Annotated in this window: 55 protein-coding genes (2 of these 55 running past the window's edge); 29 read left to right on the forward strand and 26 right to left on the reverse strand. The window is 72.3% G+C overall.

Annotated elements, in window-relative coordinates; translation table 11 throughout:
• The 3 genes in view from afsQ1 to ACIPUC_RS27675 are tightly spaced (each overlapping or abutting the next) and all read left to right on the forward strand, a layout consistent with a single transcriptional unit that may run on beyond the window.
• Positions 1-369: the 3' portion of a two-component system response regulator AfsQ1 gene (afsQ1, locus tag ACIPUC_RS27665; protein ID WP_446592922.1), read on the forward strand. 309 nt of this gene lie to the left of the window's left edge; 369 of the gene's 678 nt are visible here — the last part of the coding sequence; the start codon falls outside the window, past its left edge; it ends in the stop codon at positions 367-369.
• Positions 366-1,850 carry an ATP-binding protein gene (locus ACIPUC_RS27670; protein ID WP_446592924.1) on the forward strand — a complete coding sequence of 495 codons (1,485 nt, stop codon included), beginning with the start codon at positions 366-368 and terminating at the stop codon, positions 1,848-1,850. Before afsQ1 ends, ACIPUC_RS27670 begins: the two co-directional genes overlap by 4 nt.
• Entirely contained in the window at positions 1,834-2,457 is a 624-nt protein-coding gene (locus ACIPUC_RS27675; protein ID WP_446592925.1) for a hypothetical protein, read from the forward strand. The genes ACIPUC_RS27670 and ACIPUC_RS27675 overlap by 17 nt, the downstream gene beginning before the upstream one ends.
• Before the next feature lie 32 nt (positions 2,458-2,489).
• Here ACIPUC_RS27675 and ACIPUC_RS27680 read toward each other — a convergent pair whose 3' ends face one another.
• The 6 genes from ACIPUC_RS27680 to ACIPUC_RS27705 all read right to left on the reverse strand — a co-directional run bounded on the left by ACIPUC_RS27680 (position 2,490) and on the right by ACIPUC_RS27705 (position 6,694).
• Positions 2,490-2,801 carry a hypothetical protein gene (locus tag ACIPUC_RS27680; protein WP_446592927.1) on the reverse strand — a complete coding sequence of 104 codons (312 nt, stop codon included), beginning with the start codon at positions 2,799-2,801 and terminating at the stop codon, positions 2,490-2,492.
• A complete protein-coding gene (locus ACIPUC_RS27685; RefSeq protein ID WP_446592929.1) occupies positions 2,773-3,351 on the reverse strand; it encodes an RNA polymerase sigma factor in 579 nt (192 codons plus the stop codon). Before ACIPUC_RS27685 ends, ACIPUC_RS27680 begins: the two co-directional genes overlap by 29 nt.
• Positions 3,344-3,436, reverse strand: coding sequence for an LPXTG cell wall anchor domain-containing protein (locus ACIPUC_RS27690; RefSeq protein WP_355114858.1), 93 nt, complete (start codon positions 3,434-3,436; stop codon positions 3,344-3,346). Before ACIPUC_RS27690 ends, ACIPUC_RS27685 begins: the two co-directional genes overlap by 8 nt.
• A 196-nt stretch (positions 3,437-3,632) precedes the next feature.
• Positions 3,633-5,279: a phospho-sugar mutase gene (locus tag ACIPUC_RS27695; protein ID WP_446592930.1), complete on the reverse strand. Its 1,647-nt coding sequence runs from the start codon at positions 5,277-5,279 to the stop codon at positions 3,633-3,635.
• A gap of 50 nt (positions 5,280-5,329) precedes the next feature.
• Entirely contained in the window at positions 5,330-6,136 is an 807-nt protein-coding gene (locus ACIPUC_RS27700) for a purine-nucleoside phosphorylase (protein ID WP_446592932.1), read from the reverse strand.
• 120 nt (positions 6,137-6,256) lie between these two features.
• The gene (locus ACIPUC_RS27705) at positions 6,257-6,694 is read right to left on the reverse strand and encodes a gamma-glutamylcyclotransferase (RefSeq protein WP_446592934.1); all 438 of its coding nucleotides are present in this window, start codon (positions 6,692-6,694) and stop codon (positions 6,257-6,259) included.
• Between the two features lie 211 nt (positions 6,695-6,905).
• Here ACIPUC_RS27705 and ACIPUC_RS27710 point away from each other — a divergent pair, with 211 nt between their 5' ends.
• Positions 6,906-8,345: an NAD(P)H-quinone dehydrogenase gene (locus tag ACIPUC_RS27710; protein WP_446592936.1), complete on the forward strand. Its 1,440-nt coding sequence runs from the start codon at positions 6,906-6,908 to the stop codon at positions 8,343-8,345.
• A 211-nt stretch (positions 8,346-8,556) separates the two neighbouring features.
• Positions 8,557-9,474: a DeoR/GlpR family DNA-binding transcription regulator gene (locus ACIPUC_RS27715; RefSeq protein ID WP_446593065.1), complete on the forward strand. Its 918-nt coding sequence runs from the start codon at positions 8,557-8,559 to the stop codon at positions 9,472-9,474.
• 82 nt (positions 9,475-9,556) lie between these two features.
• Here ACIPUC_RS27715 and ACIPUC_RS27720 read toward each other — a convergent pair whose 3' ends face one another.
• Positions 9,557-11,317 (reverse strand): acetyl/propionyl/methylcrotonyl-CoA carboxylase subunit alpha, encoded by a 1,761-nt coding sequence (locus ACIPUC_RS27720; protein WP_446592938.1) that lies wholly within the window; start codon positions 11,315-11,317, stop codon positions 9,557-9,559.
• Positions 11,318-11,692: 375 nt separating this feature from the next.
• Between ACIPUC_RS27720 and ACIPUC_RS27725 the strand changes: the two genes are divergently transcribed.
• The gene (locus tag ACIPUC_RS27725) at positions 11,693-12,154 is read left to right on the forward strand and encodes a hypothetical protein (protein ID WP_446592940.1); all 462 of its coding nucleotides are present in this window, start codon (positions 11,693-11,695) and stop codon (positions 12,152-12,154) included.
• On the opposite strand, the gene ACIPUC_RS27730 is transcribed toward ACIPUC_RS27725, so the two are convergent.
• The 4 genes from ACIPUC_RS27730 to ACIPUC_RS27745 all read right to left on the reverse strand — a co-directional run bounded on the left by ACIPUC_RS27730 (position 12,135) and on the right by ACIPUC_RS27745 (position 14,844).
• Complete coding sequence (locus ACIPUC_RS27730) at positions 12,135-12,740, reverse strand: nucleoside triphosphate pyrophosphatase (RefSeq protein WP_446592942.1); 606 nt, start codon at positions 12,738-12,740, stop codon at positions 12,135-12,137. The two genes, ACIPUC_RS27725 and ACIPUC_RS27730, sit on opposite strands and share 20 nt — an antisense overlap.
• Before the next feature lie 45 nt (positions 12,741-12,785).
• Positions 12,786-12,920, reverse strand: a complete 135-nt coding sequence (gene mmpB / locus ACIPUC_RS27735) for a morphogenic membrane protein MmpB (protein ID WP_279628689.1) — start codon at positions 12,918-12,920, stop codon at positions 12,786-12,788.
• Positions 12,921-13,029: 109 nt separating this feature from the next.
• Positions 13,030-13,239, reverse strand: a complete 210-nt coding sequence (locus ACIPUC_RS27740) for an acyl-CoA carboxylase epsilon subunit (protein WP_446592943.1) — start codon at positions 13,237-13,239, stop codon at positions 13,030-13,032.
• 18 nt (positions 13,240-13,257) lie between these two features.
• Positions 13,258-14,844 carry an acyl-CoA carboxylase subunit beta gene (locus ACIPUC_RS27745; protein WP_446592945.1) on the reverse strand — a complete coding sequence of 529 codons (1,587 nt, stop codon included), beginning with the start codon at positions 14,842-14,844 and terminating at the stop codon, positions 13,258-13,260.
• A gap of 131 nt (positions 14,845-14,975) precedes the next feature.
• Between ACIPUC_RS27745 and ACIPUC_RS27750 the strand changes: the two genes are divergently transcribed.
• The 5 genes from ACIPUC_RS27750 to hutH all read left to right on the forward strand — a co-directional run bounded on the left by ACIPUC_RS27750 (position 14,976) and on the right by hutH (position 20,912).
• Complete coding sequence (locus tag ACIPUC_RS27750) at positions 14,976-15,842, forward strand: biotin--[acetyl-CoA-carboxylase] ligase (protein WP_446592947.1); 867 nt, start codon at positions 14,976-14,978, stop codon at positions 15,840-15,842.
• A gap of 129 nt (positions 15,843-15,971) precedes the next feature.
• The gene (locus tag ACIPUC_RS27755) at positions 15,972-17,123 is read left to right on the forward strand and encodes an adenylate/guanylate cyclase domain-containing protein (RefSeq protein WP_446592948.1); all 1,152 of its coding nucleotides are present in this window, start codon (positions 15,972-15,974) and stop codon (positions 17,121-17,123) included.
• 116 nt (positions 17,124-17,239) lie between these two features.
• Positions 17,240-18,040 carry an enoyl-CoA hydratase/isomerase family protein gene (locus tag ACIPUC_RS27760; RefSeq protein WP_446592949.1) on the forward strand — a complete coding sequence of 267 codons (801 nt, stop codon included), beginning with the start codon at positions 17,240-17,242 and terminating at the stop codon, positions 18,038-18,040.
• 95 nt (positions 18,041-18,135) lie between these two features.
• Positions 18,136-19,251, forward strand: coding sequence for a diguanylate cyclase domain-containing protein (locus ACIPUC_RS27765; protein WP_446592950.1), 1,116 nt, complete (start codon positions 18,136-18,138; stop codon positions 19,249-19,251).
• A 119-nt stretch (positions 19,252-19,370) separates the two neighbouring features.
• Positions 19,371-20,912 carry a histidine ammonia-lyase gene (hutH, locus tag ACIPUC_RS27770; protein ID WP_446593066.1) on the forward strand — a complete coding sequence of 514 codons (1,542 nt, stop codon included), beginning with the start codon at positions 19,371-19,373 and terminating at the stop codon, positions 20,910-20,912.
• 156 nt (positions 20,913-21,068) lie between these two features.
• Here hutH and ACIPUC_RS27775 read toward each other — a convergent pair whose 3' ends face one another.
• Entirely contained in the window at positions 21,069-21,377 is a 309-nt protein-coding gene (locus ACIPUC_RS27775) for a hypothetical protein (RefSeq protein ID WP_446592951.1), read from the reverse strand.
• A gap of 146 nt (positions 21,378-21,523) precedes the next feature.
• Here ACIPUC_RS27775 and ACIPUC_RS27780 point away from each other — a divergent pair, with 146 nt between their 5' ends.
• The 3 genes from ACIPUC_RS27780 (at position 21,524) to ACIPUC_RS27790 (ending at position 24,297) form a co-directional block, all read left to right on the forward strand.
• Positions 21,524-21,826, forward strand: a complete 303-nt coding sequence (locus ACIPUC_RS27780; RefSeq protein ID WP_446592952.1) for a hypothetical protein — start codon at positions 21,524-21,526, stop codon at positions 21,824-21,826.
• Between the two features lie 133 nt (positions 21,827-21,959).
• Positions 21,960-23,228 (forward strand): L,D-transpeptidase, encoded by a 1,269-nt coding sequence (locus ACIPUC_RS27785; protein WP_446592954.1) that lies wholly within the window; start codon positions 21,960-21,962, stop codon positions 23,226-23,228.
• A 106-nt stretch (positions 23,229-23,334) separates the two neighbouring features.
• On the forward strand, positions 23,335-24,297 hold the full coding sequence (locus tag ACIPUC_RS27790; RefSeq protein WP_446592955.1) for a GNAT family N-acetyltransferase: 963 nt from the start codon (positions 23,335-23,337) through the stop codon (positions 24,295-24,297).
• On the opposite strand, the gene ACIPUC_RS27795 is transcribed toward ACIPUC_RS27790, so the two are convergent.
• A complete protein-coding gene (locus ACIPUC_RS27795) occupies positions 24,287-25,180 on the reverse strand; it encodes a helix-turn-helix transcriptional regulator (RefSeq protein WP_446592956.1) in 894 nt (297 codons plus the stop codon). The two genes, ACIPUC_RS27790 and ACIPUC_RS27795, sit on opposite strands and share 11 nt — an antisense overlap.
• A gap of 158 nt (positions 25,181-25,338) precedes the next feature.
• Between ACIPUC_RS27795 and ACIPUC_RS27800 the strand changes: the two genes are divergently transcribed.
• Entirely contained in the window at positions 25,339-26,397 is a 1,059-nt protein-coding gene (locus ACIPUC_RS27800) for an NAD(P)-dependent alcohol dehydrogenase (RefSeq protein WP_446592957.1), read from the forward strand.
• Between the two features lie 10 nt (positions 26,398-26,407).
• Here the strand turns inward: ACIPUC_RS27800 and ACIPUC_RS27805 are convergent, their stop codons facing one another.
• From ACIPUC_RS27805 to ACIPUC_RS27830, 6 genes are all read right to left on the reverse strand, one after another.
• Positions 26,408-26,905: an SRPBCC family protein gene (locus ACIPUC_RS27805; RefSeq protein ID WP_446592958.1), complete on the reverse strand. Its 498-nt coding sequence runs from the start codon at positions 26,903-26,905 to the stop codon at positions 26,408-26,410.
• 39 nt (positions 26,906-26,944) lie between these two features.
• Positions 26,945-27,217, reverse strand: coding sequence for a hypothetical protein (locus ACIPUC_RS27810; protein ID WP_446592959.1), 273 nt, complete (start codon positions 27,215-27,217; stop codon positions 26,945-26,947).
• Positions 27,214-27,567, reverse strand: a complete 354-nt coding sequence (locus ACIPUC_RS27815; protein ID WP_446593067.1) for a hypothetical protein — start codon at positions 27,565-27,567, stop codon at positions 27,214-27,216. Before ACIPUC_RS27815 ends, ACIPUC_RS27810 begins: the two co-directional genes overlap by 4 nt.
• 165 nt (positions 27,568-27,732) lie before the next feature.
• Positions 27,733-28,335: a DUF3885 domain-containing protein gene (locus ACIPUC_RS27820; RefSeq protein ID WP_446592960.1), complete on the reverse strand. Its 603-nt coding sequence runs from the start codon at positions 28,333-28,335 to the stop codon at positions 27,733-27,735.
• Positions 28,332-29,000 carry a peptide-methionine (S)-S-oxide reductase MsrA gene (gene msrA, locus ACIPUC_RS27825; RefSeq protein WP_446592962.1) on the reverse strand — a complete coding sequence of 223 codons (669 nt, stop codon included), beginning with the start codon at positions 28,998-29,000 and terminating at the stop codon, positions 28,332-28,334. Before msrA ends, ACIPUC_RS27820 begins: the two co-directional genes overlap by 4 nt.
• Before the next feature lie 108 nt (positions 29,001-29,108).
• Positions 29,109-30,215: a hypothetical protein gene (locus tag ACIPUC_RS27830; protein WP_446592964.1), complete on the reverse strand. Its 1,107-nt coding sequence runs from the start codon at positions 30,213-30,215 to the stop codon at positions 29,109-29,111.
• Between the two features lie 97 nt (positions 30,216-30,312).
• On the opposite strand from ACIPUC_RS27830, the gene ACIPUC_RS27835 reads away from it, so the two are divergent.
• Entirely contained in the window at positions 30,313-31,470 is a 1,158-nt protein-coding gene (locus ACIPUC_RS27835) for a cystathionine gamma-synthase (RefSeq protein WP_446592965.1), read from the forward strand.
• Positions 31,471-31,494: 24 nt separating this feature from the next.
• Here ACIPUC_RS27835 and ACIPUC_RS27840 read toward each other — a convergent pair whose 3' ends face one another.
• From ACIPUC_RS27840 to ACIPUC_RS27850, 3 genes are read right to left on the reverse strand one after another with little or no spacing between them, the layout of a single operon-like run.
• Entirely contained in the window at positions 31,495-31,749 is a 255-nt protein-coding gene (locus ACIPUC_RS27840; protein ID WP_446592966.1) for a hypothetical protein, read from the reverse strand.
• Positions 31,746-32,153 (reverse strand): sigma factor-like helix-turn-helix DNA-binding protein, encoded by a 408-nt coding sequence (locus tag ACIPUC_RS27845; RefSeq protein ID WP_446592967.1) that lies wholly within the window; start codon positions 32,151-32,153, stop codon positions 31,746-31,748. The genes ACIPUC_RS27840 and ACIPUC_RS27845 overlap by 4 nt, the downstream gene beginning before the upstream one ends.
• Before the next feature lie 59 nt (positions 32,154-32,212).
• Positions 32,213-32,734 carry a MarR family winged helix-turn-helix transcriptional regulator gene (locus ACIPUC_RS27850; RefSeq protein ID WP_446592968.1) on the reverse strand — a complete coding sequence of 174 codons (522 nt, stop codon included), beginning with the start codon at positions 32,732-32,734 and terminating at the stop codon, positions 32,213-32,215.
• Between the two features lie 282 nt (positions 32,735-33,016).
• Between ACIPUC_RS27850 and ilvA the strand changes: the two genes are divergently transcribed.
• The 3 genes from ilvA to ACIPUC_RS27865 all read left to right on the forward strand — a co-directional run bounded on the left by ilvA (position 33,017) and on the right by ACIPUC_RS27865 (position 36,336).
• Positions 33,017-34,249: a threonine ammonia-lyase gene (gene ilvA, locus ACIPUC_RS27855; protein ID WP_446592970.1), complete on the forward strand. Its 1,233-nt coding sequence runs from the start codon at positions 33,017-33,019 to the stop codon at positions 34,247-34,249.
• A 174-nt stretch (positions 34,250-34,423) separates the two neighbouring features.
• A complete protein-coding gene (locus ACIPUC_RS27860) occupies positions 34,424-35,446 on the forward strand; it encodes an ATP-binding cassette domain-containing protein (protein ID WP_446592972.1) in 1,023 nt (340 codons plus the stop codon).
• Complete coding sequence (locus ACIPUC_RS27865) at positions 35,443-36,336, forward strand: ABC transporter permease (protein ID WP_446592973.1); 894 nt, start codon at positions 35,443-35,445, stop codon at positions 36,334-36,336. The genes ACIPUC_RS27860 and ACIPUC_RS27865 overlap by 4 nt, the downstream gene beginning before the upstream one ends.
• Before the next feature lie 80 nt (positions 36,337-36,416).
• Here ACIPUC_RS27865 and greA read toward each other — a convergent pair whose 3' ends face one another.
• Complete coding sequence (gene greA, locus ACIPUC_RS27870; protein WP_030009952.1) at positions 36,417-36,914, reverse strand: transcription elongation factor GreA; 498 nt, start codon at positions 36,912-36,914, stop codon at positions 36,417-36,419.
• A 133-nt stretch (positions 36,915-37,047) separates the two neighbouring features.
• Positions 37,048-37,455 carry a DUF4307 domain-containing protein gene (locus ACIPUC_RS27875; protein WP_446592975.1) on the reverse strand — a complete coding sequence of 136 codons (408 nt, stop codon included), beginning with the start codon at positions 37,453-37,455 and terminating at the stop codon, positions 37,048-37,050.
• Between the two features lie 199 nt (positions 37,456-37,654).
• Between ACIPUC_RS27875 and ACIPUC_RS27880 the strand changes: the two genes are divergently transcribed.
• From ACIPUC_RS27880 to ACIPUC_RS27890, 3 genes are all read left to right on the forward strand, one after another.
• Positions 37,655-38,857, forward strand: coding sequence for an RNA-guided endonuclease InsQ/TnpB family protein (locus ACIPUC_RS27880; protein ID WP_446592976.1), 1,203 nt, complete (start codon positions 37,655-37,657; stop codon positions 38,855-38,857).
• An 86-nt stretch (positions 38,858-38,943) separates the two neighbouring features.
• Complete coding sequence (gene mca, locus ACIPUC_RS27885) at positions 38,944-39,825, forward strand: mycothiol conjugate amidase Mca (RefSeq protein ID WP_446592977.1); 882 nt, start codon at positions 38,944-38,946, stop codon at positions 39,823-39,825.
• 2 nt (positions 39,826-39,827) lie between these two features.
• A complete protein-coding gene (locus tag ACIPUC_RS27890; RefSeq protein WP_446592978.1) occupies positions 39,828-40,052 on the forward strand; it encodes a hypothetical protein in 225 nt (74 codons plus the stop codon).
• 85 nt (positions 40,053-40,137) lie between these two features.
• Here the strand turns inward: ACIPUC_RS27890 and ACIPUC_RS27895 are convergent, their stop codons facing one another.
• A complete protein-coding gene (locus ACIPUC_RS27895) occupies positions 40,138-43,341 on the reverse strand; it encodes a tetratricopeptide repeat protein (protein ID WP_446592979.1) in 3,204 nt (1,067 codons plus the stop codon).
• 123 nt (positions 43,342-43,464) lie between these two features.
• On the opposite strand from ACIPUC_RS27895, the gene ACIPUC_RS27900 reads away from it, so the two are divergent.
• The 6 genes from ACIPUC_RS27900 (at position 43,465) to ACIPUC_RS27925 (ending at position 53,305) form a co-directional block, all read left to right on the forward strand.
• Positions 43,465-44,229 (forward strand): DUF4344 domain-containing metallopeptidase, encoded by a 765-nt coding sequence (locus ACIPUC_RS27900; RefSeq protein ID WP_446592980.1) that lies wholly within the window; start codon positions 43,465-43,467, stop codon positions 44,227-44,229.
• A 27-nt stretch (positions 44,230-44,256) separates the two neighbouring features.
• On the forward strand, positions 44,257-46,335 hold the full coding sequence (locus ACIPUC_RS27905; RefSeq protein ID WP_446592981.1) for a thioredoxin domain-containing protein: 2,079 nt from the start codon (positions 44,257-44,259) through the stop codon (positions 46,333-46,335).
• A 276-nt stretch (positions 46,336-46,611) separates the two neighbouring features.
• The gene (locus ACIPUC_RS27910; RefSeq protein WP_446592983.1) at positions 46,612-47,988 is read left to right on the forward strand and encodes a glycosyltransferase; all 1,377 of its coding nucleotides are present in this window, start codon (positions 46,612-46,614) and stop codon (positions 47,986-47,988) included.
• On the forward strand, positions 47,985-49,667 hold the full coding sequence (locus ACIPUC_RS27915; RefSeq protein ID WP_446592985.1) for an ArnT family glycosyltransferase: 1,683 nt from the start codon (positions 47,985-47,987) through the stop codon (positions 49,665-49,667). The genes ACIPUC_RS27910 and ACIPUC_RS27915 overlap by 4 nt, the downstream gene beginning before the upstream one ends.
• Positions 49,668-49,673: 6 nt before the next feature.
• Positions 49,674-50,864, forward strand: a complete 1,191-nt coding sequence (locus ACIPUC_RS27920) for a glycosyltransferase (RefSeq protein ID WP_446592987.1) — start codon at positions 49,674-49,676, stop codon at positions 50,862-50,864.
• 23 nt (positions 50,865-50,887) lie between these two features.
• Positions 50,888-53,305 carry a galactose oxidase-like domain-containing protein gene (locus tag ACIPUC_RS27925; RefSeq protein WP_446592988.1) on the forward strand — a complete coding sequence of 806 codons (2,418 nt, stop codon included), beginning with the start codon at positions 50,888-50,890 and terminating at the stop codon, positions 53,303-53,305.
• A 103-nt stretch (positions 53,306-53,408) separates the two neighbouring features.
• Here the strand turns inward: ACIPUC_RS27925 and trhA are convergent, their stop codons facing one another.
• Positions 53,409-54,098, reverse strand: coding sequence for a PAQR family membrane homeostasis protein TrhA (gene trhA, locus ACIPUC_RS27930; RefSeq protein ID WP_446592989.1), 690 nt, complete (start codon positions 54,096-54,098; stop codon positions 53,409-53,411).
• A gap of 220 nt (positions 54,099-54,318) precedes the next feature.
• Between trhA and ACIPUC_RS27935 the strand changes: the two genes are divergently transcribed.
• Positions 54,319-56,011: the 5' portion of a phosphoenolpyruvate carboxykinase (GTP) gene (locus ACIPUC_RS27935; RefSeq protein ID WP_446592990.1), read on the forward strand. The gene runs 131 nt beyond the window's last position; the window shows 1,693 of its 1,824 coding nt (coding positions 1-1,693); its start codon is at positions 54,319-54,321; the stop codon falls past the right edge of the window.

Here is a 56,011-nt window from a genome sequence, read left to right on the forward strand (position 1 = left end):
CAGGGGCGGGTCCTCGACGCCCGCATCCGGGCCGTGCTGCGCCGCGGCGAGCGCGAGTCCAGCGACTCGGCGAGCTTCGGCTCCCTGGTCATCGACCGCGCCGCCATGACGGTGACGAAGAACGGCGAGGACCTCCAGCTCACGCCGACCGAGCTGCGGCTGCTGCTGGAGCTGAGCCGCCGTCCAGGGCAGGCGCTCTCCCGCCAGCAGTTGCTCCGCCTGGTCTGGGAGCACGACTACCTCGGCGACTCGCGGCTGGTGGACGCCTGCGTGCAGCGGCTGCGCGCCAAGGTCGAGGACGTGCCGTCCTCGCCCACCCTGATCCGGACCGTCCGCGGCGTCGGCTACCGCCTGGACTCCCCGCAGTGATCCCGGCGCTGCTCGCGGGCCGGCGCTGGACCAGCCTGCGGCTGCGGCTCCTCATCGTGTTCGCCCTGGTCGCGCTGACGGCCGCGGTCTCCGCTTCGGGGATCGCGTACTGGCTCAACCGGGAGGCGGTGCTCACCCGTACCCAGGACGCGGCCCTGGGCGACTTCCGGCAGGAGATGCAGAACCGGGCCGCGGCGCTGCCCGCCGACCCGACGGCGCAGGAGATCCAGCGCACCGCGGAGCTGATGGCGGCCAGCAGCCCCGGCTACAGCGTGCTGCTGGTGCAGGAGGGCAAGGACGGCCAGGTCTCCGGAGCGGCCGGTCCCGACGCCTTCGGCCTGGGCGACGTACCGAAGTCCCTGCGGGACGCGGTCGACGACCGGCAGAAGACGACGGCGGCGAACGACGCCGAATACCACATGTACTGGCAGCGGACGAAGCCCGGCGGCAATCCGTACCTCGTCGGCGGGACGCGGATCGTGGGCGGCGGGCTCACCGGCTACATGTACAAGTCGCTCGCGCAGGAGCGGGACGACCTGAACGCGCTGGCCTGGTCGCTGACGATCGCGACGGGCCTGGCGCTGCTGGGTTCCGCGCTGCTGGCGCAGGCCGCGGCCCGTACGGTGCTCAAGCCCGTGCAGCGGCTGGGCGACGCGGCGCGGCGGCTCGGCGAGGGCGAACTCGACCACCGGCTGGACGTGTCGGGGACGGACGAGCTCGCGGACCTGGCGCACACCTTCAACAAGACGGCCGAGGCGCTGGAGAAGAAGGTCGCCGACATGAGCGCGCGCGAGGAGTCGAGCCGGCGCTTCGTCGCGGACATGTCGCACGAACTGCGCACGCCGCTGACGGCGTTGACGGCGGTCGCCGAGGTGCTGGAGGAGGAGGTCGACGACCTCGATCCGATGATCGCACCGGCGGTGGCGCTGGTCGTCAGCGAGACCCGGCGCCTCAACGACCTGGTGGAGAACCTGATGGAGGTCACCCGCTTCGACGCGGGAACGGCCCGGCTGGTGCTGGACGACGTGGACGTCGCCGACCAGGTCACGGCGTGCATCGACGCGCGGGCCTGGCTGGACGCGGTCGAACTCGACGCCGAGCGGGGCATCGTGGCGCGGCTCGACCCGCGCCGCCTCGACGTGATCCTGGCCAACCTGATCGGCAACGCCCTCAAGCACGGCGGCTCGCCGGTGCGGGTCAAGGTGGTCGTGGAGGGGGAATGGCTGGTGATCGCGGTGCAGGACAACGGTCCGGGCATTCCGGAGGACGTCCTGCCGCACGTCTTCGACCGGTTCTACAAGGCGAGCGCCTCGCGGCCGAAGTCGGACGGGAGCGGGCTGGGCCTGTCGATCGCCGTGGAGAACGCGCACATCCACGGCGGCGACATCACCGCCGCCAACGCGCCGGGCGGCGGGGCGCTGTTCACGTTGCGGCTGCCGGTGGACGTGGGGAAGGTGATCGCGGGTGACCAGGACGCGTAGGACCCTGTCGGTGGGCGGGGCGCTGCTGGCCCTGTCGGCCGTGTCCGGGTGCGGGATCAGGGCGACGACCGTGCCGGTGGACGTGGGCGCGGCGCCCTCGCGGGTGTCGTGCGACACCCCGGCGCAGCCGACCGGGCAGAGCGGTGTGCAGGGGTTCCGGGCCACGGTGGAACTGGTCTGCGGAGCGCAGCTGGTGGGCGTGGAACGGGTGGTGCCGGTACCGGAGAAGCGGCCGCTGCGGGACCCGGTGGCCCTGGTCGTGCAGGCGCTGCTGGAGGTGCTCGAGAAGACGCCGTCCGGGGAGGAGCGGGACGCCGGGTTCACCACCGGGGTGCCGACGGGGCTCACGGCGGGAGCGGCCAGGCCGGGTGATCCGGCGGGCACGGTGCGGCTGAGCCGCAAGCCGGAGGACCTGCCGCCCGTGGCCCTGTCGCAGATCGTGTGCACGCTGGCGGGCAGCGAAGCGGTGTCGGCGGGGCCGGGACCGGTGGTCCTGGGCGGCCCGGACGCGGACCCGCCGCGGGCGTGGGAGTGCACGGACGCGGTCCGCTCCCGGCCGGAGTCGGTGCCGACGCTGGGCGAGATCGTCCGCCCGACTCCTTCGTGACGCGCCGGCCTCCGGCCGGGCCGGAGCCCCTGCTACCGCGGGACCGGTCCGGCCGTCCGCTCTTCGTGGTCCCGGTCCGCGACGGCCAGCGTGCACCGGCCGTCCTCGCAGGTGCGCTGCAGGCGGCCCCGCGAGACGGTCTGCACCAGGCCGACGGCCCAGCACATCGGGCAGCCGCGCAGGGCCAGCACGCCGACCGGCAGGAGCAGCAGGCTGACCGGGCCGGCGGCCGGGATGAGCGCGACCGAGCCGATCAGGCTGCCGAAGCCGACCACGCCCCGCACCAGGTGGCGGGGCAGGGAAGAACTCGCGAAGTCAGGGCCGTCGGCCCGGGGGGTCCTCATGGGCATCTCCAGACGCAGGTTCGGGCGTGGCACGGAGGGACTGCTGCACCGCGGTGCGGGCGCGGTGCAGACGCGATTTCATCGCGGCGGTACTGAGGCCGAGCGCCTCGGCGACCATGCGCCCGCTGTGGCCCTGGATGTCCCGCATGATCAGTACGCGGCGCTGCTCGGCCGGCAGAGCGGCGACGGCGGCCGCCACCCTGCCCGCCTCGATGCGCTCCAGAACCACGTCCTCGGCCGAGCGCACGGCGGTATCCGGCAGCGCTGCGCCGACCCGCACCGCCCGCGCGCGCCGCAGGCACTCGTTGCGGACGATGCGGAACATCCACGACGCCAGCGCGCCGGACGCCCGGAGCATCCCGATCTTGCGATAGAGGATGATCAGGGCTTCCTGGGCCGCGTCCTCGGCGTCCTCGGGCGTGGCGCACAGCGAGCGGGCGAACCGCTGGACGTTCGGGTGCGAACCCGACACCAGTGCGGTGATCGAATCGACGTCGCCGCGCTGGGCGGCGACGATCAGCTGCTCACCGGGCCAGGACGGGTCAGCCACGGGCTTGCTTCCGCTTGCGCAGGACGAAGTAGCTGCACGTGCAGAGCAGCACGGCGCCGGCGGCGATGGCGATACCCACGATCATGAAGACCTCCTGTTTCCCGGCCGACGTTCGTCGGCACATGTATAGGAGGCGGGCGGCCGCCGAAAGGATTCGGCCCGCGCCCGGAAAAGTTGACCGCGCCCTCGGAGCGCCGCAGGCGCCGCGCGCATGCAGACAGCCGAAGGCCCCCCGAGCCGGAGCTCGGGGGGCCGGGGGACGGAGTGCGGCGCCGGACGGATCAGATGCCGGCGGCTGCCGCGAGGTCCTTCTTGATCGCGTCCAGGATCTCCTGGCCGCGCGCGCGGGCCGGCGCGAGGTCGGAGGCCTCGGCCACCGGGACCACGACCTCCAGGTAGCACTTCAGCTTCGGCTCCGTGCCCGACGGCCGCACGATCACACGGGCCTTGTACGCGCCGTCCAGGTAGTACCGCAGGCCGTCCGTCGGCGGGAGCGACTCCGTGCCCCGCGCCAGGTCCTCAGCAGAGACCACCCGCAGCCCCGCCAGGGACACCGGCGGCTCCGCCCGCAGTGCCGCCATCGCCGAGGCGATGACCGACAGGTCCGAGACGCGGACCGACAGCTGGTCGGTGGCGTGCAGGCCGTGGGCCATCGCCAGGTCGTCCAGCAGGTCGGTCAGGGTACGGCCCTGCTCCTTGAGCTCCGAGGCCAGCTCGGCCACGAGCAGCGCGGCGGTCACGCCGTCCTTGTCGCGGACGCCCTCGGGGTCCACGCAGTAGCCGAGCGCCTCCTCGTACCCGTAGCGCAGGCCCTGCACGCGGGCGATCCACTTGAAGCCCGTCAGGGTCTCCTCGTAGCCGACGCCCGCCGCCTCCGCGATCCGGCCCAGGAGGCTGGAGGAGACGATGGACTCCGCGAAGACGCCCTGCGCGCCCTTGTGCACCAGGTGGGCCGCGAGCAGCGCGCCGACCTCGTCGCCGCGCAGCATCCGCCAGCCGCCGTTGTCGGGAACCGCCACCGCGCAGCGGTCCGCGTCCGGGTCGTTGGCGATCACGATGTCCGGGCGGACCTCGGCGGCCTTCGCGAAGGCCAGGTCCATCGCGCCCGGCTCCTCCGGGTTGGGGAACGCCACCGTCGGGAAGGCCGGGTCCGGCTCCGCCTGCTCGGCGACGAGCACCGGCTCGGGGAAGCCGTGCCGGGCGAAGGCCGCCATGACGACCTCCTTGCCGACGCCGTGCATGGCCGTGTAGACGGTCCGCACGCCGCGGGGGGAGCCAGGGGTCAGGACCGAGTCCGTACGCGCCAGGTAGGCCTCCAGGACCTCCTCGTCGAGCTGCAGCCAGCCGTCCGCCGGGCGGGGTACGGAGGCGAGCGTCTCGACGCGGGCGATGTGCCCCGCGATCTCGGCGTCCGCCGGGGAGACGATCTGCGAGCCGTCGCCGAGGTAGACCTTGTAGCCGTTGTCCCGGGGCGGGTTGTGGCTCGCGGTCACCTCGACGCCGGCGACGGCGCCCAGGTGCCTTATGGCGTACGCGAGGACGGGCGTCGGCAGCGGTCGGGGCAGGACGGCCGCACGCAGCCCGGCGCCGGTCATCACGGCCGCGGTGTCGCGGGCGAAGTCGGCCGACTTGTAGCGCGCGTCGTAGCCGACGACGACCAGGCCGCCGTCGTGGCCCTGGGCCTTCAGGTAGGCCGCGAGGCCCGCCGCGGCCCGGATGACCACGGAGCGGTTCATCCGCATCGGGCCCGCGCCGATCTCGCCGCGCAGCCCGGCGGTGCCGAACTGCAGCGTGCCGGAGAACCGGTCCGCGAGCTCCGCGGTGTCGCCCGCCTCGATGAGCGCGGCGAGCTCGGCCGCCGTCTCCGGGTCCGGGTCCTCCGCCAGCCAGGCCTGCGCCCGGGTGATCAGGTCGTCCTGTTCCTGCACTACTTCCGCCTTGTCTCTCGTACGGTGCCGGTGCCCGTGCCTGTGCCGTCTCAGATGCGGGCGAGGACCTGGGTCAGCAGCTTGCCCATGCGCGCGGCCGAGTCACGGCCGGCCTGGAGCACCTCTTCGTGGTTCAGCGGCTCGCCGGAGATGCCCGCCGCCAGGTTGGTGACCAGGGAGATGCCCAGCACCTCGGCGCCGGCCTCACGGGCGGCGATGGCCTCGAGCACGGTGGACATGCCGACCAGGTCGGCGCCCATGACGCGGATCATGTTGATCTCGGCCGGGGTCTCGTAGTGCGGGCCGGGGAACTGCACGTAGACGCCCTCTTCGAGGGTCTCGTCGATGTCCTTGCACATCGCCCGCAGGCGCGGCGAGTACAGGTCGGTGAGGTCCACGAAGTTCGCGCCGACGATCGGCGAGGTGGCCGTCAGGTTGAGGTGGTCGCTGATCAGGACCGGCTGGCCGGGCTTCATGCCCTCGCGCAGACCGCCGCAGCCGTTGGTGAGGACGACGGTCTTGCAGCCGGCGGCGACGGCGGTGCGCACGCCGTGGGCGACGGCGGCGACGCCGCGGCCCTCGTAGTAGTGGGTCCGGCCGAGGAAGAGCAGCGCGCGCTTGTCCCCGATCTTGTACGAGCGGATCTTGCCGCCGTGGCCCTCGACGGCGGGCGGCGGGAAGCCGGGCAGATCGGTGACCGGGAACTCCGCCTCGGGGGCGCCGAGCGCCTCTGCGGCGGGGGCCCAGCCGGAGCCCATGACGAGGGCGACATCGTGGGATTCCACGCCGGTCAGCTCGCGGAGGCGGGCGGCTGCGGCGTCGGCGGCGGCGAAGGGGTCGGTAACAGATGCGTTCACGCGGAAGAGCGTAACCGCTCATTGCCTACGCGCGTAGATGGCACAGCTCACGGTGTTCGGATCGTTGCCTTGTCGTTTCCGCCGAATCGTCCCCGGGCGCGGCCGCCGCGCCGGAACCGCTCAGCAGGGCCGCTTGCGGAGCTCCATCACGTAGTCGTGCGGAGCGCCCGCGGACTCGGCGGCGTCGGCGATCTCGCCCAGGTAGCGCGCCGAGGGCAGGCCGCCCTCGTAGCCGTTGAGGACGTACACCCAGGCCGCCTCCTCGCCGTCCAGCGTGTGCACGCGCACCCGCATCCGGCGGTAGATGTCGAGCCCGACGCCCTCCCAGCGGTCCATCGAGTCCTCGTCGAGCGGCGCGATGTCGTACAGGGCGACGAAGACCTGGTGGCGCGGGGCTTCGACGATCGTCACGAGCGCGCCCTCCCAGCCCATCTGCTCGCCGCCGAAGGTCAGCCGCCAGTCGTTGATCCAGCCCGTGCCGCGCAGCGGCGAATGGGGTGCGCGGCGCGTCATCAGCCGCGGGTCGAGGTTGCCGGCGTACGCGGCGTAGAGCGACATGAGGTCGAGGGTACGGGAGGGGCGGCGGTGGCCGCGCTCCCGGCCGTCCCCGGAGCCCCGTACACGCGGCTGCCGTCCCGGATGGCGGGACCGTGCGCGAAGCACCTTGAAGCGTGCGGGACAATGGGGCACGGAATGCATCCCCCGGGGAGACCCCCCGGAACACCGGCCGGGGCGGCAGCCGGCCGGGTAGACGTGAGGCGGACTTTTCGTGACCCGGATCGTGATCATCGGCGGCGGACCCGGCGGGTATGAGGCGGCCCTGGTGGGGGCCCAGCTCGGCGCGGAGGTGACCGTCGTGGACTGCGACGGTCTGGGCGGGGCCTCGGTCCTGACCGACTGCGTACCTTCCAAGACCCTCATCGCGACCGCCGAGGTCATGACGACCTTCGACTCGTCGTACGAGGAGCTCGGCATCGTCGTCGCGGACGACACCCCGCACATCGAGCAGGCCGCGCGCGTCGTCGGCGTGGACCTCGGAAAGGTGAACCGGCGCGTCAAGCGCCTCGCCCTCGCCCAGTCGCACGACATCACCGCCTCCGTCACCCGCGCCGGGGCCCGTGTCGTACGGGGCCGCGCCAAACTGGGCGGCCCGCAGGGCATCGACGGCACCCGCGACGTCATCGTCACGGCCGCGGACGGCACCGAGACGATCCTGACCGCCGAGGCCGTGCTGATCGCGACCGGCGGCCACCCCCGCGAGATCCCGGACGCGCAGCCCGACGGCGAGCGCATCCTGAACTGGACCCAGGTCTACGACCTGGACGAGCTCCCCGAGGAGCTCATCGTGGTGGGCTCCGGCGTCACCGGCGCCGAGTTCGCCGGTGCGTACCAGGCCCTCGGCTCCCGGGTCACGCTGGTCTCCTCCCGCGACCGCGTGCTGCCGGGCGAGGACCCCGACGCGGCCGCCGTCCTGGAGGACGTGTTCCGGCGCCGCGGCATGAACGTCATCGGCCGCTCCCGCGCCGAGTCCGCCAAGCGCGTCGGCGACCGGGTCGAGGTCACGCTCTCGGACGGCCGGGTGCTGACCGGCACGCACTGCCTGATGGCGGTCGGCGCGATCCCGAACACCAAGGACATGAACCTGGAGGAGTCCGGGGTCCGGCTCAAGGACTCCGGGCACATCTGGACGGACAAGGTCTCGCGCACGTCCGCGCCCGGCGTGTACGCCGCGGGTGACGTCACCGGCATCTTCGCGCTGGCCTCCGTCGCGGCCATGCAGGGCCGCATCGCGATGTACCACTTCCTGGGCGACGCGGTGGCCCCGCTGAACCTCAAGACGGTGTCCTCGAACGTCTTCACCGACCCCGAGATCGCGACCGTGGGCTACACCCAGGCCGATGTGGACGCCGGCAAGATCGACGCCCGCGTGGTGAAGCTGCCGCTGCTGCGCAACCCGCGCGCCAAGATGCAGGGCATCCGGGACGGCTTCGTGAAGCTGTTCTGCCGCCCGGGCACCGGGATCGTGGTGGGCGGTGTGGTGGTCTCCCCGCGCGCGAGCGAGCTGATCCACCCCATCTCGATCGCGGTCGACAACAACCTGACGGTCGAGCAGATCGCAAACGCGTTCACCGTGTACCCCTCCTTGTCGGGTTCGATCGCCGAGGTGGCCCGTCAGCTGCACACGCGGAAGGCCGGCGGAGAGGGCTGATCTGCCCCAACCGCCCCGTGCGGCAACGGGGTTGGGGCGGTACGGGGCCGTGTCGCGTGATGTTCACCCAGGCCTCGGGCCGCGTATACCACTAGTCGCCCCGCGATATGGACAACTTCGGTATTCCGGCGCAAGGAGCTGAAAGTAGACGGTCGTTGGGGTTACTGTCAGTTTCGTGTTCGCTGCAGAACGTCGCCAATTGATCCTCGAAATGGTGCGGGCCAACGGAGCGGTCTCGCTCCGTGAGCTCGCCCGCGTCGTCCAGACCTCCGAAGTGACCGTACGGCGGGACGTGCGGGCACTGGAGGCAGAAGGACTCCTCGACCGCCGGCACGGCGGTGCGGTGCTGCCGGGCGGTTTCACCCGTGAATCCGGCTTTCCGCAAAAGTCCCACCTCGCGACGGCGGAGAAGACCGCCATCGCCGATGTCGCGGCCTCCCTCGTCGAAGAGGGCGAGGCCGTCGTCGTCGGTGCGGGCACCACGACCCAGGAGCTGGCCCGCCGGCTCGCCCGGGTGCCCGGCCTGACCGTCGTGACCAACTCCCTCCTGGTCGCCCAGGCGCTGGCCCATGCCAACCGGGTCGAAGTCGTCATGACGGGCGGCACCCTGCGCGGCTCCAACTACGCCCTCGTGGGCAGCGGCGCCGAGCAGTCCCTCCAGGGGCTCCGGGTCTCCCGGGCCTTCCTGTCGGGCAGCGGCCTCACGGCCGAGCGCGGCCTGTCGACGTCCAACATGCTGTCGGCGAGCGTCGACCGGGCGCTCGTCCAGGCCGCGGCGGAGGTGGTCGTCCTCGCGGACCACACGAAGCTCGGCACGGACACCATGTTCCAGACGGTGCCGACGGACGTGATGACCCGCCTGGTCACCGACGAGCCCCCACCTCACGACGACCGCGCGGCGACGGAACTCCAGGCCCTCGCCGACCAGGGCGTCCAGATCACGGTGGCGGGCGCCGGCGCGGCATCCGGCGGCGCCGACGGCATGGGCGCCCGCCGCCCCCGCCGCGACACCCCCCTCCCGGTCCAGCGCCGGGGCGGTCCGACGGCCCAACTGCGCAGTGCGCCTGCCGGGCTGCTGGAGCAGCAGGCCGGGGAGCGGGCCCGCGTCGCGGACATGCGGCGCCGGTAAGGCTCTGCGGGGCCGCCCCGAACGCCTGTGGGGCTGGAATGGCGCACAGCACCATTCCAGCCCCACAGGCGTTTTTGGGACGTCAGTCCTTGATCTCGCAGATGGTGGCGCCCGAGGTGACGGAGGCACCGACCTCGGCGGCGAGGCCGACGATCGTGCCGGAGCGGTGCGCGTTGAGCGGCTGCTCCATCTTCATGGCCTCGAGTACGACGATCAGCTCGCCCTCCTCGACGCGCTGGCCCTCCTCGACCGCGACCTTGACGATCGTGCCCTGCATCGGCGAGGCGAGGGTGTCGCCGGAGGCGGCCGGGCCGGACTTCTTGGCCGCGCGCCGCTTGGGCTTGGCGCCGCCGGCGGCGGCCGTGCGGGCCAGGGTCATGCCCAGGGACGACGGCAGCGAGACCTCGAGGCGCTTGCCGCCGACCTCGACGACCACCGTCTCGCGGCCCGGCTCGTCCTCGGTGTCCTCCGCGGCCGGGGCCGTGAACGCCGGGATCTCGTTGACGAACTCGGTCTCGATCCAGCGGGTGTGGACCGTGAAGGGTCCCTCCGCGGGGGCGAAGGCCGGGTCGGCGACCACAGCGCGGTGGAACGGGACGGCGGTGGCCATGCCCTCGATCTCGAACTCGGCGAGCGCGCGGGCGGCGCGCTGCAGCGCCTGCTCGCGGGTGGCGCCGGTGACGATCAGCTTGGCGAGGAGGGAGTCCCAGGCCGGGCCGATGACCGAGCCGGACTCCACGCCCGCGTCGAGGCGGACGCCGGGACCGGTCGGCGGGGCGAACTTCGTGACCGTGCCGGGGGCCGGCAGGAAGCCGCGGCCCGGGTCCTCGCCGTTGATGCGGAACTCGAAGGAGTGGCCGCGCAGGACGGGGTCCCCGTAGCCGAGCTCCTCGCCGTCGGCGATGCGGAACATCTCGCGGACCAGGTCGATGCCGGCGACCTCTTCGGTGACCGGGTGCTCGACCTGGAGGCGGGTGTTGACCTCGAGGAAGGAGATGAGGCCGTCGGCGGCGACCAGGAACTCGACCGTACCGGCGCCGACGTAGCCGGCTTCCTTCAGGATCGCCTTGGAGGCGGCGTACAGCTCCGCGTTCTGCGCCTCGGTGAGGAACGGCGCGGGGGCCTCCTCGACCAGCTTCTGGTGGCGGCGCTGCAGGGAGCAGTCACGGGTGGAGACGACGACCACGTTGCCGTGGCTGTCGGCGAGGCACTGGGTCTCCACGTGCCGCGGCTTGTCGAGGTAGCGCTCGACGAAGCACTCGCCGCGGCCGAAGGCGGCGACGGCCTCGCGGACTGCGGAGTCGTAGAGCTCCGGCACCTCTTCGAGGGTGCGGGCGACCTTGAGGCCGCGGCCGCCGCCGCCGAAGGCCGCCTTGATGGCGATGGGCAGGCCGTGCTCCTTGGCGAAGGCGACGACCTCGTCGGCCCCGGAGACCGGGTCCGGCGTACCGGCGACCAGCGGCGCACCGGCGCGCTGGGCGATGTGCCGGGCGGCGACCTTGTCGCCCAGGTCGCGGATGGCCTGCGGCGGCGGGCCGATCCAGGTCAGGCCCGCGTCGATGACGGCCTGCGCGAAGTCGGCGTTCTCGGAGAGGAAGCCGTATCCGGGATGGATGGCGTCCGCGCCGGAATCGGCTGCGGCCTGGAGGACTTTGGAGATGTCCAGGTAGCTGGCGGCCGGGGTGTCACCGCCCAACGCGAAAGCTTCGTCTGCCGCGCGGACGTGCAGAGCGTCCCGGTCCGGATCGGCGTAGACGGCTACGCTCGCGATCCCGGCGTCCCGGCAGGCCCGAGCAACGCGGACAGCGATTTCGCCACGGTTGGCGATGAGCACCTTGCGCACGATGGCTCCCTCCTTGAAACAAGCTGAGTTTAGGGACAGCCCACACGGCCTTTCGACCCTTCCCCAGTGGTGAGCTTGCCCACACAGAGTGTGATTCGAGGCTCGCTCCACTGGGGAACCCTTATGGCGCCCCAGGTCAGGGGGATCCCCGACTGCACAGTAACCCCGTATTACAGCCCGGGTCTCTGTCATGCCGGTCAGCGGCCCCGGGTGATTCTTTGTCGAGTCCCTACGAACGGCCCACTGCTTCTTGGCCGGATCGCTGTGCGCGGCCCCTCCCGTAACGAAGCGGCCCGCACCCCTTGTCCGCACGTTTACCCGTTAGTAGCCTCCAGGCGTCGAACAGGCTTGTGACGCGTGGGGGGTGGGGGCAACGTGCTGCGAAGACTCGTGGCCGGACTGGCCGCGATCGTACTTGTCGCGGAAGCGGCCGTACTCGTGTTCGTCCACATCGTGCTGGGCGCGACCACCGCGAACCAGTCGATGTCGATCGCGGGCAGCGATCCGGATGTCATGTCCAAGGCAACCTACGGGCTCGGGGCGGGCATGGGCGCCTTCCTCGTGCTGTGTGCCGTGCTCTGCGCCCTGACGGCGGTCCGCGACCGCGCACCCCGCGGCTTCGCCCGTGCCGTGCTCATCACCGCCGCCGTCACCCACGGGCTGCTGGGCACCCTCTCCGTCGTCCTCGTCGGCTGGGGCGCCTTCGTCGTGATGATGCTGATCCTGTGCCTGCTGGTGCTCACGCTGACGCTCTACGCCGCCCCGCGCGGGGCGGGCGCCCAGGATGCCCCGGCCGCCCCGCCGCCGCTCGGGGAGCTCAAGCCCACAAATCCGTGATGGATACACCCAGTTCGCCCAGCAGGGAGCGCAGCAGCGGCAGCGACAGCCCGATCACGTTGCCGTGGTCCCCGTCGATGCCCTCGATGAACGGTGCGGACAGCCCGTCCAGCGTGAACGCCCCCGCCACGTGCAGCGGCTCGCCGCTCGCCACGTACGCGGCGACCTCCGCGTCCGTCGGCTCGCCGAAGCGGACCGTAGTGGAGGCGGTCGCCGAGACCTGACGGCCGCTGACCGTGTCGATCACGCAGTGCCCGGTGCGCAGGATCCCCGCGCGCCCGCGCATCGCCTTCCAGCGGGCCGTGGCCTCCGCGGCGTCCGCCGGCTTGCCCAGCGCCTCGCCGTCCAGCTCCAGCACGGAGTCGCAGCCGATCACCAGGGCGCCCGCGGCCTCCTCCAGGGCCGCCACGACCCCCGCCTTCGCCTCGGCCAGCGCGAGCGCCAGCTCGGCCGGCTCGTCGTGGTCCAGCGCGTCCTCGTCGAAGCCGCTGACGATCACGTGCGGGGCGAGCCCGGCCTGCCGCAGCAGGTTCAGCCGGGCGGGGGAGGCGGAGGCGAGGACGAGCGGGCGCGGTTCGACAGTCATGCCCGCCATCGTAGGGGCGGCACGGGGTACCCCTGCCGGGCCCTCTCAGAAGTGGCCGACGCCCAGGACGTACACCCCCACGAGCATGGCGAGGGCGAGCACCACGGTCATCCGCCGGATCATCGCCTGCGCGTCGCGCATGTCCTTCGGCGGCTCGTTCTCAGGATCGGACCAGAGCATGGTCCGATCCTGTCCCCGGGACAGGAGGGGCGCCTGAGTACGGGTACTCAGGCGCCACCGTCCGTTCGCGTCATCTTCCGCGTCGTGCGCGCCTTCCGCTGCGAGCGGCCTAGCCGGGCCAGTACGTACGGCCCCACGCGCGCGGCCCGGGCCGCGGCAGCCGGCGCCGCGCCACACGGGCCGGCGCCGACCACTCGTCCGCCACCCGGGGCGCGCCCGACGGCGCCGAAGCCAGCGCCGCCGCGCGCGCTTGGACCACCGCCAGTGCGGCGGCCAGCTCCTCCGCGGTCGGATTGCCCTTGACGACCTTGATCACCACAGAGACCTCCTGGAGGGGCTAGAGGGGGATGTTGCCGTGCTTCTTCGGCGGCAGGGACTCCCGCTTGGTGCGCAGCTGCCGCAGCCCCTTCACCACGTGCGCCCGGGTCTCGGACGGCATGGTCACCGCGTCGATGTAACCGCGCTCGGCGGCCGTGTACGGGTTCAGCAGCGTGTCCTCGTACTCGGCGATGAGCCGCGCCCGGGTCTCCTCCACATTCTCCGCCTCCGCGATGGTGCGGCGGTGCAGGATGTTCACCGCGCCCTGCGCGCCCATGACGGCGATCTGCGCGGTCGGCCAGGCCAGGTTCAGGTCCGCGCCGAGGTGCTTGGAGCCCATGACGTCGTACGCGCCGCCGAAGGCCTTGCGGGTGATGACGGTGATCAGCGGCACGGTGGCCTCCGCGTACGCGTAGATCAGCTTCGCGCCGCGCCGGATGATTCCGTTGTACTCCTGGTCCGTGCCCGGCAGGAAGCCCGGTACGTCCACGAACGTCAGCACCGGGATGTTGAAGGCGTCGCACGTCCGGACGAACCGCGCCGCCTTCTCGGAGGCGTTGATGTCCAGGCAGCCGGCGAACTGCATCGGCTGGTTGGCGACGATGCCCACCGGGTGGCCCTCGACCCGGCCGAAGCCGGTCAGGATGTTCGGCGCGAACAGCGACTGCGTCTCCAGGAACTCCGCGTCGTCGAGCACGTGCTCGATCACGGTGTGCATGTCGTACGGCTGGTTCGCGCTGTCCGGGATCAGTACGTCGAGCTCGCGGTCGGTGTCGGAGACCTCGGTGTCCGCGTCCTCCGGGAAGGCGGGCGGCTCGGAGAGGTTGTTCGACGGCAGGTACGCGAGGAGCGACTTCACGTACTCGATGGCGTCCTTCTCGTCGCCCGCCATGTGGTGCGCGACGCCGGAGGTGCTGTTGTGCGTGCGGGCCCCGCCCAGCTCCTCGAAGCCCACGTCCTCGCCGGTGACCGTCTTGATGACGTCCGGGCCGGTGATGAACATGTGCGAGGTCTGGTCGACCATGACCGTGAAGTCGGTGATGGCGGGCGAGTACACGGCGCCGCCCGCGCAGGGCCCGACGATCAGGCTGATCTGCGGGATGACCCCGGAGGCGTGCACGTTCCGGCGGAAGATCTCCCCGTACATGCCCAGCGCGCTGACGCCCTCCTGGATGCGGGCGCCGCCGGAGTCGTTGATGCCGACGAGCGGGCAGCCCGTCTTCAGGGCGAAGTCCATGACCTTCATGATCTTCTGGCCGTAGGTCTCGCCGAGGGCCCCGCCGAAGACGGTGAAGTCCTGCGAGAACACGGCCACGGGCCGGCCGTCCACCGTGCCGTAGCCGGTGACGACGCCGTCGCCATAGGGCCGGGTCTTCTCCAGCCCGAAGTTCGTGGAGCGGTGCCGGGCGAACTCGTCCAGCTCGACGAAGGAACCCTCGTCCAGCAGCAGGGCCACCCGCTCACGCGCCGTCAGCTTGCCCTTGGCGTGCTGCTTCTCCACGGCACGCGCGGATCCGGCGTGGGTGGCTTCGTCGATGCGGCGCTGCAGGTCCGCGATCTTTCCCGCGGTGGTGTGCATGTCGATCGGCTCTGACGGTTGTGACATCGGGGTCGCGGCTCCCTGTGTGGTGTCAACTGCCTGGTCAATTGATTGACTACTGCTGGCTACTCGTGCGTAGCGTATCGGCGGGCATGGCGCTCGGCAGTGCGGCGTTTGACACACCTACATTGGGTTGCATGACGCCATCAGATGCATCAGCTGGAGCTTCCGCCGGTCGCTGGTCGAGCCTGGACAGGCCGCCCCTGAACGTCGAGGGCCTGCGGCGGGCCCTCGTCACCGAGGGCGGTCTGTGGACCTCCCTGGAGGTGGTCGCCGCCACCGGGTCGACCAATTCCGATCTCGCGGCCCGGGCGGCGCAGCTGCCCGAGGGGGCCGTGCTCGTCGCCGAGGAGCAGACCGCCGGGCGCGGGCGGCTCGACCGGAGCTGGGTCGCGCCGGCCCGGTCCGGGCTGTTCTTCTCCGTCCTGCTCAAGCCGGGCGGGGCCGTGCCGCAGGAGCGGTGGGGGTGGCTGACCCTGCTGGCCGGGGTGGCCGTCGCGACGGGGCTCTCCCGGGCGGCGGGGGTGGACACCGGCCTCAAGTGGCCCAACGACCTGCTGGTCACCGTGGAGGGCGAGGAGCGCAAGGCCGGCGGGATCCTCGCCGAGCGCGTCGCCGACGGCGTCGTGATCGGGATCGGGCTCAACGTCAGCCTGACCGAGGACGAGCTGCCGGTGCCGGCCGCCGGCTCCCTGACGCTGGCCAAGGCCACGGTGACCGACCGGGACCCGCTGCTCAGGGCCGTACTGCGGTCGCTCGAGCAGTGGTACGGGAACTGGCGCGCGGCCGGTGGCGACCCCGCGTCGAGCGGCCTCCAGGAGACCTACGCGGCGGGCTGCACCACCCTCGGCCGACACGTCCGCGCGGAGCTCCCGGGCGGCCGCACGCTCACCGGAACGGCCGAAGCCGTCGACGCCGAAGGCCGCCTGGTGATCCGTACCGCCGCCGACGAGCACGAGGCGGTGGGCGCGGGCGATGTGGTGCACCTGCGGTCGGTGCACTGACCGCCGTGCAAAGACGGGGAGGGGGAGTGAGCTACGGCACACCTGCCGTATGGTTTAGGCGATCCCGGTACTCGTGGTGATCAACCGGCTCGGCAGGGCAGTGCGCACGGAATGGACAGGAGGCGGCCCTTGACCGTCGACGACTCTACGTCCAGCGCGTCCGCCCCCGGGCCCTCGGGTCCGGGCACCCCGATCGGGCGTGACCAGCACACCCCCCACCACGAGGTGGACCACACGGCCCAGCCCACCGCGGACCCCCTCGCCATCCGGCTCGAGCAGCTGATCCTGGGCGCCGAGCGCCGGTACACGCCCTTCCAGGCGGCCCGCAGTGCCGGGGTCTCGATGGAGCTCGCCTCCCGCTTCTGGCGGGCCATGGGCTTCGCGGACATCGGCCAGGCCAAGGCGCTGACGGAGGCGGACGTGCTGGCGCTGCGCCGCCTCGCGGGCCTGGTGGAGGCCGGGCTGCTGTCCGAGCCGATGGCGGTGCAGGTGGCCCGGTCCACCGGCCAGACCACGGCCCGGCTGGCGGAATGGCAGATCGACTCCTTCCTGGAGGGGCTGACGGAGCCGCCGGAGCCGGGAATGACCCGTACGGAGGTCACGTACCCGCTGGTCGAGCTGCTGCTGCCGGAGCTGGAGGAGTTCCTCGTCTACGTGTGGCGGCGCCAGCTGGCGGCCGCCACCGGGCGCGTCGTGCAGGTGGCGGACGACGAGGAGATGGTCGACCGGCGGCTCGCGGTCGGTTTCGCGGACCTGGTGGGCTTCACCCGGCTGACGCGGCGGCTGGAGGAGGAGGAGCTCGGCGAGCTCGTCGAGTCCTTCGAGACCACGTCGGCGGACCTGGTCGCGGCGCACGGCGGCCGGCTGATCAAGACGCTCGGCGACGAGGTCCTGTACTGCGCCGACGACGCGGCGACGGCCGCGGAGATCGCGCTGCGGCTGATCGAGACCATGGAGGCCGATCCCCAGATGCCCGAGCTGCGGGTCGGGATCGCCTTCGGCACGGTGACGACCCGGATGGGCGACGTCTTCGGGACCACGGTGAACCTGGCGAGCCGGCTGACGTCCATAGCGCCGAAGGACGCGGTGCTGGTGGACGGGGCGATGGCGGAGGAGCTGGGCCGGACCGGGGCCGCGCCGGTCTCGGAGAAGGAGGCCGAGGCGGAGGGCGGCGGCGCGTACCGCTTCGCGCTCCAGCCGATGTGGCAGCGGCCGGTGCGCGGGCTGGGCGTCGTGGAGCCCTGGTCGCTGACGCGCAGGCCGCCCAAGCATCCCGCCTGAGTCGCGGACGGGCGACAGCCGGAGCGGCGCTGCAGCCTGCCCGGGGCCTTGACCGGATGGCTGCCCCGCGCACTAGAGTGCGGCGATAACGCTCGTTAACCGAGAGGGTCGCAGGCATGTCTGAGCAGCGCTTCGGAGAGTTCGTCGCAGTACGCCGGGAAGGCGACGGGCACGTCGCGGAGCTGGCGATGGACCGCCCCAAGGCGATGAACGCGGTGTCCACGGAGATGGCCCGGTCCATCGGCGCGGCCTGCGCGGCGCTCGCGGCGGACCCGTCGGTACGGGTGGTCGTGCTCTCGTCCACCGCGGAGCGGGCGTTCTGCGTGGGCGCGGACCTCAAGGAGCGGAACTCGCTGTCGGACGCCGAGCTGGTCCGGCAGCGGCCGACCACGCGCGGGGCGTACGGGGGCGTACTGGAGCTGCCGGTGCCGACGATCGCCGCCGTGCACGGCTTCGCGCTGGGCGGCGGCTTCGAGCTGGCCCTGGCCTGCGACGTGATCGTCGCCGACGAGTCGGCGGTGGTGGGGCTGCCCGAGGTGTCGGTGGGGGTGATCCCGGGCGGCGGGGGCACGCAGCTGCTGCCGCGCCGGGTGGGGGCGGCGCGGGCGGCCGAGCTGATCTTCACGGCGCGGCGGGTGGAGGCGGCCGAGGCGCTGTCGCTGGGGCTGGTGGACTCGGTGGTCCCGGCCGGGCAGGACACGGCCGAGGCGCTGGCCCTGGCGTCCCGGATGGCGGCGAACTCGCCGGTGGGCCTGCGGGCGGCCAAGCGGGCGCTGCGGCTGGGGCACGGGATGGACCTGGCGGCCGGTCTGGAGATCGAGGACGCGGCCTGGCGGACGGTGGCCTTCTCGGGCGACCGGGCCGAGGGCGTGGCGGCGTTCAACGAGAAGCGCAAGCCGAACTGGCCCGGGGAGTAGCGGGGCCCGGCGGGCCGTCACCACTCGTGATCTTGCTGGTACCGAAAGTCGCGCCGATTGTCACCAAATCGGACAAAACTCCCTAACCTGGGGTGATGGGAGTCGACGGGCGGCTGCGAGCCGTGGTGAGCCTGGCGCAGGCGATGGCCGCGGCGTGCGCGCCGCGGGACAGTGTGCGGGCGGCTGCGCGGGGGGCGCGGGTGGCGCTCGACGGCTCGTTCGCCGCGATCTCCGCGTGGGAGCGCGAGCGGGGGAGCCTGCGGGTGCTCGTGAACGAGGGGGAGCGGCGGCCGGGGGAAGAGGAGTTCCCCGAGGACGAGTCCTATCCCGTGCACGACTTCCCCGAGATCACCGAGTTCCTGCACGAGCGCTGGGTGGGCGGCGGCGGCCCGCACGGCTGGGTCGAGAGCGCGGTCGGCGACCGGCCCGGACGGCGCGGCGAGGCCCTGCGCCGCCGCGGCCGCGGCACCTGCGTGGTCGCGCCGATCGTGCTCAGCGGGCGGGCCTGGGGAGAGCTGTACGTGGCCCGGGACGAGGGGCTGCCCGACTTCGACGAGGACGACGCCGAGTTCGCCACCGTCCTGGCCGCCGTGGTCGCGGCCGGGCTCGCGCAGAACGAACGGCTCGAGGAGGCCCGGCGCCTCGCCTTCACCGACCCGCTGACCGGACTCGCCAACCGGCGGGCGGTCGACATGCGGCTCGACGAGGCCCTCGAGGAGCACCGGCGGTCCGGGGCCGTGGTCAGCCTGGTGGTCTGCGACCTGAACGGGCTGAAGAAGGTCAACGACACCCTGGGCCACGCCATGGGCGACCGGCTGCTGGAGCGGTTCGGGTCGGTGCTGAGCCTGTGCGGGGCGATGCTGCCGGGCGCGCTGGTGGCGCGGCTGGGCGGTGACGAGTTCTGCCTGGTCGGGGTCGGTCCGACGGCGGACGAGGTGGTGCGGGTCACCGAGGAGCTGTGCACCCGGGCCGCCGAGCTGGAGCTGGGCGAGGGCGTGGCCTGCGGGGTGGCGTCCACCGGGGACCCGATCGGGCTGGTGAAGTCCTCCCGCCGGCTGTTCCGCCTCGCGGACGCCGCCCAGTACAAGGCCAAGGCGGCGCGCTCCCCGAAGCCCGTCGTCGCGGGGCGCGACACGGCGGTGGTGCGCCTGGCCGACGCCGCCGCCGAAGCCGCCTCGGGCGAACGCCGCCGGTTCCGGGGGCGGCAGTGACGGGAGGCCCGGGCCGACGCGGGCCGACCCGGGCCGTAAGGGGCCCTCGTACCGTCTGATCGTGACAGGCTCACCTAGTGACATACCGCGATTCAATCCGTAGGGTGCTGAATATGGATATGCACACTGTCGTGGTGGGGACGTCCGGGACCACCGCCGAGGACGTCATCGCCGTCGCCCGCGGCAACGCGCGGGTCGAGCTGTCCGGCGAGGCGCGTGACGCGCTCGCCCGCGCCCGGGAGATCGTCGACGCGCTCGCCGCCAAGCCCGAGCCGGTCTACGGGGTGTCCACCGGCTTCGGCGCGCTGGCCTCCCGGCACATCAGCCCCGAGCTGCGCGCCCAGCTCCAGCGCAACATCGTCCGCTCGCACGCCGCCGGCATGGGCCCGCGCGTCGAGCGGGAGGTCGTCCGCGCGCTGATGTTCCTCCGGCTCAAGACCGTCGCCTCCGGGCACACCGGCGTCCGGCCCTCCGTCGCCCAGACCATGGCCGACGTGCTCAACGCCGGGATCACCCCCGTCGTCCACGAGTACGGCTCCCTCGGCTGCTCCGGCGACCTGGCGCCGCTGTCCCACTGTGCGCTCGCGCTGATGGGCGAGGGCGACGCCGAGGGCCCGGACGGGGTCGTGCGCCCCGCCGGGGAACTGCTCGCCGAAGCCGGCATCGAACCCGTCGAGCTGCGCGAGAAGGAGGGCCTGGCCCTCCTCAACGGCACCGACGGCATGCTCGGCATGCTGGTCATGGCCCTCGCCGACCTCGGCAAGCTGTACACCTCCGCCGACATCACCGCCGCGCTGACGCTCGAGGCGCTGCTCGGCACCGAGAAGGTGCTCCAGCCCGAGCTGCACGCCATCCGCCCGCACCCCGGCCAGGGCGCCTCCGCCGCCAACATGGCCGCCGTCCTGAAGGGCTCCGGGCTCACCGGGCACTTCCAGGAGGAGTCCGCCCCGCGCGTGCAGGACGCCTACTCCGTGCGCTGCGCCCCCCAGGTCGCGGGCGCCGGCCGCGACACCATGGCGCACGCCGCCCTGGTCGCCTCCCGCGAGCTGGCCGCCGCCGTCGACAACCCGGTGGTCCTGCCCGACGGGCGCGTGGAGTCCAACGGCAACTTCCACGGGGCGCCGGTCGCCTACGTGCTGGACTTCCTGGCCATCGCCGCCGCCGACCTCGGCTCGATCGCCGAGCGCCGCACCGACCGGCTTCTCGACAAGAACCGCTCGCACGGCCTGCCGCCGTTCCTCGCGGACGACGCCGGCGTGGACTCCGGCCTGATGATCGCCCAGTACACGCAGGCCGCCCTGGTCAGCGAGATGAAGCGGCTCGCGGTGCCGGCCTCGGCCGACTCGATCCCCTCCTCCGCCATGCAGGAGGACCACGTCTCCATGGGGTGGTCGGCCGCGCGCAAGCTGCGTACCGCCGTGGACAACCTCACCCGGATCATCGCGATCGAGCTGTACGCGGCCACCCGCGCCATCGAGCTGCGCCACGGGCTGACGGCTGCCCCGGCCAGCCTGGCCGCGATCGGGGCCGCCCGCGCGGCGGGTGTGCAGGGTCCCGGGCCGGACCGGTTCCTCGCGCCCGACCTGGCCGCCGCCGACGAGTTCGTCCGTACGGGCGCCCTCGTGGCCGCGGTGGAGACCGTGACGGGCCCGCTGGCCTGACGCGACGCGACGTGGCGCAGGGCCGCCCCCCCCGGGCGGCCCGGCGGCCCCGCGCGGGCCGGGACGCCGGGCGGGGGCGGGGGTCGGGGCATGCCGGACCGGCGTGGTGTCGTGGGGCGGCCCGGGGGGGCCCCCCCCCCCCCACGTCGCGGGCCTTTACGCGGCGCGGGAGCGGCGTACGGAGAAGGTCACGAAGCCGGCCCCGACGCCGAGGCAGAGCGTGCCGCCCAGCAGGTAGGGGGTGGTGTCGACGGAACCGGTGTCGGCGAGTGCGACGGGCGTCGACTGGGCCTGGGTCCGTGCGTCCGTGTGCGCGGCCGTACGGGCCGCGTTCGCGGCCGCGGGCAGCCCGGAGCGGCCGGGGGAGGGCTCCGGTGCGGTGGCGTTGGCCGAGGGGACGAACCAGAGTGCGGCGAGGAGGGTGGTCGCTCCGAGAGCGGTGAGCAGCGGTCGACGTGCGGACACGGTGCGATCCCCCTTGTGGCAGCAGTGAATTGGCCGTGTGCGGTGATGCTACGGAAAGGGGCGGGTCGTGGGAAAGTCAGGGGTTCCGCGGGCTTACTCTCCGTCGTATGAACTCTTCTGAGACATCACGATACGTACGGCTTCGGGTGGATTTGGTACTCGAGGTGCCGGACCCGCAGGCACTCACGGGAGCGGCGCTCGCGCACATCAAGGCCGACGAGTTCATGCCGGACGAGGAGCGCGGCCACGCCGAGTCCGCCGTGCGGGAGGACGAGTCGGAGGCGCTCGCCTACCTGGTCGACCCCACCGACCTGGTCGCCGACATCCCGGGCGTGGAGCTGGCGCAGGCCTCCTGGAGCAGCGAGCCCGTCGAATACGACCCCGAGTCCATGGAGTGGGACCTGGACGAGGAAGATGGTGAGTTCGACGAAGAAACCGACAACGCCTGACCGTGCGGTTGCCCACATTCCAACGGAATGTGGAACCGATCCGCGGCGTTAACGCGTTGTCAGGACGAGGCAGGGGGCCATGTCCCCCTGCCCGGCCAGCCCCGGGACGGCAGCCTCGGGGTTACCGGCAACGATGGAGTGGCGTGTGAGGACGGACAGCAAGCGACGGAGAAGGTCCCTGGTGGCCGTATCCGCCGTGCTCGGCGGTGTACTGATGCTCTCGGCGTGCAACGGCGGGGGCGATGACAAGCCGAACGCGAGCGAGAGCAGCAAATCCCAGGCGGACGTCGACGCGGCGGCGGCCAAGGACACCTCCAAGGCCCGAATAGCCATCACGCCGAAGGACGGCGCCGCCAACGTCGGCCTGAACGACTCCGCGAACGTCGCCGTCAGCGACGGGACGCTCACGAAGGTCGAGCTGAAGACCGCCGAGGGCACGGCCGTGGCCGGCAAGATCGCCGCGGACGGCAAGAGCTGGAAGCCGGACGCCGCGCTCAAGCGCTCCACCAAGTACGCCCTGTCGGCGACCGCCAAGGACGCCGACGGCCGCGAGGCCCACGAGAACGCCTCCTTCACCACCGTCTCCCCGGAGAACAGCTTCGTCGGCTCGTTCGTCCCGGACGAGGGCCAGACCGTCGGCGTGGGCATGCCGGTCTCGATCACCTTCAACAAGCCGATCAAGGACAAGAAGGCCGTCCAGGCGGCCGTCTCCGTCTCCTCCAGCAGCGGCCAGGAAGTCGTCGGCCACTGGTTCGGCGCGCAGCGCCTGGACTTCCGCCCGGAGCAGTACTGGCAGGCGAACTCCACCGTCACGCTGAAGCTGGCGCTGGAGGGCGTGCAGGGCGCGCCCGGCGTCCAGGGCGTCCAGAGCAAGACCGTCACCTTCAAGATCGGCCGCAGCCAGGTCTCCACGGTCGACGCGAAGACGAAGAAGATGACGGTCACCCGGGACGGCGCGGTCCTCAAGACCATCCCGATCTCGGCGGGCTCCCCGGAGAACCCGACGTACAACGGCCAGATGGTGATCTCCGAGAAGTTCAAGGAGACCCGGATGAACGGCGCCACCGTCGGCTTCACGGACGACGACGGCAAGGGCGAGTACGACATCAAGGACGTCCCGCACGCGATGCGCCTGTCGACCTCCGGCACGTTCATCCACGGCAACTACTGGGGCGCGGACTCGATCTTCGGCAGTGTCAACACCAGCCACGGCTGTGTCGGCCTGAACGACGCCAAGGGCGCGGGCGACCCGAACCAGCCGGCCGCCTGGTTCTACGACAACTCGCTCATCGGCGACGTGGTCACCGTGGTCAACTCCCCGGACAAGACCATCACGCCGGACAACGGCCTCAACGGCTGGAACATGAGCTGGGCGGACTGGAAGGCGGGCGCCGCCGTCTGACGGCGCGTCTGACGGTCTACGAGGTCCGGCGGCGCTCGGCCGCGGCCGGGCGACGGTGACCGAAAACGCCTGACCGCGGGCCGCGGAGTCTGCCTAGGCTCGGGGGATGACGATCCGAGCGCTACCCGTGCCCCCGACCAACCCCCAGGTGGACGACTGGTGGGCGGTCCTGGTCGCCGCCGCGGCGGCCGACCTGCCGCAGCTGCCCGCGCCCTCCCGGCAGGAGGTCGCCGGCCGGCTGTGCGTGGCGCCCGCCCGCGGCTACGCCGCGCTCTGGGCGGCGGACGGGGCGCAGGGCGTCGCGGGGCTGCTCCTGTTCACGGACGAGGCCAACCGCCACACCGCGTACCTCGACGTGCTGACGGTACGTCCGGACGCGCGTCGGCGGGGCATCGGCACCGCCCTGTGGCAGCGGGTCCGCGAGGAACTGCTCGCGCAGGGGCGGACCTCGGTCGGGGCCGTGGTGGACCTGGGAGGACCGGGGCAGGCGTTCGCGGAAACGCTCGGGTTCGAGAACGTCCTGCCCATGGCCTGGTACGTGCAGGACGTCCCCCGGCGGCCCGGTCCAGGGGCGGTCCCGGCCACGCCGGGCTACGAACTGCGGGCCTGGCACGGCCTGGTGCCGGACGATTGGGCGGACGCGGTGGCCAGGGCCCACGGGGCGATGGAGGACGCGCCGATGGGGGACGTCGACGAGAAGATCGAATCCTGGACGGCCGAGCGGCTGCACGCGGCGCACCGGCTGATCCTGGACCGGGGCGGGGAGCTGACCACGGTCGCCGCGGTCACCGGTGCGGGGGAGGTCGCCGCGTACACGGAGCTGGTCCTGCCGGATCCCGGCGGCGCCCGCGCCCTCCAGTACGACACGGTCGTCGTGCCCGCCCACCGCGGCCACGGCCTGGGCCGCGCGGTGAAGCTGCGCATGCTGGAGCTGGCCGCGCACCGGTATCCCGCGCTGCGGCGGATCGCCACGACGGTCGCGGACGAGAACACCCCGATGCGCGCGGTCAACGAAGCCCTGGGCTACCGGCACGAGCGCGACGCGGCGTACTACCAGCTCAAGCTGTAGCGGCGGGGTCCCGGTCCGCCCCGGTCGAGGGCTCTTCCGCGGGGGCGGACCACGACGACAGCAGCCGCAGGGCGTCCTCGGAGGGGGATCCGGGCGCCGCGTGGAAGGTGACCAGGAACTGCGCCGGATCGTCGGGCAGGGCCAGTCTCTCGAAGTACAGGTCCAGCTCGCCCACCAGCGGGTGCCGCAGCTTCTTCAGCCCGTGCGTCTTGTCCGCCACCGTGTGCGCCGCCCACAGCCGCGCGAACTCCTCGTTCTTCACCGACAGCTCCCCGACCAGCGCGGAGAGCTGCTCGTCGTCCGGGTGCTGGCCCGCGTACATCCGCAGGTTGCTCACCACCTCGCACGCCCGGCACTCCCACTCCGCGTACAGCTCGGCCGTCGCCGGGTCCAGGAACACCAGCCGCACCAGGTTCCGTTCCTGTACGGGCAGCGCCCCGAAGTCCCCGAACACGGCGGCCGCGAGCCGGTTCCAGCCGAGCACGTCCTGGCGGCGGCCCACCAGGTACGCCGGTACGTTCTCCATCGCGTCCATCAGCGTCCGCAGCTCCGGCCGGACCTGCTGCGGACGGTGGCTCTGGCGGCGCCGGCGGGCCTGCGGGCGCGCCAGATGGGTCAGGTGCGCCCGTTCCGTGCCGTCCAGCCGCAGCGCCCGCGCGATGGCGTCCAGGACCTCCGCCGACACGTTGTGGCCGCTGCCCTGCTCCAGGCGCGTGTAGTACGCGACCGACACCCCGGCGAGCAGCGCCAGTTCCTCGCGGCGCAGGCCGGGGACGCGCCGGTGGCGTCCGTAGTCGGGCAGGCCCACGTCCACGGGGCGCAGCCGGGCGCGGCGGCTGCGGAGGAACTCGCCGAGCTCGGCTCGCTGATCACGCTGGTCCATGGCGTCAGTATCGCCGCCCGCCCGGCACGGCGCGGTGGTGTTCCTGACCCCGCCAGGGGTAGGTCCGCCAGTCATAGGCTGGCCAGGGGGCTGGGTGGGCGGTGCCCGGCCCGGCAGGCTGGACGCACACACCAGCGCCACCGCCGAGGAGCCCCTCCATGTCCGTGTCCGTCACTTCCACGCAGGCCGCCGCGTACGCCGCGCCCGCCCCCAAGGCCCCGCTGGAGCGCACCACCGTCCCGCGCCGCCCCGTCGGCGAGCACGACGTCCTGATCGACATCAAGTACGCCGGCGTCTGCCACAGCGACATCCACCAGGTCCGGGACGGCTGGCGCGAGGGCATCTACCCCATGGTCCCCGGGCACGAGATCGCCGGTGTCGTGGCCGAAGCCGGTCCGGGCGTCACGAAGTTCGCGGTCGGGGACCGGGTGGGCGTCGGCGTGTTCACCGACTCCTGCCGTACGTGCGAGCACTGCCTGCGCGGGGAGGAGCAGTTCTGCGTCGAGGGCGCGACCGGCACGTACAACACGCTCGACAGGAACGGCGAGCCCGCGTACGGCGGTTACTCCACCCACATCGTCGTCGACGAGAACTACGCCGTCCGCATCCCCGACGGCCTCGCCCTGGACGTCGCCGCCCCGCTGCTGTGCGCGGGCATCACCCTGTACTCCCCGCTCCGCCACTGGAAGGCGGGCCCCGGCACGAAGGTCGCCGTCGTCGGCCTGGGCGGCCTCGGGCACATGGGCGTGAAGATAGCGGCGGCCCTGGGCGCGGAGGTCACCGTCCTGTCGCAGTCCCTGCGCAAGCGGGAGGACGGCCTCAGGCTGGGCGCCTCGCACTACTACGCCACCAGCGACGAGACCACCTTCGAGAAGCTGACCGGCACCTTCGACCTGATCCTGTCCACCGTCTCCGCGCCGCTCGGCCTGGACGCGTACCTCGCCCTGCTGAAGGTCGACGGCGCGCTGGTGAACGTCGGCGCCCCGGAGGAGCCGGTCGCGCTCAACCTCTTCTCCCTCATCGACGGCCGCAAGTCCCTCGCCGGCTCGATGATCGGCGGGATCGCCGAGACCCAGGAGATGCTCGACTTCTGCGCCGAGCACGGCCTGGGCGCCGAGATCGAGCTGATCGCCGCCGACCGGGTCAACGAGGCGTACGAACGCGTCCTGGCGAGCGACGTCCGCTACCGCTTCGTGATCGACACCTCGACGATCTGACCGGTCCGGCTCACCGCATGGGGTGCGGGTGCTCCGCGGCCTCCTTGACGTTCTCCAGCGTCGTGAGGATGGCGGCGCGCTGCTTCCCGGGCAGGTTCAGCACCTTGTACATCGCTTTCAACGGCAGCGCGCCCTTGGCCGGCTCCTCCACCCGCATGTGGTGTGACAGGCGGGTGCCGCCGTCCTCGGGCTCCAGGTGGTAGTCCCAGTACGCGCGGCCGCCCGCCCCGCGCTTCTCCTCCTTCATCGGAGGGAAGGAGACCCACCCGAAGTCGTGCCCCCGGTCGACCACCGTCACCTCCGACGGCGCGTCGAACCTCGACGGCCCGAACTTCTCGTGCGCCGTCCAGCGAGTCCCGACCTCCAGCGGCCCCTCGAACTCGATCTCCTTGGTGATGCTCTTCGGCCCGGCGAACTCCGTATGCCGGGCCACGTCCGTCACGACTGCCCACACCTCGTCCGGCGAGGCGTCCACGTGCACACTCTCCGTGATCTCCGACAGCGTCATCACGCACCTCCAGCCCCAGTTCCGAGCATGCACCCACACCTACAGAGAGTCGAACGGCGGGACAATCCGAACCACGACGACCAGCCGGGCCCGGGGCGCGGCCAGGAAGTAGAACCAGCCGTCAGCAGCGTTCATCCTGCGCAGACCGCCGGGCTGGGGTCCGCTCCCGAGGTCACCGAGGTCCACGCCCATCCGGCCCAAGTCCACGAGCTGTCCCGCCAGCCGCTCGACCTCGGCCACGACATGGGCGGGAATGCCTCCTGCGACGTGCGCGTGGTCGGGGTCGTACTCCCAGCGCCAGTCGTGGCTCACGGCCGGTGAACGTCCAGGGCGGTGTGCGCGGCGTCCAGGATTCTGCCGATCTCGGCGGCGGCCCGCCGTGCCTGCGCGGCGTCACCGGTGGCTGCCGTGTCCTCCCAGTGGCGCAGCCGCTCGGCCAGGTGGGGTTGGCGCTGGATGTGCACATACGCCGCCCATTGGGCGATGAACCGTTGCAAGGGGAGGAGGTCGGAGCCCTGCCGGGCCTGGTCCGCGGCCTCGTCCAGCTCGCGGGTGAACGCGGGCAAGGCTGCCGGGGCGATCTGCGCGACGGCCTGCCGCAGCGCGGTCACGGTGGCCGGCGGCTGCGGGATGAGCGGCTGCCCGGCGGCGGACGTGGTCACGGTTGCTCCCATGGGCGAGATTCTGGGCCCCGGCGCCAGCGTACCCAGCGCGATGTGCGGGCCCCCACCCGAACGGGTGAGCCGTGCGGGACGCGGTGGGAGGCGGGCGGTTGCGAAGCGGGGGCACCCCGGCGGCGAGGCGGCCTTTGCCCCCGCCCCGCCCGATCAGTAGCCCAGAGGGTGGGCGGAGAGCCAGGTGGAGTGGCGGTCGCGCAGGCGGTCCCGCTCCTCGGGGGTGGGGAGGATGACGTCCGCGCCGCCGTCGTAGGGGTGGTGGATGCGGGCAGCGGCCGTGTCGGTCACGAAGACGCCGGCCAGCTCGTCGTCCGCCACCGCCCGCAGCAGCCCGTCCAGGCAGCCGCGCCGCCAGACGCGGCGGTCGGCGTAGAAGTACCAGCGGGCGTGGCCGTCGGGGTCGGGGTCGGAGGTGTCCTCCAGCGTGGTCCACAGCGTGCCCTCCGGATGGAGGGCACGGCGCCGCGGCCACCGGTCCGTGTGCTCGTCCAGGTCGGACCAGGCGGTGGTCACCACGTACACCTCGCCGCCCGCGAACAGCTCGTCGAGGACCGTGTTGTACCGGTCCAGGACGATGCCGTGCTCCGCCTCGTCCTGCGCGTAGCGCTTCGACGCCGGGAGGCTGTGGAAGCGCACCCAGCGGTCGGCGTACGCGGACTTCAGCTCGTGCGGGAGCAGCGGGCCGGGATCCCACTGCTCCTGCCAGAGCCGGGTCAGCAGGGCGTGCGCCGGGTCGGGGGGCGGCGGACTCACTCGCCCGGCGCCGGGGCCACGCCGATCGGGCAGCTGACGCCCGTGCCGCCGATGCCGCAGTAGCCGCCGGGGTTCTTGTCGAGGTACTGCTGGTGGTAGGCCTCCGCCGGCCAGAACGGGCGGTCCGTCGCCGGGAGGACCGCCGTGGTGATCCGGTCGTGGCCGGAGGCGGTCAGGACCTGCTGGTAGGCCTCGCGGGAGGCTTCCGCCGCCTGCTGGTGGGCCGGGGAGTGGGTGTAGACCGCCGAGCGGTACTGGGTGCCCACGTCGTTGCCCTGGCGGAAGCCCTGGGTCGGGTCGTGGGACTCCCAGAAGAGCTTCAGGAGGGCGGCGTACGAGACCTGCGCCGGGTCGAAGACCACGCGGACGACCTCCGTGTGGCCGGTCTGGCCCGAGCAGACCTCCTCGTAGGTCGGGTTCTCGGTGAAGCCGCCCTGGTAGCCGGCCAGGGTGGTCCAGACCCCGGGGGTCTGCCAGAACTTGCGCTCCGCGCCCCAGAAACAGCCCAGCCCGAAGTCGGCGACCTCCAGGCCTTCCGGGTACGGGCCGGCCAGCGGGTTGCCCAGCACGGTGTGCTTGTCGGGCAGGCCGAAGAGAGGCTCGGAGCGGCCCTTCAGGGCCTCCTCGCGGGTGGGGAGCTCGGGCGTGCGGCGGTACGAGAACATGGATTCCCTCCTTGGTATGGGTGACAACGGGGGAGGGTGGGCCGGGATTCCCGGCCCGGTCGGCTCGTTCCCGCTCCGTAAGACCCGCCGCGCCGGCCCGTCGGCCCGTCAGTGCGGCAGCGTCGCCGGGGAGCCGCCGTTCGCCTCGTAGCCCGCCACCGCCAGCGCCCGGTACACCGCGTACTGCGCCGCCGGGTCCTCCGAGGCCGACCACGGCAGGGCTCCCACGTAGCCGTCCACGTGCCGGACCTGCTCCATGGCCTCCGCCCAGCGCTCCATGTTGACCAGGAACAGCAGCAGCAGGTGCCGTACGTGCGCCAGCATCGGGTCGTCCTGGCGGGCCGTGTGGACCGCGTACAGCGCGCCCTCCACCGCCCGGGTCACGACCGCGCTCTGGTAGAAGCTGCCGATCATCACCACGTCCGGCAGGTTCTCGTACACCGCGAACAGCGGCAGCGCCGCCAGCAGCGAGCCCTGCGGGGCACGGGCCGCGGCCGCGTGCGAGAAGGCGTCCGCGTGCTCCCGCGAGCCGTGCCACTTCCCGCACCAGTAGTGCAGCGCCGCCAGATGCGCGCCCATGTGCGCCGGCGCCCGGTCGATGACCTTCGCCCACAGCGCGTCGAACTCCGCCTCCGAGTACGCGAGCCCCCGCGCGATCGCCAGCTCCGTGATGTACGGGACGGGGTCGCCCGGCGACAGCAGCGCCGCCTTGCGGCACGCCTCCCGCGCCTCCTCCAGGATGATCCGGTGGTCCTGCGAGCCGACCCCGCCCGAACTGCGCCACGCCTGCTGCACCAGCAGCTCCGCGTGCACCTGCGCGCCGCCCGCGTCCTTCTCGGCCTCCAGCCGCCAGGCCTTCAGCCACTGCGCGCCCACACCGGGCTGCTGCACGAGCTCCAGCGCCGCCGCCCCGCCGAAGGCCTGCACGCGCTGCCAGCGCTGCTCGCCGTCCTTCGGGGTCCCGGCGAGCAGCTGCGAGGCCGCCTGCCACTGGCCGGTGGCGCGGACGTTGTCGAGGGCGTCCATCAGGTCCCGGTCCGGCCCGGGGATCCGGATGTCGAGATCCTCCTGCCGGTCGAATCCGTAGTTCGCGGGGTCGGCGGCGTCCGGGCTGCCGGGTGCGACCAGCCGGATACCGCCGCGCTTGCGCCGTATGTACGGACTGATGACGAACACGACCATGAGGATCGCGAACAGGAACCACAGAATCTCCATGCCTCAAGCGAACCAGACCGAGGGGGCCGCAGGCCAATGGCGGTCGATTGCCGGGCCACGGGAGGAGCGATCCCCAAGCGGGGCTTAGGCTCTGCCCATGAGCGACGACAGCCACGAGCACCAGAGCTTCGAGACCCGCGCGATCCACGCGGGCAACACGGCGGACCCGCTGACCGGCGCGGTCGTACCGCCGATCTACCAGGTTTCCACGTACAAGCAGGACGGCGTCGGGGGCCTGCGCGGCGGTTACGAGTACAGCCGCAGCGCCAACCCCACCCGCACCGCCCTGGAGGAGAACCTCGCGGCGCTGGAGGGCGGCCGGCGCGGGCTCGCCTTCGCGTCCGGGCTCGCCGCCGAGGACTGCCTGCTGCGCACGATGCTCTCCCCGGGCGACCACGTGGTCATCCCCAACGACGCCTACGGCGGCACCTTCCGCCTCTTCGCGAAGGTCGTCTCCCGCTGGGGCGTGGAGTGGTCGGTGGCCGACACCTCCGACGCGGCCGCCGTCCGCGCCGCCCTCACCCCGAAGACCAAGCTCATCTGGGTCGAGACCCCCTCCAACCCGCTGCTCGGCATCACCGACATCGCCGTGGTCGCCGACATCGCGCGCACGGCCGGCGCCCGGCTGGTCGTGGACAACACCTTCGCGTCCCCGTACCTCCAGCAGCCCCTCGCGCTGGGCGCGGACGTGGTCCTGCACTCGCTGACCAAGTACATGGGCGGCCACTCCGACGTGGTCGGCGGCGCGCTGGTCACCGCCGACGCGGCGCTGGGCGAGGAGCTGGCCTACCACCAGAACGCCATGGGCGCGGTCGCCGGGCCGTTCGACTCGTGGATCGTGCTGCGCGGCATCAAGACGCTGGCCGTACGGATGGACCGGCACGCGGAGAACGCGGGCAAGGTCGCCGAGATGCTGACCCGCCACCCCAAGGTCACCCAGGTCCTGTACCCGGGGCTGCCGGAGCACCCGGGCCACGACATCGCCGCCAAGCAGATGCGCAACTTCGGCGGGATGATCTCCTTCCGGGTCGCCGGCGGCGAGGAGGCGGCGGTCGGGGTCTGCAACCGCGCCAAGCTGTTCACGCTGGGCGAGTCCCTGGGCGGCGTCGAGTCCCTGATCGAGCACCCGGGCCGCATGACGCACGCGTCGGTGGTGGGCTCGGCCCTCGAGGTCCCGGGCGACCTGGTCCGCCTGTCGGTGGGCATCGAGAACGCCGACGACCTCCTCGCGGACCTGACCCAGGCCCTGGGCTGACGGCCGCCCCCCTGGAGGGCCGGGCTACCAGCCCTCCAGGGGCGGCGAGATGTCCGCCGGCGGCGTGGTCCACGGCTGGGTCAGCGCGGCCCAGACGGTGAACGCCGCCGCCGCCGCGAACAGCAGCGCCCAGCCGAACCTGCGGAGCACCCGGCGGCGCCGCAGCAGACGGTCGCCGCGGGCCGCCGCGCCCGCCGCCAGACCCGCCGGGACCGTCGGGTACGGGCCCTCCAGGAGCCGCCTGACCCGGTCTTCCCTCCGGTCCGGGAACCCGCTCACCGCAGCTCCGCCACGGCCCGGTTGCACAGCACCCGTACCCGCTCGGCCGGCAGCCCCAGCTGCGCCGCGGCGACTTCCTCCGCGACCCCCTCGTAGATCCGCAGGACGAGTACGAGCCGCTCCAGCGGGCTCAGCCGCGCCAGCAGCCCGTGGCCGCCCTGGTAGCGCCGGCCGGTGCGGGCGAAGGCGGTGCACAGCTCCTGGCGGGTGAAGTCGTACGGGTCGTCCCCGCGCAGCCGCTGCCAGTTCGCGTACGTACGGGCCAGGGCGCCCGCCAGGAGCCGGCGCGCGGGCTCCGGCTCACCGGTCAGCAGGATCGCGACGTGCAGCAGCCGCCCCGCCGCGCCCGCGACGAAGGCCTGGAACTCCGTGTAGGAGCCTGCCCGTTGGTCAACCGCCCGCATGCCTCACATAGTGCGGGCAGCGGGTCCGTCCCGGTCAATACTCCGGTCCGGGTCAGGAATCAGGACGCCGGGCCGGCGTCGGCGACGGCCGCCATCAGCTCCGACAGCGACACGTTGAACCGGGTCAGCAGCTTCGTGAAGGACTTCCGCTCCTCCTCGGTCCACTCCTCCGTCACGCGCGCCATCAGCTCGCGCCGCGAGGAGCGCACCTCCTCCAGCCGGGCCAGCCCGCGCGGGGACAGCGCGAGCACCACGGCCCGACCGTCCTCGGGGTGCGAGGTCCGCTTGACCAGACCGCCGTCGACCAGCGGCGCGACCTGCCGGGTCACCGTGGACGAGTCGATGCCCATGCCGCCGGCGAGCGCCTTGACGCCCATCGGCCCTTCCAGGTCGAGCCGGTTCAACAGCAGGTACGCGGCCCGGTCCATCGAGTTGCGGGCCTGGCCGACACCGCCCAGGCGGGTCTGCTCGGCGCGCCGCGCGAAGACCGCCACCTGGTGCTGGAGCGCGTCCAGGAGACCCGCTCCGGCAGGCGCTTCGCCCACCACGGGCAGATCGGAATTGGCCGGGGATGAAGGCATGGCCGTGGGCTCTCTTCGCATGGGTCCGACAAGGATGGGGGACAGCGTACGCGGCCGTGCGGCGGCCCGTACGGCTCGTACGAGAACTGGTACGGCCCGTCCGCGCCGCCGCTCCGAGGCCGTCCCGGATGGCGGGATTTCGCCCCTCTCGCACCCCTCTCACACCCGCCTCGCACCTCTCCCCGTCCCCCTCGGGCCGCGCTGCCGCACCCGGCCCGCGGCCCCGCCGGGCCCCGTTCGCCACGCTGAGCCCGCCCGCCCGCGGGCTGCGAGACTGGCGGCATGAACTACCGCGTGCCCGAGCCCGTCCCGCAGGTCATCCTCGACGACGTCCGGGGGGCCCAGAAGATGCTCTCCGGCGTCTCGCGGGTGACCGCGATGGAGGGCAGCCGGCACCTCTCCTCGCTCACCGGCTCCCCGGTCCACCTCAAGTGCGAGAACCTCCAGCGCACCGGCTCCTTCAAGCTGCGCGGGGCGTACGTGCGCATCGCCGGCCTGCGGCCCGAGCAGCGGGCCGCCGGTGTCGTGGCGGCCAGCGCCGGCAACCACGCGCAGGGCGTGGCCCTGGCCTCCTCCCTCCTCGGGGTCCGCTCCACGGTGTTCATGCCCGTCGGCGCGCCGCTGCCCAAGGTCGCCGCGACCCAGGAGTACGGCGCCGAGGTGCGCATGCACGGGCACGTCGTCGACGAGACCCTGGCCGCCGCCCAGGAGTACGCGGACCGCACCGGGGCGGTGTTCATCCACCCCTTCGACCACCGCGACATCATCGCGGGCCAGGGCACGGTGGGCCTGGAGATCCTCGAGCAGTGCCCCGAGGTGCGCACGATCCTCGTCGGCATCGGAGGCGGGGGCCTCGCGGCCGGCGTCGCGGTCGCCGTGAAGGCGCTGCGCCCCGACGTGAAGGTGATCGGCGTCCAGGCGGCGGGCGCGGCCGCGTACCCGCCCTCGCTGAAGGCCGGGCACCCGGTGTCGATCGACAACCCCAACACGATGGCGGACGGCATCAAGGTGGGCCGCCCCGGCGACGTCCCCTTCAAAATCATCGGCGAGCTCCTCGACGACGTGCGTACGGTGTCCGAGGACGCGCTCTCCAGTGCCCTGCTGCTGTGCCTGGAGCGGGCGAAGCTGGTGGTCGAGCCGGCCGGGTGCAGCCCGGTCGCCGCGCTGCTGAGCGAGCCCGAACGGTACGGCGGGGGCCCGGTGGTGGCCGTCCTGTCGGGCGGGAACATCGACCCGCTGCTGCTCCAGCGGATCCTGCGCCACGGCATGGCGGCGGCGGGCCGGTACCTGTCGCTGCGGCTGCGCGTGGCGGACCGGCCGGGGGCCCTGGCCGGGCTCCTGGGGGTGCTGTCAGTGGTCGATGCGAACGTACTGGACGTGAGCCACGTGCGGACCGACCCGCGGCTCGGGCTCACGGAGGTGGAGGTGGAGCTGCACCTGGAGACGAAGGGCCCGGAGCACTGCACGGAGGTCGCGCGCTCGCTGCACAGCGCGGGGTACAAGGTGATGAGCTAGCCGACGGCCGGTCGGCGGTCTGGCAGCTCACGATATAACGCGATAACGTGCGCCGGGTGGCGGGGAGGCGGAGCCGCGTCCCCCGTTGGGCCGGGCGAGGGATGCCCGGCGCTCATAAGCTGTGCCAGGAATGACCGGATTTCAGCTGGCCCGATTCACACTGGGAGAATCCATATGCCAGGCGCGATCTACGCCGAAGGCCTGGTCAAGACCTTCGGCGACGTACGGGCACTGGACGGCGTGGACCTCGATGTCCCCGAGGGCACCGTCCTGGGTCTGCTCGGCCCCAACGGCGCGGGCAAGACCACGACCGTACGCGTTCTGACCACCCTGCTCCGCCCCGACAGCGGCAAGGCCGTCGTCGCCGGCATAGACGTACTCAAACACCCCAACGAGGTCCGCCGCGCGATAGGCCTGTCCGGCCAGTTCGCCGCCGTCGACGAGTACCTCACCGGCCGCGAGAACCTCCAGATGGTCGGCCAGCTCTACCAGATGAAGGCCAAGGCGGCGAAGGCCCGGGCCGACGAACTCCTCGAGCGCTTCAACCTCTCGGACGCCGCCGACCGCACCGCCAAGACCTACTCCGGCGGCATGCGCAGGCGCCTCGACCTCGCGGCCGCCCTCGTCGTCAGCCCGCCCGTGATGTTCATGGACGAACCGACCACCGGACTCGACCCCCGCAACCGCCAGCAGCTGTGGGGCATCATCCAGGAACTGGTCGCCGGCGGCACCACCCTGCTGCTCACCACCCAGTACCTGGAGGAGGCCGACCACCTCGCGCACGACATCTGCGTGGTCGACCACGGCAAGGTCATCGCCCGCGGCACCTCCGACCAGCTCAAGGCCCGCACGGGCGGCGAGCGCGTGGAGGTCGTCGTCCACGAGCGCGAGCACATGGCAGGCGCGAGCGAGGTCCTCGCCGTCTTCGGCAAGGGCGAGACCACCGTCGAGGAGCACACCCGCAAGCTCACCGTGCCCGTCTCGGGCGGCGCCAAGCTGCTCGCCGAGGTCATCCGCGAGCTGGACGGCCGGGGCATCGAGATCGACGACATCGGGCTGCGCCGCCCGACCCTCGACGACGTGTTCATCTCCCTGACCGGCCACGCGGCCGAACAGGCCGCCGAGGAGAACGGCGAGGGCGCGCCCGCCGCCGACGCCAAGGGCCGCAAGGCGGCGCGGAAGGAGAAGGCGAAGTGACCACCACCTCCCCGACCCCGGGCTCCCCGGGCTCCCAGGGCTCCGCCCCGCTCCGGGAACTCGCGGCGCCCCGCCCGCGCGGCGGCCTCGCCCAGGGCGTCAACGACTCCCTGGTGATGGCCAAGCGCAACCTGATCCGCATGTCCCGGATCCCCGAGATGATCATCTTCGGCGTGATCCAGCCGGTCATGTTCGTCGTGCTCTTCAGCTACGTCTTCGGCGGCTCCATCAGCGTCGGCGGCAGCACCTCGCCCGCCGCCTACCGCGAGTTCCTGATGGCCGGCATCTTCGCCCAGACCGTCACCTTCGCCACCGCCGGCGCGGGCGCGGGCATCGCGGACGACATGCACAAGGGCCTGATCGACCGCTTCCGATCCCTGCCGATGGCCCGCGGCGCGGTCCTGACCGGCCGTACCCTCGCCGACCTCGTCCAGACCGCGCTGACCATCGTGGTCCTCGCGGTCGTGGCCGTGATCGTGGGCTGGCGCACCCACACGAGCATCGGCGAGGTGCTCGCCGGCTTCGCGCTGCTGCTCCTGCTCGGCTACGCCTTCTCCTGGATCGGCGCCCTGATCGGCCTGTCGGTGCGCACCCCGGAGGCGGCCACCTCGGGCGGGCTGATCTGGCTCTTCCCGCTGACGTTCATCTCGAACGCCTTCGTCCCCTCCGACAACATGCCGACCTTCCTGCGGCACATCGCGGAGTGGAACCCCTTCAGCGCCACCGTCCAGGCGGCCCGCGAGCTCTTCGGCAACCTCCCGCCGGGTTACGAGGCCCCGGCGGCCTGGCCGATGCAGCACCCGGTGCCGGCGTCCGTGCTCTGGTCGCTGCTGATCATCGTGGTCTTCCGGACCCTGGCGGTCCGCAAGTACCGCTCGGCGACCGCGTAGGCCCGCCCGCAGCCCCGTAACGCACCGATGCCCGGCCGGGAGGAACCGGCCGGGCATCAGCGTGTGAAGAGAGGGGGTGATCAGCCGGTGAAGGGCTTGACGTCGAGGATCTTGACGGAGGCCTTCTTGCCGTTCGGCAGCTCGTACTCGGCGTCCTCGCCGATCGCCTTGCCCAGCACACCGCTGCCGAGCGGGGACTGGGGCGAGTACGTCTCGAAGTCCGAGGACGCGTACTCGCGCGAGGCCAGCAGGAACTCCATGGTGTCGTCCTCGTCGCCATCGAAGGCGATCTTGACCAGCGTGCCGGGCGCCACCACGCCGTCGGACGCGGGCGCGGTCCCGACCTTGGCATTCTCCAGGAGCTGCGTCAGCTGGCGGACGCGGAGCTCCTGCTTGCCCTGCTCTTCCTTGGCCGCGTGGTAACCGCCGTTCTCACGCAGGTCGCCCTCCTCGCGGGCGGCTGCGATCTTCGTGGCGATCTCCGTGCGGGCGGGACCAGAGAGGTAGTCCAGCTCTGCCTTCAGCTGGTCGTACGCCGCCTGGGTCAGCCAGGTGACGCTTTCGCTCGTCTGGGTCACGGGTGCTCCTCGTCGGTACAGGGGACTACAAGGCCGCCAGCGGCGGACGAAACCACGAGCCTAACAATTCGGGAAGAAAAGGGGGAGGACCCGCGAGTCCGATTGCCCGCTCTCCGTGTCCCGGACCGTGCCCTCAGCGGGCCGCAGGCTGGCAGCCGACCAGCTCGATCATTGTGGCGCGGCTGGTGGTCTTCAGCGAGACGACCTCGTCCACGCGCGCCTCGGCCTGCGCGAACGTGAAGTCCGCCCGGCCCACCTCGCCGTGCTCCTTGTCCTGGGAGCTGAGCGTGCAGACCCCGGTGACCGAGGACTCCTTGCGGACCTCCAGGTGCACCTTCACCTCGTTGTCCGAGACCACCTGGAACTTGATCACCTCGGCGCTGACGCTCTGCCCCGCGACGTAGTCCCAGCCGATCCACCCGACCACACCCAGCAGCAGGGCCCCCAGCACGGACCCGACGACCTTGAGCTTCCGATCCGCACGCTCGTCCGCCGACCGGCCGTAACGACCCTCGGGCAGCCCTTCGCGCACCGCGCTCATCGATCGTTCCTCTCTGTGGGGGCCGACGCCGTCCGGCTCAGACCCGGTCACCTGGTCACAGGAGCATGTCACGGTCCTCAGCCCGGGAAGAATCCACCCTTCCCGTCCGGCAGGGGCCCACACATGCAGTCGGTCACCCGTTCGGGTGGGGTGTCGGCGTTCCGGGAAGGGACGCGGGCTGCGGCTCTAGGTTGGCGTCATGACGGCATTGCCGGAGGTCGGGGAGGACGGGCGCGCCCGGTACACCTTCCGCCTGCGCGTGTCTTCGGGCGCCCGCACGGCCTTGCTCGGAGAGTGGGACCGGTGCCGGTGGGTGTGGAACCAGTGCGTCGCCACGTCGCGGGCGGCGCGCCGGGCGGGGGAGAAGTGCGGGCCTGCCGGTCTCGACAGGATGCTGACGGGTTGGCGCGGCGAGCGTGAGTGGCTGCGCGCGGGTGGGAGCGTGCCGCAGCAGCAAGTCATCCGGGACTTCGCGACATCCCGCGCCAAGGCGCTGCAAGGCGTCAAGGCGCGGTTGCCGGTGCGGCGGCGGGCGGGGATGTCGCGGTTCAAGAAGAAGGACCTGTCCGCCCCGACCCTGAACTACACCCGGCGCGGCTTTCGGCTCAAGGACGGCCGCCTGCACCTGGCCGGGGGCATATCGCTGACCGTGGTGTGGTCGCGGCAGTTGCCTGCCGATCCGTCGAGCGTGCGCGTCTACCGGGACAGCCTCGGGCACTGGTACGCGTCCTTCGTCGTCCCGGCCGAAGTGCAGCCGCTGCCCGGAACGGGGACGGCGATCGGCGTCGACTGGGGCGTGACGGAGACCGCGACCACCACCAGCGACGACCACGACCTTCCGCATCCCGAGTACGGGAAGAAGGCTGCCCGGAAGCTGGCCGGGTACCAGCGGATGATGGCCCGGCGGAAGCCGAAGCGCGGTCGGGCTGCCTCGAAGGGCTATCGGAAGGCGAAGCGGCAGGCCGCGAAGGTACACAAGAAGATCGCCCGGCAGCGGCAGGACACCGCGCGTAAGTGGGCCAAGCGCGTGGTGACGGACTTTGGCCAGCTCGCGGTGGAGGACTTCCGGCCGAAGTTCCTCGCCAAGTCGACGATGGCGCGCAAGGCGGCCGACGCGGCGATCTCGGCCACGAAGCGTGAGCTGATCAACATGGCGCTCAAGCACGGCCGTGACCTGTGGCTCGTGCATCCCGCGCACACCACCATGGACTGCGGACGGTGCGGGGCGAGAACCAAGCACGCACTGCCGCTGTCGGAACGCACATACACGTGCACCGCGTGCGGAACGGTCTCCCGGAGAGACAAGAACTCCGCACGCGTCGTGCTCGTCCGGGCTGGTCTCACCCCGGCTGATGCCGATCGCGGAAGACCCGACGGGCCGCCGGTCCGTCGGGCTGCGTGAGTCAGGAATCCCCCGCGTCATTCGATTGCTGAGGGAGGAGTCAATATAGAAGCCGACTGTCACGCCGAATTGCAGAGGATCCCGTCTTGACCGAGCAGCTTCGACTGATGGCCGTCCACGCCCACCCCGACGACGAGTCGAGCAAGGGCGCGGCCACCATGGCCAAGTACGTGTCCGAGGGGGTGCCCGTGCTGGTCGTGACCTGCACCGGAGGCGAGCGCGGCTCCGTGCTGAACCCCAAGCTCCAGGGCGACAAGTACATCGAGGAGAACATCCACGAGGTACGCCGCAAGGAAATGGACGAGGCGCGCGAGATCCTCGGGATCCAGCAGGAGTGGCTCGGCTACGTCGACTCCGGCCTGCCCGAGGGCGACCCGCTGCCCCCGCTGCCCCAGGGCTGCTTCGCGCTGGAGGACGTGGACGAGGCCGCCGGCCGGCTCGTGAAGAAGATCCGGGCCTTCAAGCCGCAGGTCGTCACCACGTACGACGAGAACGGCGGCTACCCGCACCCCGACCACATCATGACCCACAAGATCTCGATGGCGGCCTTCGACGGAGCGGCCGACACCGAGAAGTACCCGGAGGCCGAGTTCGGCCCGGCGTACCAGCCGCAGAAGCTCTACTACAACCAGGGCTTCAACAAGCCCCGCACCATCGCCCTGCACGAGGCGCTGCTCTCGCGCGGCATGGAGTCCCCGTACGGGGAGTGGCTGGAGCGGTGGAAGGAGTTCGAGCGCACCGAGCGGACCCTGACCACTCACGTGCCCTGCGCCGACTTCTTCGAGATCCGTGACAAGGCGCTCGTCGCCCACGCCACGCAGATCGACCCGGACGGCGGCTGGTTCCGCGTCCCGATGGACATCCAGAAGGAGGTCTGGCCCACGGAGGAGTACGAGCTCGCGAAGTCGCTCGTCGACACTTCCCTCCCCGAGTCCGACCTCTTCGCGGGCATCCGGGAGAATGCGTAGCTATGAGCGCTACGCAGGCAGCACTGACCCAGCTCCTCCCGCTGGCGGGTGACACCTTCGACAAGAACAAGGTGACCCCCGGCATCCTGGGCTTCATCGTGTTCGCGGCCCTCGCCCTCGGCGTGTGGGCCCTGATGAAGTCGATGAACCGGCACATGGGACGGGTGAACTTCGAGGAGGCCCCGGAGCCGGGCTCCGCGAGCGCGGAAGCCACCCGGGCCCCGTAGGGCGCAACCCCGCGCGTGACGCCGCCCCGCCGCCGAACCGGCGGGGGGCGGCCGCCCGCGCGCGGGCACGCCGGCGCCGCGGGCGTCACGTCAGCGGGACGCCCATGATCTCCCGCGAGTGGAGGTTCGGCACCAGGCCGAGCCGCCACGCCTGCCAGTCCTCCGCCGGGTCCACCCCGCGGGCCAGGATCACCGCGTACGTCTCCAGGCAGTCCTCCAGCCGCCCGTCCCGCGCCGGATGCGGCGCCCCGGACAGCCGGTCCAGCTCGGCCCGCGCCTCCTCCTGCGCCGCCGGCCCCCCGAGGGCCGCGAAATCGGCGTACGGCAGCATCGTGCACCGCAGGAACCGCGCCCAGTCCTCCCCGCGCCGGTCCCCGTACGAGATGAACAGCCGCACCGCCTCCTCGCACAGGCCCAGCGCCTGCGACACCTTGGCGTTGCCCGCGTCCACCACCGCCAGCTCCAGGCAGGTCCACGCCTCGCCGTGCGCCAGCCCGATCCGCCGGAAGTCCGCCCGCGCGTCCACCAGCAGCTGCCGCGCGAAGCCGGAGTTCCTCAGGTTCCCCGTCTGCGCCGCCCGCTGGTCGCGCGTCACCCGGCCCGAGTGGTGCCGCGCGTGCGCCAGCCCGTACACGTCCCGCATCCGCGAGAACATCGTCCGGGCCCGCTCCAGCTCCCGGACCGCCTGATCGCGCTCGCCGCCCTCCTCCAGCGCCTGCCCGAGGTAGTACAGCGTCCACGCCTCCCCGCGGGCGTCCTCCGCCTCCCGGTGCCGGGCCAGCGCATCCCGCAGCCGCTCCAGGGCCGGCCCCGGATCCCCGTCCACCACCCGGGCCCGGCCCAGCTGGGTCAGCGCCCACGCCTCACCGCGGTCGTCGCGCGTGCGCCCGTACAGGTCCAGGGCGAGCCTCAGCTCCGCCTCCGCCCGCTTCACGTCCCCCAGCCGCAGGAACACCTGGCCCAGCTGGAAGTGCGCCCACGCCTCGCCGTGCACGCTCTCGCTCTCCCGGTGCAGCTCCAGGGACCGCTCCAGCAGCGCCATCGCCTCCGCCAGGTGCGCCCGGTCCCGCTCCACGGCCGCCAGCGCGTGCAGACCCCACGCGCGGTCGCCCGCCAGCTCCGGCGACTCCTGGAGCACCAGCGCCTCCCGGATGCGGGCCGCGGCCTCCGGAAGACTGCCCTGGTGGTGCAAGGTGATGCCCAGCGAGATCAGGGCCATGCCCGCCCCCGCCTCCTGCTGCGCCTCCTTGTACTGGTCCACCACCGAGGTCAGCGTCGTGCGGGCCTTGTCCAGCTCGCCCAGCTGCCGAGCCGCGATACCGGTGCGCCACTGCACCGACCGCACCAGCCGCCCCTGCGGGCCGGCCTCCACCGCCTGCGTCAGCTCGTTGATCTCACCGAGGCGGTACAGGTCCCCGCGCAGCAGGCAGAAGTCGCACAGCGCGCCCAGCAGGTCCAGCACCGCCTGCTGGTCCACGCCCTCCGAGTGCCGCAGCGCCGCCGTGATGAAGCTCGACTCGTCGTCCAGCCAGCGCAGGGCCGCGTCCAGCGAGGCGAAGCCGTGCACGCCGACCGGGCCCTTTCCCAGCGTGTGGGCGCGCGTCGACATCTTCCCGTCGACCATCCGGATCACCGAGTCCGCCAGCTCCGCGTACACGCGGATCAGCCGCTCGTGCGCGGCCGCCGCCTCCGCCCGGTCCTCCTGCGTCTGCAGCCGCTCCGCCCCGTACGCGCGCACCGCGTCGTGCATCCGGAACCGCTGGCCCCGCACCCGCTCGATCAGCCCCGCCTCGTACAGCTCCTCCAGCGCCCGCAGGGCCGCCTGCTCGGGTACGTCGGCCAGCGCGGCCGCGGCCGCACCGCCGAGCGAGGCCCGCCCGGCCAGCGGCAGCCGCCGCAGCAGCAGCCGGGCCGGTCCGTCGAGGCGGGCATCGGCGGCCCGCAGCGCCAGCTCCACCGGGTGGCCCGGCCCCGCGCCGGGCACCAGGCCCTCGCGGGCCAGCGGCGTGAGCATCCGCAGCGCCAGCGGGAGCCCGCCGCCGCGCTCCACCACGGCGGCCGCGTCCGCGTCCCGGGGCGCGGCGGCCGCCCGTACCAGCTCCACGGCGTCCGCGTCGGCCAGCGGCTCCACCGGCAGCTGGTGCACCCACGCCGCCAGGTCCGCGGGCAGCTCCAGCGGCTCCCGCGCCGTCACCAGCACCAGACTCTCCGACCGCTCCGGCACCAGCGCCCGTACCTGCGCCGCGTCCACCGCGTCGTCCAGCACCACCGTCACCGGCAGGCCCTGGAGGTGCTGGTGGTACAGCTCGCCCAGCCGCCGCACCTGCTGCTCCGCCGAAGCCCCGTCCCGGAACAGCAGCTGCTCGCGCGGTGCGCCCAGCCGGTTCAGCAGGTGCAGCAGCGCCTCCCGCGTGGACAGCGGCGCCTCGCCCTGCGGCGAGCCGCCCCGCAGGTCCACCACGCACGCGCCGCGGAACTGGTCCCGCAGCCCGTGCGCCGCCCGCAGCGCCAGAGCCGTCCGGCCCACCCCGGGCTCCCCGTGCAGCACCACCACGACCGGGCGGGTCTCCGTGCTGGCGCGGGCCGCCTGCACCCACTGGGCGATCCGCGTCAGCTCCGCCTTGCGGCCCGCGAACAGCCCGGCCGGCTGCGGAAGCTGCCCGAAGGACTGCTCCAGGGCGTTGCGCCGCCGCGCCTCCGCACTGCGGTCCGTGCCGCGCAGCTGCGGAGTGGCCCGGGGTGCCGTACGGGGTGTCCGCGCGGCCGCCGTCACGGCGCGCTGCTGCTCCAGGAAGGGCCGTATGCCGCGTACCTCCAGGGCCGACAGCCACTGCAGCTTCAGCTGCTCGGGCCCGCCCGGACGGCCGCGTTCCCCGGCCCGCCGGTTCGCCGCCGGCAGGTGCAGGGCCGTCACCTTCGCCACGGTCGCGACCGCCCCCGCGACACCCGTCACCGCCCCCGCGGTCAGCGCCGTACCGGCCGCCACGCCGAGCGCCAGGTCCGCCCCGACGGCCGCCGCTGCCGCAACCGCCGTGATCAGCAAGGCGGTTGAGGTGCTGCCGCGCTTGAAGGCCTCGCCGAGCGACTGCTCGCCGGCCGCCGCCTCGTCCAGGGCCCGTACGTACGCCTCGTACTCCGGAGCCGCGCTCGCGGCGAGCGCGTCCAGCGCCTCCCGGGCCCGGGCCAGCAGCGCCGCCTTGTCCACCGGCGCACCCGCCGCCCGCCGCGCCTCCTCCTCCACGGCCCGCTCCAACAGCCGCTCGGCCTCACTGCGTTGGCTGTCCCGCATCCGCATCCCCCTCGGAGAGCTCCGGCAACGTGCCCCAAGTGTCCGTCGGGACGCGCGCGAGCGGGAGAGAATCTGAGCTAGTTCAGAGGGAGTTGCTCGGATGACGGTACGAAGGAGCGGCGGGTGACCGCGGTGCGGCGAGCGGCCGTGGTCCTGGCCGGATGCGCGGCGGGGGCCCTGCTCGTGTGGGGGGCGGGCGGATGCGAGGAGGCGCTCCCCGACCGGGGGTTCGTCCTGCGCTACGAGCGGCCGGCCGCGGCCGACGGGCAGGACGCCCGTCTCCTGAAGGCCTGGAAGAGCGCCGAGTCCGCCCTCGCCGACCTCAACGGCTATGTCGCGCTCCCGCACCGCGTCACCGTCGCCGCCCGCTCCTGCTCCGGCGAGGGCACCGGCTACGACCCGGCGCAGCGCCGCATCGAGCTCTGCTACGACGACCTGGCCGAGGAGCGCGCGCTGTTCGAGCGGGCGGGGGACCCCCGGCCGGACGAACGGCTCGCCGAGGTGGTCCGGGAGACGCTGTACCACGAGGCCGGCCACGCCCTGGTGGACGCGCTGGACCTGCGGCCCGGCGACGACCGTGCCGAGGAGGACGCCGCCGACCGCTTCGCCCAGGTGATGCTCCTGCGCGGCCGGCCCGACGGCGAGCAGGTCCTCCTGACCGCCGCCCGCGCCTACGACCTGGCCGCCGCGGCCGACCCGGACCCCGACCCGGCCGACGAGCACGCCCCGGACGCCGTCCGCGCGGAGTCCCACCGCTGCGCGGTCCTCGGCGCGGCCCCCACCCGCCACCCCGACCTCGCCACCCCGTCCCGCGCCGGCTGCACCGCCACCTGGACCCGTACCCGCGACACCTGGACCGGCGACCTGTCCCCGCTCCTTCGGCGCTGATCTGATCTCTTGCGGCAGGATGTCCCCATGCCGAACCGCCTCGAGAACGAGACCTCGCCGTATCTGCTCCAGCACGCCGACAACCCCGTGGACTGGTGGCCGTGGTCGCCGGAGGCATTCGCTGAGGCGCGGGAGCGGGGCGTGCCCGTCATGCTCAGCGTCGGCTATTCGAGCTGCCACTGGTGCCATGTGATGGCGCACGAGTCCTTCGAGGACGAGCTGGCCGCCGCCTACATGAACGAGCACTTCGTCAACATCAAGGTGGACCGCGAGGAGCGCCCCGACGTCGACGCCGTCTACATGGAGGCCGTGCAGGCCGCCACCGGGCAGGGCGGCTGGCCGATGACGGTCTTCCTGACGCCGGACGCCGAGCCGTTCTACTTCGGGACCTACTTCCCGCCCGAGCCCCGGCACGGGATGCCCTCCTTCATGCAGGTCCTCGAAGGCGTGCGGACCGCCTGGGTGGGGCGGCCCGAGGAAGTGGCGGACGTGGCGCGGCGGATCGTACGGGACCTGGCCGGCCGGAAGTTGGACTACGGGAAGGCCGGCACGCCCGGCCCCGAGGAGCTCGCGCAGGCGCTGCTCGGGCTGACGCGCGAGTACGACGCCACGCGCGGCGGATTCGGCGGGGCTCCGAAGTTCCCGCCGTCGATGGTGCTGGAGTTCCTGCTGCGCCACCACGCCCGGACCGGGTCCGAGGGGGCGCTGCAGATGGCCGCCGACACGTGCGGGGCCATGGCCCGGGGCGGGATCTACGACCAGCTCGGCGGCGGGTTCGCCCGGTACTCCGTGGACCGGGAGTGGGTCGTGCCGCACTTCGAGAAGATGCTGTACGACAATGCGCTGCTCTGCCGCGTCTACGCCCACCTGTGGCGGGCCATCCCCCGCGACGGAGCCGCCGATGAGCTCGTGGACCTCGCGCGCCGGGTCGCGCTGGAGACGGCCGACTTCATGGTGCGGGAGCTGCGCACCGACCAGGGCGGCTTCGCCTCCGCGCTCGACGCCGACAGCGAGGACCCGCTCAGCGGCAAGCACGTGGAGGGCGCGTACTACGCCTGGACCCCCGCGGAGCTGCGGGAGGTGCTCGGAGAGGAGGACGGGGAGCTGGCCGTCGGGTACTTCGGGGTGACCGAGGAAGGCACCTTCGAGCACGGGAAGTCGGTCCTCCAGCTGCCCCAGGACGGTCCGGCGGCCGACGCCGAGCGGATCGCGTCGATCCGGGCGCGGCTGTTCGCGGCGCGCCAGACGCGGCCCGCGCCCGGGCGGGACGACAAGGTCGTGGCCGCGTGGAACGGGCTCGCCGTGGCCGCGCTCGCCGAGTGCGGGGCGTTCTTCGATCGGCCGGACCTGATCGAGCGGGCCACCGAGGCCGCCGATCTGCTGGTGCGCGTGCACATGGACGGCCGGGCCCGGCTGGCGCGGACCAGCAGGGACGGTCAGGCGGGTGCGAACGCGGGCGTGTTGGAGGACTACGGCGATGTGGCCGAGGGGTTCCTCGCGCTGGCTTCGGTGACGGGGGAGGGGGTCTGGCTGGAATTCGCCGGGTTCCTCGTCGACCTGGTTCTGGACCGGTTCACCGCCGAGGACGGGTCGCTGTACGACACCGCGCACGACGCGGAGAAGCTGATCCGCCGGCCGCAGGACCCCACCGACACGGCCGCGCCGTCGGGCTGGACGGCAGCTGCCGGCGCGTTGCTCTCGTACGCCGCGCACACGGGTTCGCAGGCCCACCGTACGGCGGCCGAGCGGGCGCTCGGGGTGGTACACGCCCTGGGGCCGCGCGCTCCGCGCTTCATCGGGCACGGGCTGGCGGTGGCCGAGGCACTGCTGGACGGGCCGCGCGAGGTGGCGGTCGTCGGGCATCCGGAGGATCCGGCGCGGGCGGCGCTGCACCGGACGGCGTTGCTGGGGACGGCTCCCGGGGCAGTCGTGGCGACCGGCCTGCCGCTCGCGGCGGACGGCAGCGGCGGGGAGTTCCCCCTCCTGGCCGAGCGCACACTCGTGCACGACCGTCCGACGGCGTATGTCTGTCGACATTTCGTCTGCGCGCGGCCTACGACGGATCCGGTCGAGTTGGCGGAGCAGTTGGGCACGTTTCGTCCCTGAAGTGCCCGGAGTGCCGTCAATTCCGGTTAGTCATACATCAGTTCAGAAACCCGGTTTTTATCTACACTGCGCCTGAGTGTCATGTTCACTATCTAGTCTCAGGTCGTTCGAGAGACATCGTCTCGGAGAGACACCGTTTCGGAGAGACACCGGGATGGCGCACTGGGGGGTGCGCGCAAGGGGGAAGCGGAGGCGGCGGGCCGGGGGGCCCGCCGTGAGCCTCCGGGGGGTTTGACGATCGCCGCCGGGGGTTGCGGCATGTCTGTGGGGGACAATTTGTACACCTCTGTGTTCATTTCTGTCATTTCGCTGGCACTCTTCGGGATTGCCGCCTTCACGCTCTGGTGGCAGATGCACGCCTGGCGGACGCCGGAGGTGCTCGCGTCCACCCGCTTCGACCGGCCCGACGGGGGCGGCCGGCTGTCCTTCTCGCTGCTGCTGCCCGCCCGCCACGAGCAGGCGGTGCTGGAGCACACCATCGACCGGCTGCTGGAGTCGAGCCACACCGACTACGAGATCATCGTGATCGTCGGGCACGACGACCCCGAGACCGCCGCCGTCGCCGAGCGCGCCGCCGCGAAGGAACCGGCCCGGGTCCGGGTCGTCGTCGACCACCACGAGACCAAGAACAAGCCCAAGGCCCTCAACACCGCCCTCCCGTCCTGCCGGGGCGACATCGTCGGGGTCTTCGACGCCGAGGACCAGGTCCACCCCGAGCTGCTCGCCCACGTGGACCACGCCTTCCGCTCCACCGGCGCCGACGTGGTCCAGGGCGGGGTCCAGCTCATCAACTTCCACTCCAGCTGGTACAGCCTGCGCAACTGCCTGGAGTACTTCTTCTGGTTCCGCTCCCGCCTGCACCTGCACGCCGAGAAGGGCTTCATCCCGCTGGGCGGCAACACGGTCTTCGTGCGCACCGAGGTGCTCCGCGAGGCCGGCGGCTGGGACCAGGACTGCCTCGCCGAGGACTGCGACCTGGGGGTGCGGCTCTCGTCGGTCGGCAAGAAGGTCGTCGTCGCGTACGACTCCGACATGGTCACCCGGGAGGAGACGCCCGGCTCCCTGGTGAGCCTGCTCAAGCAGCGGACCCGCTGGAACCAGGGCTTCCTCCAGGTGTACCGCAAGAAGGACTGGCAGCAGCTGCCCGGCCGCGGGCAGCGCTGGCTCGCCCGCTACACGCTGATGACCCCGTTCCTGCAGGCCGCGTCCGGGGTGATCATCCCGGTCAACTTCGCCGTCGCGGTCTTCCTCGACGTACCGGTCGGCATCGCGATCATCACCTTCCTCCCCATGATCACGGCGATGGTGACGTTCGTCTTCGAGATCGTCGGCCTGCACGACTTCGGCCGCCAGTACGGACTGCGCGTCCGCTTCGTCCACTACGTCAAGCTCGTCGTCGGCGGCCCGTTCTACCAGGTGATGCTCGCGGGCGCGGCGATCCGTGCGGTCTGGCGCGAGCAGCGCGGCCGCAACGAGTGGGAACTGACCAGCCACACCGGCGCCCACCTCACCGAGTCCCCGTCCCTGGCGGCGGCTGCCGTGACGGCCTCTGCCTCGGCCGCCGCGCCCGCGGCTGCGTCCGCGTCCACGACGCACACGGCCACGACGCACACGTCCACGATCACCGCGATCCGAGAGGACAAGCCCCAGTGACCGCCACTCTGCCCACGGCCACTGATCCCCAGCCGGGCGCGACGGCCACCGCTCCGGCCGACGCGCCACTCGTCCCCGGCCGGCGCAGCGGCACCGGCGCCCGCCCGCCCGTGCTGCCCGTCCGCCCGCTCGTGCGCTTCCGCTCCTCCCGCCCGGACCTGCTGCTCTGCGGGGCCCTGCTGATCGTGATCGTCCTCGTGCAGGGCTGGAACATCACCGCCTTCCCGACCCTCAGCGACGACGAGGGCACCTACCTCGCCCAGGCGTGGGCGGTCCAGCAGGGCGACGGCCTCGCCCACTACACGTACTGGTACGACCACCCGCCGCTCGGCTGGATCCAGCTCGCGGGGCTCACCTGGCTGCCCTCGCTCTTCGTGCCCGATTCGATGACCGTCGCGTCGATGCGGTTCTCGATGCTGGTCGTCTCGGCCGCCGGCTCGGTGCTGATCTACGTCCTCGCGCGCCGGCTGTGGCTGCCGCGCTGGGCGGCCGGGCTGGCGATGGCCCTCTTCGGGCTCTCCCCGCTCTCGGTCGTGCTCCAGCGGGAGATATTCCTCGACAACCTCGCGGTCATGTGGATCCTGCTGGCCTTCTGCCTCGCCGCGTCCCCCAGCCGCCACCTGTGGCACCACTTCGCGTCCGGGCTGGCGGCCGCCACCGCCGTCCTGACCAAGGAGACGATGCTGGTGGTGCTCCCGGCGCTGCTGGTGACGATGTGGCGCCACAGCCACCCCGACACCCGCAAGTTCGCCGTCACCGGAGCCATCACCGCCTGCACCCTCATCGGGCTGGCGTACCCGCTGTTCGCGCTGCTCAACGGCGAGCTGCTGCCCGGCTCCGGGCACGTCTCCCTCATCGACGGGATCACCTACCAGATGGGCCGCGAGGGCTCCGGCTTCATCCTCGACCCCGGTTCCGGCTCGAACGGCGTCCTGCGGTCCTGGCTGTACTACGACACCGTCCTGCCGCTCGGCGGCCTGGCCGGCGCCGTCCTGCTGCTGGCCACCCTGCGCTGGTCGGTCACCGCCCGCGCACTCGCCGGGCCCGCGCTCGCCGCGGTCATCCTGGCGCTCGTCGCGATGCGGCCCTCCGGCTACCTCCCGGCGATGTACGTGATCCAGGCGGTGCCGTTCCTCGCCCTCGTGCTGGCCGGGGGCGCGGCCAGCGTCACGCACGCCGTGCTGCGCCGCCGCCGCTCGCCGGGGGAGCGCAGGCAGCTGGTGTACGCGCGCTGGGCGGTGATCGGCGTACTGGCCGCGGCGGCCTCGGTGTACGTACTGCCGCGCTGGTACGACGGCAACCGCACGGCGCTCACCGCCGACGCGAACGCCCCGTACCGGCAGGCCGCGGCCTGGCTCGGCAGCGAGGTCGACGATCCGGCGCGCACCCGCGTGCTGCTGGACGACGCGCTGTGGCTGGACGCGGTGCACCACGGGTTCGAGCCGGGGCTCGGCGCGATCTGGTTCTACAAGGCGGACCTCGACCCGGCCGTCACCAAGACCCTGCCGCGCGGGTGGCGGGACATCGACTACGTCGTCTCCTCGCCCACGGTCCGCCGCGACGCGGTGGACCTGCCCAATGTGAAGGCCGCGCTGGAGCATTCGACGGTGGTCGCCGTCTTCGGCTCGGGCGAGGACCGCATCGAGATCCGCCGCACCGACCGCCAGAGTGGGAGCTGAGCCACCATGAGCGAGGACCTGTGGTCCCTCCATGCCCCGATCGATCCGGATCTCACCCTTCCGCAGGCGGTGACCGGCAGCGTCACCCTGATCATCCCGACCTTCAACGAGGCGGGCAACATCGTGGAGTTGCTGCGCCGGCTCGGTGACGCGCTGCCCGACCCCGAGCAACTGCCGTGCGAGGTGCTGTTCGTGGACGACTCCACGGACGACACCCCGGCCGTCATCGAGAAGGCCGCCGCCGACCACTCCTTCCCCGTGTCCGTCCTGCACCGGGAGGTCGCCGAGGGCGGCCTCGGCGGCGCCGTCGTCGAAGGGGTGAGGCGGGCGGACACCGACTGGATCGTCGTCATGGACGCCGACCTCCAGCACCCGCCCCATCTGGTGCCCGAACTCGTCGGAGAGGGGATACGCACCGGCGCCGACCTCGTCGTAGCCTCCCGCTACATCACCGGCGGCAGCCGGGCCGGACTCGCCGGCACCTACCGCATCGCCGTGTCCCGCGGCGCGACCTGGCTCACCAAGGGGCTCTTCCCGCGCGCCCTGCGCGGCATCAGCGACCCGATGAGCGGCTTCTTCGCGATGCGCCGCTCGGTGGTCACCGCCGAGGCCCTCAAACCGCTGGGCTACAAGATCCTGCTGGAGCTGGCGGTGCGCTGCCGGCCCGCGAAGGTCGCCGAGGTGCCCTTCGTCTTCCAGGACCGCTACTCCGGCGAGTCGAAGTCCACCGCCCGCGAGGGCATGCGCTTCCTGGCGCACCTGGCCTCGCTGCGCTCCGCGACCCCGCTGGCCCGGCTGATCGGCTTCGGCCTGATCGGCCTCTCCGGCTTCGTCCCGAACCTGGCCGCGCTCTGGCTGCTCACGCGGGCCGGGATGCACTACCTCCCGGCCGAGATCGTGGCCAACCAGGCCGGGGTCCTGTGGAACTTCCTCCTCATCGAGACCCTGCTCTTCCGCGACCGCCGCCGCCACCGCCACTGGGCGGACCGGATCGGCCGCTTCGCGCTGCTCGCCAACGCCGACCTGCTGCTGCGGATCCCGCTCATCGCGGTGTTCGTCGCCCAGTTCGGCATGGACGTGCTCCCCGCCACCGCCCTCGCGCTGGTCACCACCTTCGTCCTGCGCTTCGCGGCCACCGAGGCGCTCGTCTACCTGCCGCGCACCGCGCGCAAGGCAGGGCGTCACACCAGGAGCTGAGCCGCACAGAAGGGAACCTTTCCATGCGTGTGAAGATCCGGCGGAGGGCCGGGCGGCGTGCCGCCCTGCTGGCCGTCGGCGCGCTGACCGCGGGCCTGCTGCTCACCGCACCGCAGCAGGCCACGGCCGGACCGCCCAATCTGCTCTCCAATCCCGGTTTCGAGACCGCCGGCGCGCCCGGCGCCGACATGCCGTCCTGCTGGTCCAAATCCGGCTGGGGCGACAACGACTTCACCTATGCGACCGTCCCCGACGCGCACAGCGGCACCAAGGCGATGCAGGTCTCCCTCACCCGCCGGGTGGAGGGCGACCGCAAGGCACTGGTCACCGAGAACACCGCGTGCGCTCCGACCGTGGCGCCGGGCAAGCAGTACGACCTGTCCGCCTGGTACAAGTCCAACACCCCGGACGTCTCGGTGACGGTGTTCCGCCGCGTGGCCGCGACCGGGGCCTGGCAGTACTGGACCGATCTGCAGAATCCGCCGGTCAGCGCGGGATGGGCGCGCACGGAGGTCCGTACGCCCGCCGTTCCGCCGGGCACCGACAAGATCGCGTGGGGGCTGTCGGTGTACGGGGTGGGCACGCTCACCACCGACGACTACGCGCTGGAGGAGGTGGGCGCGGTGCCGCCGCAGCCCGCCTGTTCGGGTACGGCGGAGGAGTGCGCCAAGGGCAAGTGGGAGGTGATCCCGGCCAAGAACCCGGTGCGTTCGATGCACGCGGTGGTCCTCAAGAACGGCAAGGTGCTGCTGATCGCGGGCTCGGGCAACGACATCGCCCAGTTCAACGCGGGCACCTTCACCTCGGCCGTCTACGACCCGGCGAACGGGTCGTTCAAGACCATCCCGACACCGGTCGACATGTTCTGCTCGGGCCATGTGCAGCTGGCGGACGGCCGGGTGCTGGTGATGAGCGGCAACAAGGGGTACCCGTCCGCCGACGGCACGGTCGGCTACCAGGGGTTGAAGGACTCGTACACCTTCGACCCGGCGACCGAGACGTACACGAAGACCAACGACATGAACGGCGGGCACTGGTACCCGTCGGCGACGATCCTGGGCAACGGTGACGTGATCTCCTTCGGCGGTCTGAAGGAGGACTCCACGGGCAACGTGACCGCGGAGAAGTTCTCGGCGGCGCAGAACAAGTGGCTGCCGATGAACGAGGTCAACCAGACCTGGTCGTACTGGGGCCTGTACCCGTCGATGATCCTCATGCAGGACGGGCGGCTCTTCTACTCGGGCAGCCACACCTTCGGCAACGGCACCCCGGGCACGGGCGCGTCGATCTACGACTACGCCGCCAACACCATCACCGACGTGCCGGGCCTGCGGAACAAGGACCAGCGCGACGAGTCGGCGAGCGTGCTGCTGCCCCCGGCGCAGGACCAGCGGGTCCTGACCATCGGCGGCGGCAACAACGAGACCAATCCGGCGGCGAACCGGATCACGGACATCATCGACCTGAAGAAGCCGAGCCCCGCCTACACGGCCGGCCCGGACATTCCGCTGGGCCTGGTGGACACCGGTACCGGCAAGCGGCCGCAGACCGGGGCCGAGGGCAAGATGTACGCATCCGCCGTGCTGCTGCCGGACGGCAAGGTGCTGGAGACCGGCGGCGGGCTGCACGACCGGGCCGACCCCGTCTTCGAGGCCTCGTTCTTCGATCCCGCCACCAACACCTACCAGGCGGGACTGGCGACCGACCCGATCCCGCGGACCTACCACTCGGCGTCGTTCCTGATGCCCGACGGCCGGGTCATGTCGGTGGGCGACAACCCGGGCAACGGCACCTACAACCACAACGTGTCGATCTACACCCCGCCCTACCTGTTCAAGGGCGCGCGCCCGCAGATCACCTCGGTGATCGACACGCAGTGGGTGTACGGGGACACGCAGCGGATCACGGTCAACCGGCCGATCGCCAAGGCGGAGCTGATCCGCCCGGCGGCCGTCACGCACTCCTCGGACCCGAACCAGCGGTTCGTGGACCTGCCGATGACGGTGGACGGGAACAACATCGACCTGAACGTGACCAGCAACCCGAACCTGGCGCCGCCCGGCTGGTACATGCTCTTCGCGGTCGACGCGAACGGCGTCCCGTCGATCGCGACCTGGGTGCACCTGGGCGGGGCCCCGGCCCTGGCCGCCGCCGAGGAGCAGCCCTCGGCGCACCAGCACACCTTCGCCGACAAGCTGGGCCCCGCCAAGAAGAACCCGTCCAAGCGGGACTCGGCCCCGGTCGCGCCGAGCGTGGCGGGCTGCGACCGCCACTACGGAACGGTCAACCTGTGCGTGCCGACCCGTTTCCCGGCGGAGGTGAAGGAGACGACGAAGGCCCGCTGCGACTGGCTGGCCGCCCACCAGTATCCGAAGCGCATGAAGGTCAACGGCAGCGACCCGCTGCGCCTGGACGAGGACAAGGACGGCTACACCTGCTGACAGCGCAGGGAGCGCCGGTGCCCGGCCGCGAAGTGCGGCCGGGCACCGGCGCATCCGGCCGGGCAGCGCGCTGACGCGGCAGCACGCCGGCGGCCGCGCGCCGTCAGTGCGAGTACGCGGCCAGCGAGATGCCGACGTAGTGGGCGACGAAGGCCGCGAGGGTCAGGGAGTGGAAGACCTCGTGGAAGCCGAAGAAGCGGGGGGAGGGGTTGGGGCGCTTCATGCCGTAGATGACCCCGCCCGCGCTGTAGAGCAGGCCGCCGACGATCACCAGGACCAGGACGGCGATGCCGCCGGTGCGCATGAAGTCGGGCAGGAAGAAGACGGCGGCCCAGCCCATGGCTATGTAGCAGGGGGTGTACAGCCAGCGCGGGGCGCCGACCCAGAAGACGCGGAAGGCGATGCCGGCCGCGGCCGCGAGCCACACGGCCCACAGCAGTGTGCGCCCGGTGGAGGGCGGGAGCAGCAGGACGGTCAGCGGGGTGTAGGTCCCCGCGATGATCAGAAAGATGTTGGCGTGGTCGAGCCGCCGCAGGATGGCCTCGCCCCTGGGGCCCCAGGTGCCGCGGTGGTAGACCGCGCTGACGCCGAACAGCAGGCAGGCCGTGAGGATGTAGACCCCGCAGGCCACGCGGGCCCGGGTCGAATCGGTGAACGCCATGAGCACGAGGCCCGCGACCACCACGGCGGGGAACATCCCGAGGTGCAGCCAGCCGCGCATCAGCGGCTTGGCCTCCGGAGCGTCCGGGGCGGCGGCCGGGACTGCGGCCGGGGCGGCGGCGTCAGAAGTCATGGCCCACATGCTACCTACGGGCCCGTAGGTTTCCGTTGGTCCTCTTTACGGAAGATTGACGGACGTGGCGATGCTCACGTGAGAGGCCCCCTGGACATATGCGCACACGCACCGGATGATCAGATGAGTGCGGTCGACACCGGATGAGCGGAGCGCGAAGCGTCCGGGTCGCAGCCCCCACGGGGCCTACACCAAACAAACCCCTCAACAAGGAGCAATCGTGGCGCGCGACAACGCGGCTCCCACCATCCCGACGACTCACCAGGAGCTGATCTCCTGGGTGGACGAGATCGCAGCCCTCACCCAGCCGGACCGCGTCGTCTGGTGCGACGGCTCCGAGGGCGAGTACGAGCGCCTGTGCGAGGAGCTCGTCGCCAAGGGAACGTTCAAGAAGCTCGACGAGACGAAGCGCCCGAACTCGTACTACGCCGCCTCCGACCCCTCCGACGTCGCGCGCGTCGAGGACCGCACCTTCATCTGCTCCGAGAAGGAGGAGGACGCGGGCCCGACCAACCACTGGAAGGCCCCGGCCGAGATGAAGGCCGTCTTCGCGGGTGACCAGGGCATCTTCCGCGGCTCCATGAAGGGCCGGACGATGTACGTCGTCCCCTTCTGCATGGGCCCCCTCGGCTCCGAGCTCTCCGCGATCGGCGTCGAGATCACCGACTCCGCCTACGTCGCCGTCGCGATGCGCACCATGACCCGCATGGGCAAGGCCGTCCTGGACGAGCTCGGCTCCGACGGCTTCTTCGTGAAGGCCGTCCACACCCTCGGCGCCCCCCTGGAAGAGGGCCAGGCGGACGTCCCGTGGCCGTGCAACACCACCAAGTACATCTCGCACTTCCCCGAGACCCGCGAGATCTGGTCCTACGGATCCGGCTACGGCGGCAACGCCCTGCTCGGCAAGAAGTGCTACGCCCTGCGCATCGCGTCCGTCATGGCCCGCGACGAGGGCTGGCTCGCCGAGCACATGCTGATCCTCAAGCTCACCCCGCCGCAGGGTGAGGCGAAGTACGTCGCCGCCGCGTTCCCGAGCGCCTGCGGCAAGACCAACCTGGCCATGCTGGAGCCCACGATCCCCGGCTGGACCGTCGAGACCATCGGCGACGACATCGCCTGGATGCGCTTCGGCGAGGACGGTCGCCTGTACGCGATCAACCCCGAGGCCGGCTTCTTCGGCGTCGCGCCCGGCACCGGCGAGCACACCAACGCCAACGCCATGAAGACGATGTACGCGAACACCGTCTTCACCAACGTCGCGCTCACCCCGGACGGCGGCGACGTGTGGTGGGAGGGCATGACCGAAGAGGCGCCCGCCCACCTCATCGACTGGAAGGGCAACGACTGGACCCCGGAGAGCGACACCCCGGCGGCCCACCCCAACGCCCGCTTCGCCGTCCCCGCCGCCCAGTGCCCGACGATCGCCCCCGAGTGGGAGGACCCCAAGGGCGTCCCGATCTCCGCGATCCTCTTCGGCGGCCGCCGCGCCTCCGCCGTGCCCCTGGTCACCGAGTCCTTCGACTGGAACCACGGCGTCTTCATCGGCTCGAACATCGCCTCCGAGAAGACCGCCGCCGCCGAGGGCAAGGTCGGCGAGCTGCGCCGCGACCCCTTCGCCATGCTGCCGTTCTGCGGCTACAACATGGGCGACTACATGGCCCACTGGGTCAAGGTGGCGGCCGACAAGGACCAGGAGAAGCTTCCGAAGATCTACTACGTGAACTGGTTCCGCAAGAACGACGCGGGCAAGTTCGTGTGGCCCGGCTTCGGCGAGAACAGCCGCGTCCTGAAGTGGATCGTCGGCCGCCTCGACGGCACCGCCGAGGGCGTCGAGACCCCCATCGGCATCCTGCCGACCAAGGAATCCCTCGACCTCGAGGGCCTCGACCTCCCGGCCGAGGACGTCGACTTCC

It is taken from the genome of Streptomyces sp. LARHCF249 (assembly GCF_052871255.1).

Excerpts from the sequence above, each read along its gene's own strand:
- ACIPUC_RS27680 (WP_446592927.1), bottom strand. The coding sequence starts at position 2,801 with ATGAGGACCCCCCGGGCCGACGGCCCTGACTTCGCGAGTTCTTCCCTG.
- ACIPUC_RS27690 (WP_355114858.1), bottom strand. The coding sequence starts at position 3,436 with ATGATCGTGGGTATCGCCATCGCCGCCGGCGCCGTGCTGCTCTGCACG.
- ACIPUC_RS27705 (WP_446592934.1), bottom strand. The coding sequence starts at position 6,694 with ATGTCGCTCTACGCCGCGTACGCCGGCAACCTCGACCCGCGGCTGATG.
- ACIPUC_RS27715 (WP_446593065.1), top strand. The coding sequence starts at position 8,557 with ATGGTGCGGGCCAACGGAGCGGTCTCGCTCCGTGAGCTCGCCCGCGTC.
- ACIPUC_RS27730 (WP_446592942.1), bottom strand. The coding sequence starts at position 12,740 with ATGACTGTCGAACCGCGCCCGCTCGTCCTCGCCTCCGCCTCCCCCGCC.
- mmpB (WP_279628689.1), bottom strand. The coding sequence starts at position 12,920 with ATGCTCTGGTCCGATCCTGAGAACGAGCCGCCGAAGGACATGCGCGAC.
- ACIPUC_RS27745 (WP_446592945.1), bottom strand. The coding sequence starts at position 14,844 with ATGTCACAACCGTCAGAGCCGATCGACATGCACACCACCGCGGGAAAG.
- ACIPUC_RS27750 (WP_446592947.1), top strand. The coding sequence starts at position 14,976 with ATGACGCCATCAGATGCATCAGCTGGAGCTTCCGCCGGTCGCTGGTCG.
- ACIPUC_RS27760 (WP_446592949.1), top strand. The coding sequence starts at position 17,240 with ATGTCTGAGCAGCGCTTCGGAGAGTTCGTCGCAGTACGCCGGGAAGGC.
- ACIPUC_RS27765 (WP_446592950.1), top strand. The coding sequence starts at position 18,136 with ATGGGAGTCGACGGGCGGCTGCGAGCCGTGGTGAGCCTGGCGCAGGCG.
- hutH (WP_446593066.1), top strand. The coding sequence starts at position 19,371 with ATGCACACTGTCGTGGTGGGGACGTCCGGGACCACCGCCGAGGACGTC.
- ACIPUC_RS27785 (WP_446592954.1), top strand. The coding sequence starts at position 21,960 with ATGGAGTGGCGTGTGAGGACGGACAGCAAGCGACGGAGAAGGTCCCTG.
- ACIPUC_RS27790 (WP_446592955.1), top strand. The coding sequence starts at position 23,335 with ATGACGATCCGAGCGCTACCCGTGCCCCCGACCAACCCCCAGGTGGAC.
- ACIPUC_RS27795 (WP_446592956.1), bottom strand. The coding sequence starts at position 25,180 with ATGGACCAGCGTGATCAGCGAGCCGAGCTCGGCGAGTTCCTCCGCAGC.
- ACIPUC_RS27800 (WP_446592957.1), top strand. The coding sequence starts at position 25,339 with ATGTCCGTGTCCGTCACTTCCACGCAGGCCGCCGCGTACGCCGCGCCC.
- ACIPUC_RS27805 (WP_446592958.1), bottom strand. The coding sequence starts at position 26,905 with ATGACGCTGTCGGAGATCACGGAGAGTGTGCACGTGGACGCCTCGCCG.
- msrA (WP_446592962.1), bottom strand. The coding sequence starts at position 29,000 with ATGTTCTCGTACCGCCGCACGCCCGAGCTCCCCACCCGCGAGGAGGCC.
- ACIPUC_RS27830 (WP_446592964.1), bottom strand. The coding sequence starts at position 30,215 with ATGGAGATTCTGTGGTTCCTGTTCGCGATCCTCATGGTCGTGTTCGTC.
- ACIPUC_RS27835 (WP_446592965.1), top strand. The coding sequence starts at position 30,313 with ATGAGCGACGACAGCCACGAGCACCAGAGCTTCGAGACCCGCGCGATC.
- ACIPUC_RS27845 (WP_446592967.1), bottom strand. The coding sequence starts at position 32,153 with ATGCGGGCGGTTGACCAACGGGCAGGCTCCTACACGGAGTTCCAGGCC.
- ACIPUC_RS27850 (WP_446592968.1), bottom strand. The coding sequence starts at position 32,734 with ATGCCTTCATCCCCGGCCAATTCCGATCTGCCCGTGGTGGGCGAAGCG.
- ilvA (WP_446592970.1), top strand. The coding sequence starts at position 33,017 with ATGAACTACCGCGTGCCCGAGCCCGTCCCGCAGGTCATCCTCGACGAC.
- ACIPUC_RS27860 (WP_446592972.1), top strand. The coding sequence starts at position 34,424 with ATGCCAGGCGCGATCTACGCCGAAGGCCTGGTCAAGACCTTCGGCGAC.
- ACIPUC_RS27875 (WP_446592975.1), bottom strand. The coding sequence starts at position 37,455 with ATGAGCGCGGTGCGCGAAGGGCTGCCCGAGGGTCGTTACGGCCGGTCG.
- ACIPUC_RS27880 (WP_446592976.1), top strand. The coding sequence starts at position 37,655 with ATGACGGCATTGCCGGAGGTCGGGGAGGACGGGCGCGCCCGGTACACC.
- ACIPUC_RS27890 (WP_446592978.1), top strand. The coding sequence starts at position 39,828 with ATGAGCGCTACGCAGGCAGCACTGACCCAGCTCCTCCCGCTGGCGGGT.
- ACIPUC_RS27895 (WP_446592979.1), bottom strand. The coding sequence starts at position 43,341 with ATGCGGGACAGCCAACGCAGTGAGGCCGAGCGGCTGTTGGAGCGGGCC.
- ACIPUC_RS27905 (WP_446592981.1), top strand. The coding sequence starts at position 44,257 with ATGCCGAACCGCCTCGAGAACGAGACCTCGCCGTATCTGCTCCAGCAC.
- ACIPUC_RS27920 (WP_446592987.1), top strand. The coding sequence starts at position 49,674 with ATGAGCGAGGACCTGTGGTCCCTCCATGCCCCGATCGATCCGGATCTC.
- ACIPUC_RS27925 (WP_446592988.1), top strand. The coding sequence starts at position 50,888 with ATGCGTGTGAAGATCCGGCGGAGGGCCGGGCGGCGTGCCGCCCTGCTG.
- trhA (WP_446592989.1), bottom strand. The coding sequence starts at position 54,098 with ATGACTTCTGACGCCGCCGCCCCGGCCGCAGTCCCGGCCGCCGCCCCG.